Annotated in this window: 52 protein-coding genes (2 of these 52 cut by a window edge); 17 read left to right on the top strand and 35 right to left on the bottom strand. The window is 61.1% G+C overall.

Annotated features, from left to right (window positions below; genetic code table 11):
* The 3 genes in view from AC1DCM_RS04270 to AC1DCM_RS04260 are tightly spaced (at most 33 nt apart) and all read left to right on the top strand, a layout consistent with a single transcriptional unit that may run on beyond the window.
* A protein-coding gene (locus AC1DCM_RS04270; protein WP_477517401.1) for an ABC transporter substrate-binding protein crosses the window boundary here: on the top strand, positions 1 to 206 show its end. The gene continues 1123 nt to the left of window position 1, outside the view; only the last 206 of its 1329 coding nucleotides appear in the window; its start codon lies beyond the left edge, outside the window; the stop codon is at positions 204 to 206.
* Positions 207 to 239: 33 nt separating this feature from the next.
* Entirely contained in the window at positions 240 to 1238 is a 999-nt protein-coding gene (locus tag AC1DCM_RS04265; RefSeq protein ID WP_477517400.1) for a carbohydrate ABC transporter permease, read from the top strand.
* Positions 1235 to 2197 (top strand): carbohydrate ABC transporter permease, encoded by a 963-nt coding sequence (locus AC1DCM_RS04260; RefSeq protein ID WP_477517399.1) that lies wholly within the window; start codon positions 1235 to 1237, stop codon positions 2195 to 2197. The genes AC1DCM_RS04265 and AC1DCM_RS04260 overlap by 4 nt, the downstream gene beginning before the upstream one ends.
* A 37-nt stretch (positions 2198 to 2234) precedes the next feature.
* On the opposite strand, the gene AC1DCM_RS04255 is transcribed toward AC1DCM_RS04260, so the two are convergent.
* The gene (locus AC1DCM_RS04255; RefSeq protein ID WP_477517398.1) at positions 2235 to 3572 is read right to left on the bottom strand and encodes an HAD family hydrolase; all 1338 of its coding nucleotides are present in this window, start codon (positions 3570 to 3572) and stop codon (positions 2235 to 2237) included.
* Between the two features lie 173 nt (positions 3573 to 3745).
* On the bottom strand, positions 3746 to 6139 hold the full coding sequence (locus AC1DCM_RS04250; RefSeq protein ID WP_477517397.1) for an ATP-binding cassette domain-containing protein: 2394 nt from the start codon (positions 6137 to 6139) through the stop codon (positions 3746 to 3748).
* Positions 6140 to 6371: 232 nt separating this feature from the next.
* Here AC1DCM_RS04250 and AC1DCM_RS04245 point away from each other — a divergent pair, with 232 nt between their 5' ends.
* From AC1DCM_RS04245 to AC1DCM_RS04235, 3 genes are read left to right on the top strand one after another with little or no spacing between them, the layout of a single operon-like run.
* Positions 6372 to 7508: a type III polyketide synthase gene (locus tag AC1DCM_RS04245; protein WP_442017802.1), complete on the top strand. Its 1137-nt coding sequence runs from the start codon at positions 6372 to 6374 to the stop codon at positions 7506 to 7508.
* Positions 7505 to 8224 carry a class I SAM-dependent methyltransferase gene (locus AC1DCM_RS04240; RefSeq protein WP_477517396.1) on the top strand — a complete coding sequence of 240 codons (720 nt, stop codon included), beginning with the start codon at positions 7505 to 7507 and terminating at the stop codon, positions 8222 to 8224. Before AC1DCM_RS04245 ends, AC1DCM_RS04240 begins: the two co-directional genes overlap by 4 nt.
* A gap of 9 nt (positions 8225 to 8233) precedes the next feature.
* A complete protein-coding gene (locus AC1DCM_RS04235; RefSeq protein WP_477517395.1) occupies positions 8234 to 9364 on the top strand; it encodes an FAD-dependent oxidoreductase in 1131 nt (376 codons plus the stop codon).
* Between the two features lie 26 nt (positions 9365 to 9390).
* On the opposite strand, the gene AC1DCM_RS04230 is transcribed toward AC1DCM_RS04235, so the two are convergent.
* Positions 9391 to 9816, bottom strand: a complete 426-nt coding sequence (locus AC1DCM_RS04230; RefSeq protein ID WP_477517394.1) for a nuclear transport factor 2 family protein — start codon at positions 9814 to 9816, stop codon at positions 9391 to 9393.
* 99 nt (positions 9817 to 9915) lie between these two features.
* On the opposite strand from AC1DCM_RS04230, the gene AC1DCM_RS04225 reads away from it, so the two are divergent.
* Positions 9916 to 10593 (top strand): peptide deformylase, encoded by a 678-nt coding sequence (locus tag AC1DCM_RS04225; RefSeq protein ID WP_477517393.1) that lies wholly within the window; start codon positions 9916 to 9918, stop codon positions 10591 to 10593.
* Between the two features lie 21 nt (positions 10594 to 10614).
* Here AC1DCM_RS04225 and AC1DCM_RS04220 read toward each other — a convergent pair whose 3' ends face one another.
* Positions 10615 to 12630: a S9 family peptidase gene (locus tag AC1DCM_RS04220; RefSeq protein ID WP_477517392.1), complete on the bottom strand. Its 2016-nt coding sequence runs from the start codon at positions 12628 to 12630 to the stop codon at positions 10615 to 10617.
* 69 nt (positions 12631 to 12699) lie between these two features.
* On the opposite strand from AC1DCM_RS04220, the gene AC1DCM_RS04215 reads away from it, so the two are divergent.
* From AC1DCM_RS04215 to AC1DCM_RS04200, 4 genes are all read left to right on the top strand, one after another.
* Positions 12700 to 13554: a methyltransferase domain-containing protein gene (locus AC1DCM_RS04215; protein WP_477517391.1), complete on the top strand. Its 855-nt coding sequence runs from the start codon at positions 12700 to 12702 to the stop codon at positions 13552 to 13554.
* Between the two features lie 83 nt (positions 13555 to 13637).
* Entirely contained in the window at positions 13638 to 14099 is a 462-nt protein-coding gene (locus tag AC1DCM_RS04210; protein ID WP_442005310.1) for an NfeD family protein, read from the top strand.
* A 96-nt stretch (positions 14100 to 14195) separates the two neighbouring features.
* Complete coding sequence (locus tag AC1DCM_RS04205; RefSeq protein WP_442017808.1) at positions 14196 to 15191, top strand: SPFH domain-containing protein; 996 nt, start codon at positions 14196 to 14198, stop codon at positions 15189 to 15191.
* A 255-nt stretch (positions 15192 to 15446) separates the two neighbouring features.
* Positions 15447 to 15794 (top strand): RNA polymerase-binding protein RbpA, encoded by a 348-nt coding sequence (locus AC1DCM_RS04200; protein ID WP_021470504.1) that lies wholly within the window; start codon positions 15447 to 15449, stop codon positions 15792 to 15794.
* Between the two features lie 71 nt (positions 15795 to 15865).
* Here the strand turns inward: AC1DCM_RS04200 and AC1DCM_RS04195 are convergent, their stop codons facing one another.
* From AC1DCM_RS04195 to AC1DCM_RS04110, 18 genes are all read right to left on the bottom strand, one after another.
* Positions 15866 to 16609: a polyprenol monophosphomannose synthase gene (locus AC1DCM_RS04195; RefSeq protein ID WP_442005312.1), complete on the bottom strand. Its 744-nt coding sequence runs from the start codon at positions 16607 to 16609 to the stop codon at positions 15866 to 15868.
* A 418-nt stretch (positions 16610 to 17027) separates the two neighbouring features.
* A complete protein-coding gene (locus AC1DCM_RS04190) occupies positions 17028 to 18689 on the bottom strand; it encodes an amidohydrolase (protein ID WP_477517390.1) in 1662 nt (553 codons plus the stop codon).
* Positions 18690 to 18743: 54 nt separating this feature from the next.
* On the bottom strand, positions 18744 to 21713 hold the full coding sequence (locus AC1DCM_RS04185; protein ID WP_477517389.1) for a DEAD/DEAH box helicase: 2970 nt from the start codon (positions 21711 to 21713) through the stop codon (positions 18744 to 18746).
* Between the two features lie 24 nt (positions 21714 to 21737).
* Positions 21738 to 22532 carry a twin-arginine translocase subunit TatC gene (tatC, locus tag AC1DCM_RS04180; RefSeq protein ID WP_477517418.1) on the bottom strand — a complete coding sequence of 265 codons (795 nt, stop codon included), beginning with the start codon at positions 22530 to 22532 and terminating at the stop codon, positions 21738 to 21740.
* Positions 22533 to 22580: 48 nt separating this feature from the next.
* Positions 22581 to 22859, bottom strand: coding sequence for a Sec-independent protein translocase subunit TatA (gene tatA, locus AC1DCM_RS04175; RefSeq protein ID WP_442005315.1), 279 nt, complete (start codon positions 22857 to 22859; stop codon positions 22581 to 22583).
* 35 nt (positions 22860 to 22894) lie between these two features.
* Complete coding sequence (locus AC1DCM_RS04170; RefSeq protein ID WP_442005316.1) at positions 22895 to 23245, bottom strand: hypothetical protein; 351 nt, start codon at positions 23243 to 23245, stop codon at positions 22895 to 22897.
* Positions 23246 to 23254: 9 nt separating this feature from the next.
* On the bottom strand, positions 23255 to 25294 hold the full coding sequence (locus AC1DCM_RS04165; RefSeq protein ID WP_477517388.1) for a helix-turn-helix transcriptional regulator: 2040 nt from the start codon (positions 25292 to 25294) through the stop codon (positions 23255 to 23257).
* 97 nt (positions 25295 to 25391) lie between these two features.
* Positions 25392 to 25787: an FKBP-type peptidyl-prolyl cis-trans isomerase gene (locus AC1DCM_RS04160; protein WP_216925697.1), complete on the bottom strand. Its 396-nt coding sequence runs from the start codon at positions 25785 to 25787 to the stop codon at positions 25392 to 25394.
* 87 nt (positions 25788 to 25874) lie between these two features.
* A complete protein-coding gene (locus AC1DCM_RS04155) occupies positions 25875 to 26804 on the bottom strand; it encodes an FKBP-type peptidyl-prolyl cis-trans isomerase (protein ID WP_442017816.1) in 930 nt (309 codons plus the stop codon).
* A 129-nt stretch (positions 26805 to 26933) separates the two neighbouring features.
* Positions 26934 to 28298: a Pup--protein ligase gene (gene pafA / locus AC1DCM_RS04150; RefSeq protein WP_224164420.1), complete on the bottom strand. Its 1365-nt coding sequence runs from the start codon at positions 28296 to 28298 to the stop codon at positions 26934 to 26936.
* Between the two features lies 1 nt (position 28299).
* Positions 28300 to 29007, bottom strand: a complete 708-nt coding sequence (gene prcA / locus AC1DCM_RS04145; protein WP_431115289.1) for a proteasome subunit alpha — start codon at positions 29005 to 29007, stop codon at positions 28300 to 28302.
* 1 nt (position 29008) lies between these two features.
* Positions 29009 to 29818, bottom strand: a complete 810-nt coding sequence (gene prcB / locus AC1DCM_RS04140) for a proteasome subunit beta (RefSeq protein ID WP_477517387.1) — start codon at positions 29816 to 29818, stop codon at positions 29009 to 29011.
* 80 nt (positions 29819 to 29898) lie between these two features.
* The gene (locus tag AC1DCM_RS04135) at positions 29899 to 30102 is read right to left on the bottom strand and encodes a ubiquitin-like protein Pup (protein WP_216925702.1); all 204 of its coding nucleotides are present in this window, start codon (positions 30100 to 30102) and stop codon (positions 29899 to 29901) included.
* Positions 30103 to 30219: 117 nt separating this feature from the next.
* Positions 30220 to 31839, bottom strand: a complete 1620-nt coding sequence (gene dop, locus AC1DCM_RS04130; RefSeq protein WP_477517417.1) for a depupylase/deamidase Dop — start codon at positions 31837 to 31839, stop codon at positions 30220 to 30222.
* Between the two features lie 50 nt (positions 31840 to 31889).
* The gene (arc, locus tag AC1DCM_RS04125; RefSeq protein ID WP_477517386.1) at positions 31890 to 33701 is read right to left on the bottom strand and encodes a proteasome ATPase; all 1812 of its coding nucleotides are present in this window, start codon (positions 33699 to 33701) and stop codon (positions 31890 to 31892) included.
* Positions 33702 to 33797: 96 nt separating this feature from the next.
* Positions 33798 to 34886 (bottom strand): tRNA (adenine-N1)-methyltransferase, encoded by a 1089-nt coding sequence (locus AC1DCM_RS04120; RefSeq protein ID WP_477517385.1) that lies wholly within the window; start codon positions 34884 to 34886, stop codon positions 33798 to 33800.
* Between the two features lie 113 nt (positions 34887 to 34999).
* Positions 35000 to 36163, bottom strand: a complete 1164-nt coding sequence (locus AC1DCM_RS04115; RefSeq protein WP_477517384.1) for a site-2 protease family protein — start codon at positions 36161 to 36163, stop codon at positions 35000 to 35002.
* Positions 36164 to 36883 (bottom strand): HAD family hydrolase, encoded by a 720-nt coding sequence (locus AC1DCM_RS04110; RefSeq protein WP_477517383.1) that lies wholly within the window; start codon positions 36881 to 36883, stop codon positions 36164 to 36166.
* A gap of 122 nt (positions 36884 to 37005) precedes the next feature.
* Here AC1DCM_RS04110 and AC1DCM_RS04105 point away from each other — a divergent pair, with 122 nt between their 5' ends.
* Positions 37006 to 37911, top strand: coding sequence for a PAC2 family protein (locus AC1DCM_RS04105; protein WP_431115281.1), 906 nt, complete (start codon positions 37006 to 37008; stop codon positions 37909 to 37911).
* Here the strand turns inward: AC1DCM_RS04105 and mshC are convergent.
* Both mshC and AC1DCM_RS04095 read right to left on the bottom strand, forming a co-directional pair.
* Positions 37908 to 39185: a cysteine--1-D-myo-inosityl 2-amino-2-deoxy-alpha-D-glucopyranoside ligase gene (gene mshC / locus AC1DCM_RS04100; RefSeq protein ID WP_477517382.1), complete on the bottom strand. Its 1278-nt coding sequence runs from the start codon at positions 39183 to 39185 to the stop codon at positions 37908 to 37910. The two genes, AC1DCM_RS04105 and mshC, sit on opposite strands and share 4 nt — an antisense overlap.
* Before the next feature lie 15 nt (positions 39186 to 39200).
* Positions 39201 to 40034 (bottom strand): undecaprenyl-diphosphate phosphatase, encoded by an 834-nt coding sequence (locus tag AC1DCM_RS04095; protein ID WP_442005324.1) that lies wholly within the window; start codon positions 40032 to 40034, stop codon positions 39201 to 39203.
* 51 nt (positions 40035 to 40085) lie between these two features.
* Between AC1DCM_RS04095 and AC1DCM_RS04090 the strand changes: the two genes are divergently transcribed.
* Positions 40086 to 41018, top strand: coding sequence for an aldo/keto reductase (locus tag AC1DCM_RS04090; protein ID WP_442005325.1), 933 nt, complete (start codon positions 40086 to 40088; stop codon positions 41016 to 41018).
* Between the two features lie 12 nt (positions 41019 to 41030).
* Here the strand turns inward: AC1DCM_RS04090 and rfbA are convergent, their stop codons facing one another.
* Positions 41031 to 41897 carry a glucose-1-phosphate thymidylyltransferase RfbA gene (rfbA, locus tag AC1DCM_RS04085; RefSeq protein ID WP_442005326.1) on the bottom strand — a complete coding sequence of 289 codons (867 nt, stop codon included), beginning with the start codon at positions 41895 to 41897 and terminating at the stop codon, positions 41031 to 41033.
* Positions 41898 to 41950: 53 nt separating this feature from the next.
* Between rfbA and rfbB the strand changes: the two genes are divergently transcribed.
* From rfbB to AC1DCM_RS04065, 4 genes are all read left to right on the top strand, one after another.
* Entirely contained in the window at positions 41951 to 42949 is a 999-nt protein-coding gene (rfbB, locus tag AC1DCM_RS04080; protein WP_477517381.1) for a dTDP-glucose 4,6-dehydratase, read from the top strand.
* Positions 42950 to 42953: 4 nt separating this feature from the next.
* On the top strand, positions 42954 to 44387 hold the full coding sequence (locus AC1DCM_RS04075) for a sugar nucleotide-binding protein (protein WP_477517380.1): 1434 nt from the start codon (positions 42954 to 42956) through the stop codon (positions 44385 to 44387).
* Between the two features lie 158 nt (positions 44388 to 44545).
* Complete coding sequence (locus AC1DCM_RS04070; RefSeq protein WP_477517379.1) at positions 44546 to 46474, top strand: WecB/TagA/CpsF family glycosyltransferase; 1929 nt, start codon at positions 44546 to 44548, stop codon at positions 46472 to 46474.
* On the top strand, positions 46471 to 47310 hold the full coding sequence (locus AC1DCM_RS04065; RefSeq protein ID WP_477517378.1) for a glycosyltransferase: 840 nt from the start codon (positions 46471 to 46473) through the stop codon (positions 47308 to 47310). The genes AC1DCM_RS04070 and AC1DCM_RS04065 overlap by 4 nt, the downstream gene beginning before the upstream one ends.
* Here the strand turns inward: AC1DCM_RS04065 and AC1DCM_RS04060 are convergent, their stop codons facing one another.
* The 10 genes in view from AC1DCM_RS04060 to AC1DCM_RS04015 are tightly spaced (at most 2 nt apart) and all read right to left on the bottom strand, a layout consistent with a single transcriptional unit that may run on beyond the window.
* Complete coding sequence (locus AC1DCM_RS04060) at positions 47311 to 48645, bottom strand: hypothetical protein (RefSeq protein ID WP_477517377.1); 1335 nt, start codon at positions 48643 to 48645, stop codon at positions 47311 to 47313. It abuts the gene before it with no gap.
* A 2-nt stretch (positions 48646 to 48647) separates the two neighbouring features.
* Positions 48648 to 50006, bottom strand: coding sequence for an O-antigen ligase family protein (locus AC1DCM_RS04055; protein WP_477517376.1), 1359 nt, complete (start codon positions 50004 to 50006; stop codon positions 48648 to 48650).
* Positions 49990 to 50706 (bottom strand): hypothetical protein, encoded by a 717-nt coding sequence (locus AC1DCM_RS04050; RefSeq protein WP_442005333.1) that lies wholly within the window; start codon positions 50704 to 50706, stop codon positions 49990 to 49992. The genes AC1DCM_RS04055 and AC1DCM_RS04050 overlap by 17 nt, the downstream gene beginning before the upstream one ends.
* Before the next feature lie 2 nt (positions 50707 to 50708).
* Positions 50709 to 51548, bottom strand: coding sequence for a hypothetical protein (locus tag AC1DCM_RS04045; protein WP_477517375.1), 840 nt, complete (start codon positions 51546 to 51548; stop codon positions 50709 to 50711).
* Entirely contained in the window at positions 51545 to 52714 is a 1170-nt protein-coding gene (locus tag AC1DCM_RS04040; protein WP_477517374.1) for a glycosyltransferase, read from the bottom strand. Before AC1DCM_RS04040 ends, AC1DCM_RS04045 begins: the two co-directional genes overlap by 4 nt.
* Positions 52711 to 53985 carry a glycosyltransferase family 4 protein gene (locus AC1DCM_RS04035; protein ID WP_477517373.1) on the bottom strand — a complete coding sequence of 425 codons (1275 nt, stop codon included), beginning with the start codon at positions 53983 to 53985 and terminating at the stop codon, positions 52711 to 52713. Before AC1DCM_RS04035 ends, AC1DCM_RS04040 begins: the two co-directional genes overlap by 4 nt.
* Positions 53982 to 55448, bottom strand: coding sequence for an oligosaccharide flippase family protein (locus AC1DCM_RS04030; protein ID WP_477517372.1), 1467 nt, complete (start codon positions 55446 to 55448; stop codon positions 53982 to 53984). Before AC1DCM_RS04030 ends, AC1DCM_RS04035 begins: the two co-directional genes overlap by 4 nt.
* Positions 55445 to 56107, bottom strand: coding sequence for an acetyltransferase (locus AC1DCM_RS04025; RefSeq protein WP_477517371.1), 663 nt, complete (start codon positions 56105 to 56107; stop codon positions 55445 to 55447). The genes AC1DCM_RS04030 and AC1DCM_RS04025 overlap by 4 nt, the downstream gene beginning before the upstream one ends.
* The gene (locus tag AC1DCM_RS04020; RefSeq protein WP_477517370.1) at positions 56104 to 57270 is read right to left on the bottom strand and encodes a DegT/DnrJ/EryC1/StrS family aminotransferase; all 1167 of its coding nucleotides are present in this window, start codon (positions 57268 to 57270) and stop codon (positions 56104 to 56106) included. The genes AC1DCM_RS04025 and AC1DCM_RS04020 overlap by 4 nt, the downstream gene beginning before the upstream one ends.
* Positions 57267 to 57671, bottom strand: the final stretch of a protein-coding gene (locus AC1DCM_RS04015) for an NAD-dependent epimerase/dehydratase family protein (protein WP_477517369.1). It continues 615 nt past the right edge of the window; only the last 405 of its 1020 coding nucleotides appear in the window; its start codon lies beyond the right edge, outside the window; the stop codon is at positions 57267 to 57269. Before AC1DCM_RS04015 ends, AC1DCM_RS04020 begins: the two co-directional genes overlap by 4 nt.

Below are 57671 nucleotides of genomic sequence, written 5' to 3'. Positions count from 1 at the left end.
CAGAAGTCATGGTGGAGGCCCAGAAGGCTACCGTAGGCAAATTTGAGCTGGGACCGAACTACGATGCGTGGTTCCCGGAGTTGCAGGATCAATGGGGCAAGGCCGTGGCCGGCCAGATCAAGTTGAGCGAAGCACTGAAGAACGTCCAGAACTTCGTGACGTCGGACCTGGAAAAGAAGGGCATCTCATTCACCACCGGCAGCTAACGGCCGGAGGTGCAATGAGAGCAGGAGGACTTCATGACAGTAACCATCGGAGACGAAGTCAAGCGGCGCAGTCGTTTCAGGGAGAACAGGCGGAGTAGGAGTAACGACGGTGGCATGGACGGACCAGCCCTTCGGGCACGATCCGGGTGGCGCGTAAAGCAGGACCTGAAAGGTGCGTCCCTTAGCCTGCCTTTCCTCCTCGGGTTTGCTTTGTTTACCCTCGTTCCTGTCGCGATGGCACTCAAGGAAAGCGTTTTTGCAACCAAGACATCCGGGCTCGGCTTCGGCAAAGCAACGTCAACCTTTGTTGGCTTTGACAACTTTGCCGAAGCCCTCGCGGACACGTCCTTCTGGGCTGGAATGTTTCGTGTGTTCATCTACGCGATCATCGTCGTTCCGCTTGGACAATTGGTCAGCCTCGCCATGGCTTTGGTGCTCGACGGCGTTCGGCGGCGGGTCGCGGCGAGGTTCAGGATCGTACTGCTGCTCCCCTACATGGTCCCAGGGCTGGTGGCCACCATGGTCTGGATCTTTCTTTACAGCCCTGTTGTTGGGCCACTGAGTGACTTCCTCCAGGTGTTCGGGGTGCAGGTAAACTTCTTCGCCGGCAACACCATATGGTCATCAATCGGGAACCTGGCAATCTGGGGCGGCATCGGGTTCAACATGCTCATCATGTACGGCTCCCTTCAGTCGATCCCCCATGAAATTTTCGAAGCCGCCCGGATCGACGGCGCCGGGGAACTGCGAATCGCCATGGACATTAAGGTGCCGTTCCTTCGGGGCTCCCTCGTTCTGACAAGCCTGCTGGCAATCATCGGAACCCTCCAGATCTTCAACGAGCCGCTTCTCTTCCGGGCCGTGACTCCGGAGACCATAACCAAGGACTTCACGCCCGCCATGATGATCTACAACCAGGCCTTCCAAGTGGGAAACATCAACTACGCCACGGCGCTCTCAATCGTGCTGGGAGTCGTGGTGGGCATCGTTTCGACCATCATTTACCGTTTTACGAACAGGATCGAGTCATGACCCAGGCATCATTGCGGCCCGCGGTGAGCGGGACAGTCCATGAAGGAGTAGACGCGTCCCACACTGCTCGTTTCCCCCGCAAGCGGAGGCGAAATCCAAATGTACAGCGATCCGCGAACGAGGCTGTGGGAGTCTCCCGCTGGGTCATGCTGGGAATTCTGGCTTTCCTGGCCGTCTACTCCGCGGGCCCGCTGTGGTGGCTCATCGTGGCATCGACGAAGTCGAAAGAAGAGCTGTACACAACCAACGGCATGTGGTTTGGGGAATTCAGTCTCCTGGACAACCTCTCGGACCTTTTCACTTATCAGGACGGCATCTTCGCCCGATGGCTCTGGAACACCGTGGTCTACGCCACGCTGGGCTCAGTCGGGTTGACGTTGGTTGCCTTGGCAGCAGGTTATGCCATCGCCAAGTACCGCTATTTAGGGCGAGGGTTCACCATGGGCCTCATTATCGCTTCGTTCCTCATTCCTGGAACCCTCATGATCGTCCCCTCCTTTGTGCTGTTCACACAGATGGGTATCTACGACACGATCTGGGCCATGATCCTCCCCGGCATGTTTGGCTCATTTTCCGTCTACTTGGCGAAGGTATACGCCGAGGGAGCAGTCCCCAGTGAGCTCATGGAGGCAGCCAGGATCGACGGAGCTGGTGAGTACAGGATCTTCTTCTCCCTCGGTCTCAGGCTCATGACAACTGCAGGCGCAACAATATTTCTCCTTCACTTTGTGGCTTCCTGGAACACGTTCATGTGGCCTCTGGTCTTCCTCAAGGGCGCAGACAAATGGCCTGTGATGCTCGGACTCTATTCATGGCTCGAGCGTGGAACTGACAGTCAGTATGACCTGACCGGTCTCGTGATAACGGGATCACTCATCTCCACGATTCCCATGGTCGTCCTCATGATCGCCATGCAACGCTATTGGCGCTCAGGCGTGACTATGGGAAGCCTGAAGTAGGAGCCTTCGCGACAGAAGCGGCTACCAGGAAATCCCCTCAGTGGACACGGTCCGCCTGATCCGGGATGAGGCTGCCGTCCCCGCGCATCACCGGCCCCTTGCTGCTGTCCGGGTTGGTGTACGCCTTGGTGGTGCATGGATACGGCTCACTACGCTGTGGTTTGGGGTCGATGAACATTGGCGTGATCAACCACTTGCCGTCCTCGTTGTCGTACGCGCGGCACATGATTTCGGCATTGTTCCGGTTCACCACCATCCTGGCTTCGGTGGCGTCGCCAACGAAGGTTACGTCTGTGCCGGAGTCACCGGCGGCCAGGATCTGGCGGCGTTCGGCAGGCAGCTGCTCAAAGGCTGAAGGACCCTCGACGCCGAAGATCACCTGATTGGCCCAGCAACGTTTTCCTTCGATGTAGGTCATGACGGAATCTTCGCCGTCGGGTATTCCGCCGCAGCCTTTCAGGTGGGACGTTTGGATGCCGTCCTCGTATACGCTGCGGACGCCCACGACGTGCCCGGCGTCGATGCCGACGTCGCCGGCCCAGGCCTTGACCACCGGCTCCGGCGATGCGGACACCACCCAGGCTTCGAAGCCGTGTGCCTGAAGGACACCGATGAGGTCCTTCATCTGTGGGTAGATCCGGATGTAACCGTCCACTTGCTGGCTTCCAACAGCCTGCATGCTGCCTTGTGCTGCGGAGAGGTTCTCCTGCTTCATCGCCAGTGCGAACTGGCCGAGTTGCTCCTCGGTATATCCTGCAGAGAGAGCCGTACCCCAGGCGTAGGCGCCTATGAGGTGGCGGGCATTGAAGCCCTCAAATGCCGGTTCGCCGGAACGCGTCTTGTCCTCAAGGATGGCGAGGATTTCATCGGCGCAGTCAATGTTGCTGCTGGTCTTGAGAGGTTGGCCTGCGGGAGTGTCAGTGCCGCAGGCCGCTGTCAGCGCCTTCGCTGCCGCATCTGTAAGGTAGCGGTTTGTGCTTTTCCAGTCCTTGTTCGCCGGTTGCAGGACTTTGTCGTGCCGCAGCATCCAAAAGTTCGTGCCGTAGCCGATGTCGTTCTTCACCACGGTGTTGTCCCAGTCAAAGATCGCCACGGGAGCCTGGTCTCCGCGGGATGTTCCGGTGCAGCTGCTGTGGGCGTCGATGGTCTTTTGTAGTTGTTCCCGGACCTCATCCGGCCACGTCAGTTTGGCGTCAAGTTGGCGGCACTCGGCTGCTGGCTCAATGCCGGTTGCAAGTGGCGGGGCGCACGACGTGGCCGACATGAGGATCGCCACTGCCGCCACAGTGGTCGCAAACCGGAAATGGTGCTTCCGGCGAGATTCCTTCGCGTGGGTGTTGTCACCCTTGACCAAGCCTGACGAAAATGTGGACATGCTTCCCCCTGCGCTCAAGATCTTTAATGGTCTGTAAATAGTCCAAATCTTGAGTAAGTGTGGGTCACATCACAGGGAATAGTCAAGGAATCCCGCAAAAAAGCTTAGTTGAGAAGCGGCTACAGACGGATTCCCAACAAGCTGGATTGGCGTCTTTTCAGGCCAATCGAGTATCAAGCGCCGACGTAAGCCGCCAGGTGCTTGCCGGTCAGCGTCGAGCGGTCAGCCACCAAGTCAGCTGGCGTGCCAGAGAAAACAATTTTGCCGCCGTCGTGTCCGGCGCCGGGCCCGAGGTCGATAATCCAGTCCGCATGTGCCATGACGGCCTGGTGATGCTCGATGACGATGACTGACTTTCCTGACTCGACCAAACGATCCAGCATGCCGAGCAGGTTCTGGACATCGGCCAGGTGAAGGCCTGTGGTCGGCTCGTCCAGGATGTAGATGTCGCCCTTCTCCGACATTTGCGTGGCAAGCTTGAGCCGCTGGCGTTCCCCACCGGACAGTGTGGTGAGCGGCTGGCCAAGCGTCAGGTAACCAAGCCCGACGTCGGCAAGGCGGTCCAGGATCTTGTGGGCGGCCGGTGTGCGTGCTTCGCCTTCGCTGAAGAAGATCCCAGCCTCGTTGACAGACATTGCAAGCACGTCTGCAATATTGCGGCCACCAAGCCTGTACTCCAGTACGGATGCCTGGAAGCGCTTCCCTTCACATTCCTCGCACGTTGACTCCACAGTGGCCATGACGCCCAGGTCCGTGTAAATGACCCCGGCGCCGTTGCAGGTGGGGCAAGCGCCTTCGGAATTGGAGCTGAAAAGTGCCGGTTTCACGTTGTTGGCCTTGGCGAATGCCTTGCGGATGGGCTCTAGGAGACCGGTGTAGGTTGCAGGATTGCTTCGGCGGGAACCCCGGATTGCACCTTGGTCGATCACCAGGACACCGTCACGTTTGGCTACGGACCCGTGAATGAGCGAGCTCTTGCCCGATCCGGCCACCCCGGTGAGCACACACAGCACGCCCAATGGAATATCAACATCCACGTTTTGAAGGTTGTTGGTGGAGGCGCCACGGACCTCAAGAGTGCCGGAGGCGGAACGAACCTGCTCCTTAATGGATGCGCGATCGTCGAGGTGGCGTCCAGTGATGGTGTCGCTCCCCCGCAGCCCGTCCAGATCGCCTTCGAAACAGACGGTGCCGCCGCCTGTGCCCGCGCCGGGACCCAGATCCACCACGTGGTCAGCGATCGCAATCGTTTCAGGCTTGTGCTCGACTACCAGGACAGTGTTGCCTTTATCCCGCAACTGCAGCAGCAACTGATTCATGCGCTCGATGTCATGCGGGTGCAACCCTATGGTTGGCTCGTCGAAGACGTAGGTGATGTCAGTCAGGGATGAGCCCAGATGCCGGATCATCTTGGTTCGCTGCGCCTCTCCCCCGGACAATGTACCGGCAGGCCGATCGAGGGAAAGATATCCGAGGCCTATCCCGGCGAAGGAGTCCAGAAGGTGCTGTAGTCCCTTGAGAAGCGGCGCCACTGAAGGCTCATTGATTTCACGGATCCACAAAGCAAGGTCACTGATCTGCATCTTGCACACATCCGCAATGCTCTTGCCGCTGATTTTGGAAGAACGTGCCTCCGGGCTCAACCTGGTGCCTTCACACTCCGGACAGGTGGTGAAAGTGATGGCCCGCTCCACGAAGGCGCGGATGTGTGGTTGAAGTGCGTCAACGTCCTTTGAGAGTATCGATTTCTGGATTTTGGGGATGACACCTTCGTAGGTGAGGTTGATGCCTTCGACCTTGATTTTGGTGGGTTCCCGGTACAGGAGGTCGTGGAGCTCCTTCTTGGTGAACTTGGCAATTGGCTTGTCCATATTGAAGTAGCCTGATCCGCTGAAGATCCGGCCATACCAGCCATCCATCGTGTACCCGGGAATCGTGAGCGCGCCCTCGTTCAAGGACTTGCTGTCGTCGTAGAGCGCGGTGAGATCGAAATCGTTGACCGAGCCCATTCCCTCACAGCGTGAGCACATGCCGCCCAGTCGGTTGAAGCTGGCCTTCTCCGTCTTGGTTTTGCCCTCGCCGCGGTCGACGGTGATGGCCCCGCTGGCCTTAACGGTGGGCACGTTGAATGAGTACGCGTTTGGCGACCCGATGTGGGGCTGCCCGAGCCGGCTGTAGAGAATGCGGAGCATGGCATTGGCATCTGTCGCAGTGCCCACGGTTGAGCGCGGATTCGAGCCCATCCTCTCCTGGTCCACGATGATGGCCGTTGTCAGGCCTTCCAGCATGTCCACATCCGGCCGTGACAACGAAGGCATGAAGCCCTGAACAAAAGCGCTGTATGTCTCATTGATCATCCGCTGGGATTCTGCGGCGATGGTTGCAAAGACCAAAGAACTCTTGCCCGAGCCGGAGACACCCGTGAACACAGTGAGACGACGTTTGGGGATCTCTACGCTGATGTCCTTGAGGTTGTTCTCGCGCGCACCCTGCACCCGAATGAGGTCGTGGGTGTCTGCTACGTGCGACGCAGCAGACTGCGTGTCGGTGCTCGTGGCAATGCTCATGATTTCTCCATCTTTAGGCACCATCTGTTGGTCGGCGCTGCCCAAAAGCTCGTCGGCCCGCCTGGCCCGGACCGGCCAGCCTCGGTCAGTACGTAAAATTCTCGTTCGTCGTCGCGAAAGCGGCAACGGTCATTGTCCACACTAACGGCCTGCGCTGCATGCCTTCGGGAGGACGCGAATCCTGAACCACTCCAACCATTGTCTTCAGCTGCGGACTCACTAAGAATGAAGCATGCCGGTATACATGAGGTCCCTTGAAACCGCAGTTCCGCCAACCATCCTCGTACAGTCGCAGGCACGCGATGTCTTCGCAGCGCAACCAGGCCTCACCCGGCTGGGGTCGCGACTGGTCTCCACCTGCTTCGACTCCGCTGCCATAGATACCCGCTATACGGCGGTGGAAGAGCTGAGCCTGGACGCGCATCCCGAAAATCCACGATTCTTCGATCCCTCAACCAACCAAGTGCTAAGCCCGAGCACCAAAGTCCGGAACGAGATTTTTGCCGTAGAGGCCACCAAGCTCTTCATAGAGTCCGGCAAAGCTGCAGTAGCGCGCGTACCGGATATCGATCTCGATGACATCACTCATGTCATTACTGTTTCCTGCACTGGATTCTTCAACCCTGGTCCCGACTACAAGGTCGTCCGAGCACTGGGACTGAACCCCTCCGTGCAGCGTTACCACTTGGGCTTCATGGGCTGCTACGCCGCTTTTCCAGCCCTGAAAGCAGCCAAGCAGTTCTGCCTCGCTGATCCAGCCGCCGTCGTTCTGGTTATCTGTGTGGAGCTTTGTTCCCTGCATGTGCGCACCTCCAACGACCCTGACACCATCATGGGCTCGGCGATCTTCGGCGACGGTGCAGCCGCGGCCATCGTGACGTCCAAGGAACCGCAAGGGCCTGAGCCCGTCATCAGGCTGGACCACTTCGAAACGGTCCTCACTCCCGTAGGTGAAGAAGCGATGGCCTGGAACATCGGTGACGAGGGTTTTGAAATGGTCTTGGGTTCGTATGTGCCCCACATCATCGAGGAGCACATCACCGGCGCCTTGGAGCCGCTGCTCGCCAAGGAGCCTCAACTGGCAGGACTGCCCTATCGGGACATAATGCACTGGGCCATTCATCCGGGTGGGCGCAGCATTCTGGACAAGGTCGAATCCAAGCTCGAACTCACTGCGGAGCAACTGGTCCCGGCAAGGGAGACTCTCAGGGAATACGGCAATATGAGTAGCGCCACTGTGCTGTTTGTTTTGAAGTACATGCTCGGACAGGCCGCAAACCAACGCGAGGAGCGGATCTGCTCCATGGCGTTCGGTCCCGGCCTTACGGTGGAGACTGGCCTCTTTACCCTGGTCTCTCCCAGCCTGTGAGCCCGTGGGGATTCCTGAAGGACAGGGACTTGCAGGCCATCGAGGACATGGACCGGCCTGATTGTGACCTCCAGCGCCTGGATCGCAGCTACGCCCGCTTCCCGGTGGTTAACCGCCTCCTTTCCGGATGGCACCGGACGTACCGTGACCGCTTCCGGCCAGTTCTCGCAGCGAGTGGCACGGCGTCGGTCCTGGACATCGGGTGCGGTGGTGGGGACGTCGCTCGAAGCCTGGCCAAATGGGCGGCTAAGGATGGATTTGCGTTAGAGGTGACTGCCATAGACCCTGACGAACGGGCATACAATTTTGCGACCCGTGCGCCAGCGGTGGAAGGCGTCACCTACCGGCGGGCGCACAGTGCCGAGCTTGTGACCGAGGGCAGCAGTTTCGATATCGTCCTGTCGAACCACATGCTCCACCACCTCGACGCTGAGCAACTCGCCGGAGTGTTGAAGGACTCAGAAGTACTGAGCCGCAGGCTCGCGCTGCATAACGATCTCAAACGGAGCAACATCGCCTACCTTCTCTTCGCGGCTGGCTTTTGGCCTTTGGGCGTTGGCTCCTTCATCTGCGGAGATGGTTTGGTCTCCATCAAACGCAGTTTCACCTCTGCAGAGCTCCAAACGGCGGCTCCGGGAGGATGGAGGGTGGATCGAAACGGACCATGGCACAACCTGCTCGTCTACGAGCATGACGGCAATGGATCCTGGACATGAGGGACGGACGTGCTTGACGTCATCATCGTGGGTGCCGGTCCTGTCGGTTTGTTCATGGGCACTTTATTGCTCAAACGAGGGCACCAGGTCCGAATCCTTGAACGCCGACTGAACAGGAGCCACCGTTCAAGGGCGATAGGGATTCACCCGCCGGCGCTTGGCGAACTGGAAAGGGCCGGTCTTTCCGAGCCGTTGTTGGCATCCGGCGTGCGGATCGAGCGGGGCATTGCCTACAGCAAAGGCAGGAAAATCGCCGAATTGCCTTTTTCAGGGGACCCGCACTTTCCCTTCATCCTCGCGGTCCCGCAACCAGTGACGGAGCAGGCACTGGAGCAAGCAGTCCTTGCGTTGGACCCGGACGCGATCGTCCGCGGCGCGGACGTTCGCGATTTTGCCGACGACGGCGGCACTGTCAGCGTCCGAGCGGCCTCAGCTTCCGGGGAACGCACCTTCACCAGCCGTCTTTTGGTGGCAGCTGACGGAGCCCACTCGCTGATACGAGAACGTCTTCTCCCCGACCTCCCGGCCCGTAACTATCCGGATAGTTATCTGATGGGCGACTTCACCGATGGGACAGGCCACGGAGACAACGCGGTCCTGTATCTGGAGCCGGAGGGCATCGTCGAGTCTTTCCCTTTGCCTGGAGAGGTTCGGCGATGGGTGGTACGGCTGGGAGCCCCGGCCAGAGGCGCGACGGCGGCCAACCTGGCTGCCATGGTCCACGCCAGGACCGGGGCCGTGCTGGATTCGGACAGCAACACCATGCTGAGTGCATTTGATGTCCAATCCAGGCTTGCGGGGCGCATGATCCATGGCAGAACCGTGTTGTTGGGCGATGCCGCCCATGAGATCAGCCCCATCGGTGGCCAGGGAATGAATCTTGGATGGCTTGACGCGGCTGCCTTGGCACCTCTCATTGATGCCTCCCTCAGGGGGCAGGGCGTCGGCCGCCAGCTTCAGCTGTTCGAGAAGGACCGACGCCGGGCAGCGGCCCGCGCCTCCTTGCAGGCGGGGYTGAACATGGCGCTTGGAAGGCCTCTGCCTCCGGCAATCATGGCGGCCAGAAACTCGTTTTTTGCCCATGCCTTGGAACTGCCCGGGGTCTCAGCACTGGTGGAGCGGCGCTTCACCATGCGCTAGCTCGTCCACGTTCCTCCAGCGTTCATTCAGGAGCCTGCGGCTGCCTGTTCGGGAAGGGTGTAGTAGCAGTCGTAGGTGTCCTGGCTGACGATTAATCCATCCCGTAGTTCAAAAACAGCTGTGCTCCGCGCACGTATGGTTTCGCCAGCGTCCCAGTGCGGGAGGTCCAGCAGCAATGTGGCTGACCAGTTCATCTCCAGGACTACCCGATTGCCTTCGCAGGTGGTCCGGACCACCTCAAAGCTCTGGTTCGCCACGATGTTCTTACTGTGATCCGCGCCGGTGAGAGTCTCCTGAAGAGTCCTGGTGGACCCGGTCTTGGATAGTGCGTGCGGCCACTCCGTGAGTGTAAAGTCGTGAGCCAGGTATGGGCTGATCTCAGCGGCGCCGCCGCCGGCCTCAACCGTCCTGATAAATCCGAGTACATGGTCCAGGGGGTTGCTTTCGCTCATTCGACGAGCCTAGCTGAACGCGGAGACAGAGGCCCGGCAAGGGCGAACCGTAGTGCAGGACGCAGGCGCGAAGCGGAGCCTTCGCGCTAGGCTCGAGTCATGACGCAGCAACCTCACTCCGAGGCGCCCAGCCCGGCCACTGATTTTAATCCCCTTCAGATCAGGGACGCAGTCCTGCGGCTACTTGAAACCGAGGAACTTCCGCCGATCGTTCAAGCCGGGCACCCCGTCCTCCGGCAACAGGCGGCGCCCTATGACGGCCAGCTTGATGGCGCTGAATTGGCGGCGTTCATCGAGCGGATGCGTGAGGTCATGCATGCGGCACCGGGGGTTGGACTGGCGGCTCCGCAGTTGGGCATTCCGTTGCAGTTGGCAGTCCTTGAAGACAAGTACGAGGTGGATCCGGAGTCGGCAACGGTCCGTCACAGGGAGCCAATGGAGTTCATGGCTGTGCTCAACCCGCAATATCGGCTCTTGGGCAATGAGACAGCGTCCTTCTATGAGGGATGCCTGTCAGTGAGTGGCTACCAAGCGGTGGTCACCAGGTATCGCAATGTGGAATTGAGCTACCTCACGCCAGAGGGGCGCCCCGTGGAGGAATGGTTCTCAGGATGGCAGGCACGCATTGTGCAGCACGAAACAGACCACCTCCAGGGAGTTCTCTACGTGGACAAAGCAGAAATGCGTTCCCTCTCCAGCAACGCCGAACACTCCCTACGGTGGACCAACCCGGACATTGAGGACGCGCGCCGGACCCTCGGTTTCCTGCACGGCTAGCTAGCTGCTCCTCTTCATGCATCATTCCCCCATATGGTTTGAAGCCGTAGGCAGATGCCTGGCCCACCACGCAAGGATGTGTTCGAACCGCTGCTTTCGGTGGTGTGGAGTCCCCGAACGCGACAGTTCATGGTCCTCGCCCGGGAAGACGAGTAACGACGTCTGAATTCCTCTATCTTTGAGGAGCGCATAGTACCGCTGCCCTTGTTCAAGAGGACACCGAAGGTCGTTTTCGCTGTGGATTACCAGAGTCGGGGTCATGACGGCCGCGGCTACGGCCAAGGGGCTCTGCGCCACAAGCTGACCGGGTGAGGCTCCAGCGTACTCGCCGCCAAAAAACCAGCCGATATCGGACGTGCCGGCAAAGCTGACAGGATCCAGGAATCCGCGTTCGACAATGGCCGCTTTGAAACGGTGGTCGTGTGCGATGGTCCAGGCTGTGAGGTAACCGCCATAGGAACCGCCCATGATGCCCACGCTGTCTGCGTCCAAGGTTGCGTGGGCGGACAGGGCAGCGTCCAGGAAGGCGAGCACGTCCTGCATGTCCACGGTTCCCATGCGCTCCTTGATGACCCGGCCATGTGATTGTCCGTAGCCTGACGAGCCCCGCGGATTGCACATCACTACTGCGTATCCCGCAGCTGCGGAGACTTGGGCTTCGTCCAAGAAGGCTCCCGTGTATTGGGAGAACGGACCCCCGTGGATGTTCAGCAGGACGGGGTGCGGTCCGGGGCCGTCGGGCAGCACCAACCAACCGTTCACGGGGTATCCGTCGTCGGCGGTTGCCTGCAAATCCACGGGCTCGCTGACTCGTGAGTTATTCCGTAGTCCCGCCGAGAAGTCCGTCAGCAGACGCAGTTCACCACGCTCCAGGGAGGCGACGTCGCCGGCGGTAGACGCGTCCAGGAAGCTGACGGCAATTTCACCATTGGCAGCGACAGTGGCGCCGTTGACTACCCGGGCTCCATGGACGAGCGGTGTAATGCTTCCTTCTGCAGTGACATCGAGGAGCTCCACGCTGCCCAGCGCTGTGTTCAAGACCAGGACGCTGTCGGGTCCGCTCGGTTCCAGCGGACCCGAGACGTCCAAATGCTCGACGTCGGTCAGGGCCACCGCATCTCCCCCGATGACAGGCATTGAGTAGAGAACGCTGTTGCGCGCGACAAAGTCACGTCCTGTGTCGCCCAGGTCCTGCGCGGTGAAGAACAGCGAGCGGCCATCGGTGGACGCCCTGACAGCGTTGACGGTCTGCAGTTTTGGGTTGTGAGGTTTGACGAGCTGGGGTTCGCCGCCTGTTGCGTCCATCCGATACACCGACGTTACGAGGTCTTCATCGTGCCCGTCGTGGAGAGCGGCTACGAAATAGAGGAATCTGCCGTCGGCCGAGAAGCAGGGCGCCTCATGGTCTGATTCGCCGAACGTCATCTGCCTGGCATCGGGAACACCGGTTACCCTGGCGCCTGGCCGTTCGTGGGCGGCTCTGCCGCGGGGAATGACAACAGGCTCGCCATCCAATTCCGGCACGTCGATCACAAACAGTTGCTGGCGCTGGTCCAGGACGTATCCCACGCCGTTCATCAGGTACTGGTTCACGGCGATAAGCCGGGCGTCTTCGCTGCCGGAAGTAACGCCGTCGACCGTTCCATAGCGGCCCGGTTCGGCAACACGGCTGGTGAAGACCATCCGATGGGAATCGGGAGCCCACGCAAACCCGTTGACCCCGGCGTGCTGATCCGTGACCTGTTGTGGTTCGCCCCCTGCCGACTCCACAACAAACAGTTGTGCTTTTCCCTCTGCGTCGCTCCGCAGGAAGGCCAAAACCAGGCCGTCAGGCGAGAAAGCCGGGGAAGTGTCCCTGAACCCGCGGGTGATGCGTCGTGGGCGCTTGGTGGTGTCCAGCGGTACGTTCCACAATTGACCGACGTACGCATCGGCGTTGAAATCAGGCCTGACCACGGATACCACCGCTTTGGTGCCGTCCGGATGGATGGCAGGGGCGGAGACGGAGTTCAACAAAGGCAGTTGCTCGGGTTTCACCTTGGTGAGCCTAGCCCCGCTGGCTTGGCGCCGGCACCAGACACTCCGGCCCACCGTAGGATTGAATCCATGTTGTCCGACGCCGTTGCCGCCCTCCGTTGTCCCGTTTGCGAAGGGCGTTTTCAGCTCATCGAGGATCCACAGCGGCGGCTTGTTTGCGATTCCGGGCATGTATTCGATGCCGCGAAACAAGGTTACTTCAACCTGCTCACAGGCAAGGGCACAGTTTTCGAAGCTGATTCGGCGGAGATGGTAGGAGCCCGCCAGCGATTCCTGGACAGCGGACACTACGCTGCGCTGGCCGATCGCGTCGCCAGTTTCGTAGCTCCATCGCTGCAGAGGCCCGGGGCCGTGGTTCTCGACGCCGGAACGGGCACCGGGCATTACCTCCACCGCGTCCTTGAAACCACTCCGGCCTCCGCGATAGGGCTGGACATCTCCAAATTCGCGCTGCGTCGCGCCGCGCGGCTCAACGGGGACGCTGCCAACCTCGTCTGGGACATTTGGCGTCCGCTACCCATTGCCGATGACGCGGTGGACGTCGTGCTGGTGGTGTTCGCCCCACGGAATCCGTCAGAGTTTGCCCGAGTACTGCGGCCTGGTGGACAACTGATTGTGGTGACGCCGCAGCCCGGACATTTAGCTGAAATCGCTGCCCGCACCGGAATGCTCAGCATTGAGGAAGGCAAGGCCGAGCGCTTGGCTGAGTCGATGGGCGGCTATTTCCACGCTAATTCAACGTACAACCTGGACGTGCCGCTCATCCTCACGGGCTCCGAGTTGGCCGACATCGCCTATATGGGGCCAGCCGGCCACCACATCAAGCCCGAAGAACTCGCACTTCTGGCCGATGAGCAGGGGACCGTAGCAACCACCGCGAAGTTCCGAATCAGCCGCTTCACAGTGGGGGCTTCGGCTTCCTGACGAGGGACTCAGCCTCGGGCTAGGATGGAGGAACAGCGACTGTGATCCCGCCTGTGGCGGAATCCGGGACCAAGGGGGAATTGATGTTTGAATGGCTCGGCGAGAACTGGTGGGCGCTCTGGCTCACGGTCTTCCTCGCGTTCGCGGTGGTGGAGATGCTTACCCTCGACCTCTTCTTCATCATGCTCGGCGGCGGCGCACTAGCGGGATTGGTCGCGGACTTCGCCGGCGCCGATTTCTGGCTCCAGATCGTCATCTTCAGCGTGGTCTCCCTCTTGATGATCGCCTTCGTCCGGCCGGTCGCCTTGAAGCACCTGCATAAGGGACCAGCAGAACAGCGGACGAACATCGACCGCCTTATCGGTCAACCCGCCCTCGTCATCGAAGCCGTCACGGGCACCAGTGGGCTGGTAAAGATCGGCGGCGACGTCTGGAGTGCGCGCAGCACCGCCGGAGTCCTCGACGCCGGTGCCACGGTTCAGGTCACCAGGATTGACGGCGCGACGGCGGTAGTTGCCTCGCCTGCGGAAAACAGCCCGCGCTGATTCGAACCGGAAAACCAGAATTCTGCGGATAACGGCTTGGCAGCCTGCCCGCAAATGGCCAAAGCAAGCCACGCAATTGGGGAATCAAGGAGACGCATGGACGGTTTAGGAGGAACAGCGGCAGCAGTTGTGCTGATTGTTCTCGTCATTTTTGTCATCATCGTGTTGGTCCGGTCGGTAAGGATCATCCCGCAAGCACGTGCCGGCGTCGTTGAACGCCTCGGTAAGTACCAACGCACGCTCAACCCCGGCCTCACCATCCTTATTCCGTTCGTCGACCGGCTCTTGCCGTTGCTTGACCTCCGTGAGCAGGTGGTGTCCTTCCCGCCGCAGCCAGTGATCACCGAGGACAACCTCGTGGTTTCGATCGATACCGTGGTCTACTTCCAGGTAACGGACCCCCGGGCGGCCACCTACGAAATCGCCAATTACATCCAGGCGGTAGAGCAGCTGACTACCACCACACTTCGTAACGTTGTGGGTGGCCTGAACCTCGAAGAGGCGCTAACCTCCCGTGACCAGATCAATGGCCAGCTGCGTGGAGTATTGGACGAGGCCACAGGCCGCTGGGGCATCCGCGTCTCGCGCGTGGAACTGAAGGCTATTGATCCGCCCCACTCCATCCAGGACTCGATGGAAAAGCAGATGCGTGCAGAGCGCGACCGTCGAGCAGCCATCCTGACTGCTGAAGGAACCAAGCAGTCGCAGATCCTTACGGCAGAAGGCCAGCGCCAAGCGGCCATCCTTGCAGCTGAAGGTGATGCGAAGGCCGCCATCCTTCGGGCAGACGGTGAAGCCCAGGCCATCCAGAAGGTCTTTGATGCCATTCACAAAGGCAACCCCGACCAGAAGCTTTTGGCCTACCAGTACCTGCAGACACTGCCCAAGATCGCGGAGGGGAGTTCCAACAAGCTGTGGATCATCCCGAGCGAAGTTGGCGAAGCCCTGAAGGGCATTGGCAGCGCGCTCGGAGGCGTCAACGGTGACTCCGATGCTGCTGGCCTGTTTGGCGGCAGCAACAAAGCTGCGGCTTCAGAACCGGCGGCTCCGGTGGAATCCACCACGGCGGCACAGACACGGCCCACAGAATAACTCTGTCGTCAGGCAGTTGAGCGGTCAGCCAGGCGGCTGGCCGCTCGCTGCGTTTGCACTGCTTTTGGGTACTCGCTATCCATGGGCGTATAATGGGATATTTGTCCGGCTGGTTCAGTGTGGATGGAACATTAAAGCTTGGCCAGGCGTTGCAATTAGTGATGCAAGGTGTGCAGAAGTAGTCCGTTGAGACCGTAATAACGGCTTACGGCTAGCGCGGGGTTCAGGCTCCGCGAACAGACAGAGGGAGTAATCATGAGCGATCGCAGCCTGCGGGGTATGCGTCTTGGCGCCCAAAGCATGGAAACCGAGTCCGGCGTTGAACCGGCACCGCGCCAGCGGGTTGAATACCGCTGCGAGGACGGCGAGCAGGTCTTCGTAACCTTCTCTGCCGAAGCCGAGATCCCCCCTGTTTGGGTTTCCAAGACTGGCAAGGAAGCCTTGCTCGTAGATGGCGAGCGTCCCGTGGATGCCAACGAGAAAGCCGTCCGTACCCACTGGGACATGCTCCTGGAACGCCGCAGCCTTCCGGAGCTGGAGCAGATCCTTGAGGATCGTTTGAACATCCTGCGTGAGCGCCGCGGAGAGCGCCGCTCAGCTTAGTCTTCAGACTCAAGCAAAAAGGCCGGACCGGTTCCTCGTGGGAACTGGTCCGGCCTTTTCTTGTGGAATTTTTACTTTGCGAGGGCAGGCTGTTTTCTGGTGAGCTTGGCCCACCGTGCTGCCAGGCCCCATTTGGTGACGTTGATCATGGCTTCCACCACAATGTTGCCGCTCATCTTCGATGCGCCGAGTTCCCGCTCAACGAAGGTGATGGGTCGCTCCTCAATACGCAGGCCGAGCTTGGCCACGCGCCAGGCAAGGTCAACCTGGAAGCCGTAGCCCACTGAATCCACGTCATCCAACTTGAGGGCTTCAAGTGTGCTGCGGCGGAAAGCACGATAACCGCCCGTGACGTCCTTGATTTTCAAACCAAGCATGAGGCGGGCGTACGTGCTGCCGATTCGGGAGATTGCTTGGCGGTAGAGAGGCCAGTTCACAACGCTGCCTCCCGGCACCCAGCGTGAGCCCATGGCAAGGTCCGCGCCCTCCTTGACGGCATCAAGAAGAAGGGGCAACTGCTCGGGCTTGTGGGAGCCGTCGGCGTCCATCTCGACCAGGACGTCATACCCTGCCGCGAGGCCCCATTTGAAGCCGGCGATGTAGGCTGCGCCGAGGCCTTCTTTGCCTTTGCGGTGCAGTACGTGCACTTGCTTGTCCTCGGCGGCTATGCCGTCGGCAAGCTGTCCCGTGCCGTCCGGGCTGTTGTCATCAACCACCAGGACGTCCGACTCAGGTACTGCTGTCCGCAGCCGACCCAATGTCTTGGGGAGCGATTCCAGCTCGTTGTAGGTAGGGATGATCGTCAGGACACGCAAGAAGAGGCCTTTCCTTGATGGAGCGGTCAGTGTGCCGGACCAGCCTTGGGGCTGGCATTCTGGCGCAACTCTCCATTATAGGACGATCGAGTGCACTACTAAGGGCAGCTGTGGCCATGGCCACACAGGGTTAAGTGCTGAGGGCAGGTCCATAGACCCAGGACCAGTGTTGTCCGGACAGTTATTTTGCCGGACGAACTGTTTTCTAGGACCCTATGGGCCTGCCCACTCGCGTACCGCCACCAGACCATTTTCTGGCCGCGACCAGATAATTACTCGCGGGAGAACCCGAAGCCCTAACGATCTGTTGAGGCTCAATGTTACGGACTTTACAAAAGCTGTCAACCAGGACTTGACCTGCGGGTTCGTGTATCGTCCCAGTTCAGGGGGCCCATTCGAAGCCAAGGAAATAGTGCCCTCAGACCCGGAGGGATTCGTGAGCGAAGAGCTCCTGGCCTTCCCTCACGGTCTGCAGGCATACAGGATCGCTGCCAGTATCCAGTGCCGGGAGCAAGGGGGTGCGGGCTCGGGGATCGGTGCTCCACGATTGCACACGGCTATCCGCTACTTGCACCATGAGTTCCTCAATTTCCCATACCGCGAAGCTTGCTGGCGCGCCAGGGACGAGTTGGCCCATGAGAGGGTTCCTGTGTTTGGTGGCCCGCCAGCCCGCCCTCGTATGGCCAAGGAAAGCCGCGCGGGCTGAAATGCGCTGGTCCGGGTTGCTGTGTTCCAGGCAAGCCCGGATGCTGGACCAAGGGCTGAGCGGTGTGACCGGGCTATCGCTGCCAAAGGTGATCGGAACTCCGCTGGCGTAGAAGGACGCAAACGTGTTCATTGCCTTGCTGCGGCCGCCGAGTCGTTGCTCGTAGAGTCGCCCGGGGCCTCCCCAGAGAGCGTCGAATGCCGGCTGCATGCTGACAGTCACGGAGTACTTGGCCAGCTTCTCGACGGCGGACTGGTCGGCGAGCTCAACGTGTTCAAAGCGGTGACCCGCCGCGCGGATCCGCTGCTCCCCCACCTCGTCAGCTGCTGCGTCCAATGCCTCAAGCGCAACATCAAGTCCTGCATCTCCGATGATGTGGAAACCGCCCTGGATGCCCAACAGCGAGCATGCAGCAAGGTGCTTGGCGACTTCATCCACTGAAAGATACACGTTGCCCCGTTGACCTGGCGCATCGGAATAGTCTTGCCTCAAGGCAGCTGTCCGCGAACCAATGGAACCATCGATGTTCAGATCTCCCGCCAAGCCCAGGACCTCGGGGCCCACGCTGTCCAGGATCCTGCGGGCATGATCTTCCGATGAAGCCAGCTCGCCCCAATACGGCAGCACCTGCGGTTTGCCGGCTTGTCTGTTCCAGGACATGGCCATGTGAAGATCTTCCGGCCCGCAAATGTGTGGGGCCGACATTTCAGCCAAGGCAACGTAGCCGTTGGAAGCCGCATAATGCAGGGCCTGTTCCTGATACCCACTCCGTTCGGCCTGACTGAGGCGCCGGGCCGCGAGGCGGGCGGCGGTGTGGGCTGTCCTGACTACGCGGCCGCTGTCCCCCGTGAAGCCGTCCATGCCAGCAAGGCCTGCCGACGCCGCAAGGGAGGATGAAACGAGGGCGGAGTGAACGTCAATGCGGGAAAGGTAAACCTGCCTGCCGCCCGAGGCCTGTTCCAGCTCTTCAAGCGTTGGAAGGGTGGCATCCTGCCAGGTTGTTTCATCCCAGCCATGCCCAAAGACAGTCCCGGTACCGCCAGCGGCAGCAACGGCGTCCAGCAGTTCCCGGGAAGAACGCAAGCCCGTCAAGGACAGTCCAGCCAAAGCGAGGCCCGTCTCCGTCAAGTGCGCATGGGAGTCAACAAAGCCCGGCGCCACGAGGGCTCCCCGAAGATCAATGATGTCCATGGTGGAATCAGCGATGGATGTTGCCGCTTGCTCGGAACCCACCCACGCGACCGTGTCACCGTCCACCACCATGGCGGTAGCGAACGGATCGGCAGCGGTATAGATCGAACCGTTCCGGTAAAGGGTCACCTTGTGAACGTTTTCGTGGGGGCCGTCGCCGGCGGACAGGCCTGGCTGGTTCATGCGGTGTGCTCCTCGAGCGTTGAAGAAGGTCTGGGTCTCGAAAACGGTTCCGGGTCAGGCGATGGTGGAGTAAGCCACGACGCCCCGGCGGACCAGATCGATGGATTCACGGCAGATCCGCGTCAAGCGGGGATCCAGTTGTGGAATTTTGGCGAGTTGGTCCAGGAGGTCAACCACTTGCTTTGCCCAACGGACGAAGTCGCCCGCAGCAAGGTCCGTGCCGCTGAGCACGTCCTGAAGATGGCGGCCTTTGGCCCACTTGTACATGGGCCACATGAGGCCCAGCTCCGGTTCGCCGGTCAGTGGAAGCCTGTTCTGTTCCTCAGTGTCCTCAAGTTGCGACCATTCCCGGACGACGATGTCGACAGCCGTTTCCAGTGCAATCGAAGGCATCCTCGGGCGAAGGCCCCGGTCTTCACGCTTTGCCTGGTACACCAAGGTGCTGGCCAAGGAGGCCAGCTCGGCAGCATCGAGATCGTTGATGGCACCCCGCCTGATGGACTGCGAGATGAGCAGGTCCTTCTCACCGTAAATGCGCCGCAACCGCTGCCCATCCGTGCTGATGGTGACCTTGCCGGCGTCGTTGGTTTCGAGGTAGCCATAGGCGGACAGGACATCGCAGACGCGGTCGAAGGTCTTGGCAATCGTGTTGGTCCTGCTTTGGATCTGGCGAATCAGCCCGTCTGTCTCCTTGCGAAGTTTCCACCAACGCTCCCCCCAGCGGGCGTGATCTTCTCGTTCACTGCAGCCATGGCAAGGATGCGCCCTGAGCGCCCTGCGTAGTTCAGTGATCTTCTGTTCCTGGTCCGGGAGCCGGGAACCCAGGCCAAAGTCTTCATGCCTGCTGTTGCGACGCGACTTGGGCGCTTCGTCGCTGATGGCATGGCGCATGGAGGAGGCGAGGTCACGCCGCGATTTGGGGACCTTGGCATTGAAGGATTTCGGGATCCTGATCCGGGTCACAGGAGAGACCGGGGCATCGACGTCGTGAACGCCTATCCGGCGCAGTTGATTGTCCGAGGTGAGGACAGAAGGCCTCGGCTCGCGGGCATTGGCATCGGAATCAAGCACGACGGCGTAGCCCGCCAGTCTGCCGCTGGAGACGCTGATGACGTCCCCTGGAATGAGCCGCGTCAGTGAGTCAGCCACCCTGGACTTTCGCGCACGGTGGTAGTTCCGCTCAGCGAACTGTTCGGTATCACTGAGCTCCCGCCGGAGCCTGGCGTATTCGGTGAAGTCGCCCAGATGGCATTCCATGGATTTCGCGTATCCTGCCAACGACTCCTCTCGGCCACGGACCTGCCTGGCCAGCCCTACCACCGAACGGTCTGCCTGGAACTGCGCGAAGGACGACTCGAGGATTTCCCGTGCCCGGACCCGTCCAAACTGGGCAATGAGGTTGATGCTCATGTTGTAAGTGGGCCGGAAGCTGGAATTCAGCGGGTAGGTGCGGCGTGACGCCAAGCCAGCCACGGCAGCGGGATCTGTTCCCGGCTGCCACAGTACGACGGCATGGCCCTCGACGTCGATACCCCGGCGTCCAGCCCTCCCAGTGAGCTGTGTGTACTCCCCCGCCGTGATGTTGACGTGGGCTTCGCCATTGAACTTCTCAAGCTTTTCCAATACCACGCAACGCGCAGGCATGTTCACCCCGAGTGCCAACGTCTCGGTGGCAAAAACCGCCTTGACCAAGCCATCCGCAAACAGCTTCTCCACTACCTCCTTGAAGGTAGGAAGCATGCCTGCGTGATGAGCGGCGAAGCCCCGTATAAGGCCGTCGCGCCAGCCCCAGAACCCCAAAACATCGAGATCGTCTGCAGGGATTTCGTGGCTTGCTTCATCCACCCGCTGGGCAATGATCTGTTGTTCGCGCTCAGTAGTGAGCCATAGTCCCGATGCCGCGCACTGGGCCACCGCAGCGTCACAACCGGCCCGGGAAAAAATAAACGTAATGGCAGGCAGCAGGCCCTGACGGTTAAGGCTTTCAATAACCTGGGGGCGGCTTGCTTTCCGAACTGGACTGCGCTGTTCAGTGTTCTGCCGTTCATCCCGATAGCGGTCCTGCCGACGGCGGCTCCGGCCACCGTGGCCGAATCGGCCGTTGAAGTTCATCCGGCTCTCGGAACGGGCCATTGCCAGCAGATCCGGGTTCACTTCGAACTCGGGGCCTGTCACTGCCTGACGGACAGGAGGTGCCACGGAACTCTTTACGGCGATCTTCCGGGTTTCTGCCGGGAGGGTGGCCTCGTCCACGGCGTCGTCAGTATCGCTAAGATCCGGAACTTCTGTATCCGGTATCTGGGGAGCGATTTCATCAAAAGTGGTATCGCCGGCAAAAAGGTCGACGATCTCCCTGCCCACCATGACGTGCTGCCACAATGGCACGGGCCTGTGTTCGGACACGATGACATCAGTATCGCCCCGAACGGTATCCAGCCAGGCACCAAACTCYTCGGCGTTGGACACAGTGGCGCTCAGCGAAGCAACCTGCACTTCACTGGGCAAGTGAATGATGACTTCCTCCCAGACGGCTCCGCGGAAGCGGTCCGCGAGGTAGTGGACCTCGTCCATCACGACGAAGCCGAGGTCGCCGAGGGTCTCCGAGTCGGCGTACAGCATATTGCGGAGGACTTCGGTGGTCATGACCACAACGGGCGCCTCACCGTTGATGGTTGTATCGCCCGTCAGCAGGCCAACGTTGGCAGAACCATACTTGGCGGCGAGCTCGGAGAATTTCTGGTTGCTCAGCGCCTTGATCGGTGTCGTGTAGAACGCTTTGAGGCCACGTTCCAAAGCCAGGTAGATGGCAAACTCGCCAACGATCGTCTTTCCCGCACCTGTCGGAGCCGCGACGAGGACGCCGCGGCCTTCCTGCAACGAGCGGCACGCCTCACGCTGGAAATCGTCCAATTCGAAGTCCAGCGTCAAGGCAAAGGCACCAAGATATGTCTTGGCCTCAGCTGCCCGGTGAGCTGCCGCCTGGTAGCGGTCTGATGGTGATGGAGACCCGGAAATGGAGGACATGCACCAAGCCTAATGGCCTGAGGTCTAGAGATTCTCCAGATCCGAGGCCGGGGTGGCAATATCTGCCGTGGCTTCGGTCTCAGCAGCGCGCTTGATGGCGCGGCGTTCCCGCCGGCGGTCGTTGAAGATGCAAACGCCGATGGCCGAGAAGAACAAAACCAGCAGCGGCCCAGCGAGGAGGAACATAGACAGGGCGTCAGCGCCGGGGGCTGCTACGGCCGCCAGAACGAAGACGAGAAAGACGGTGATCCGCCAGGCTTTCAAGATCGTCTTTCCTGAAACCAAGCCCGCCATGTTGATGCCAACCAGGACCACTGGCACGAGGAAGGCGAGCCCGAGGAACAAAATCATTCGAGTGACGAAGTCGATGTAGTCTCTCGCGTCGATAATGTTGGCCACGCCGGATGGCGTGAACTGCGTAAGGGCCCTGACAACCTGGGGTGTCACCAACCAGCCAACCCAGACTCCGGCCAAAAACAAAGGAACAGCTGCTGCCATGAAACCGAGGGTGTACTGGCGTTCCTTCTTCGTGAGTCCAGGCGTGATGAACGCCCACAACTGATAGATCCAGATGGGGCTGGAGATGACCAGACCAATCAGGATGGCTATCTGAAGCTTGAAGTCGAAAGGGGAAGCTATGCTGCTGAAGTTGATGGTTGCGATGGCGCCGGTATGGCCGGCGATCGAATCAACCGGGGACTTCAGAGCATCAATCACCGGGTCATACAAAAACCAGCCGGCAATAGCCGCGACTACTACACCTATCGCTGCTTTGATGAGGCGGTTCTTCAGCTCCTTAAGATGGTCAAGCAGTGCCATCCGGGCTTCAGGATTGGCTTTGCGCCCTTTCGTTGTTACCACTTCTTCTTAGACGCGGTTGGCTGGCGGAACGTCGGTTTCGCCGTTGTTCTTGGCCCTGGCGTCGGGGTGGTCCACAACCCGTCCCTCTACGGCGTCGGTTGTATCGGCAGAGTCTTTGGTGTCGGACTTGCCATCGTTCTTCATCTCCTTGACCTCGGACTTGATGATCCGCATTGACTGTCCAAGGCTCCGTGCCATCGCTGGCAACTTGGGGGCAGCGAACAGGAGAAGCGCAACGATGATGATGATGACGATTGGCCACGGCCCGTCAAATAGTCGTCCCATTGGGGAGGTCCTTTCCTTTTGGATACATCCTACGTCTATCTGAATTCAATGTCGTGCAGGGATTGGGGCTGACCCCGCTCTGCTTTGCGCTGAACGCGCTTCTGGCGACGAACTTCCTGGCGGAAGGCTTTGGCCGTCAGGTAATCATGACGCATCTGCTCCGGCGAGGCAAAAATTGCGGATCCGGGCTCCGGCCGGCGCTCGGGGGCCTCAACATCGGAGGTTTCTGCGGCAGGAGAGACATGGCTGAAACGTTTCCCGGCGTCTCCTAATTCGTGAACAGTGGCCATGAATTTCCTGAACAGCCGAAAACCAAGGGTCACATGAAGGAGCAACGACAGGGCTATGAGCGCGATCCACAACAGGATCCAAAACCACCAAGGCATCTGAGTAGTCTAGCCAGCCACGTTGTCCGACGAGGAAACTTCGCCGTATTGGGCAAGCGCCGCCGTGAGCCACGCTTGGACTTCCTGACGCAACTCCGCAGGGTCCAGCACCCGCACCGTCCCTCCATGTTGGGACACAAACATCGGTAACCACTCCACATTTCCAAAGCGCACCTCGGCGAGCAGCCCGCCGTCGGGCAATTCCGCAGTGCGTTCGGCATAGTAGTCGTCAGCCAGGCCAGCGCCCTGCCGGGTCAACTCAAGCACCACCAGGACGTCGTCATCACTGGGCGTGAAGAGCCTTGCCGGAAAGTCTGCATCAGCAGTCGCCGTCCCGGAGACAGGACGGCCATTGGGTTCCAGGGATTGCACCCGGTCCAGCCGGAAATTCCGGAGTCCCGACTTGCTATGGCAGTAGGCCTCGAAGTACCAGGTATTGTCCATGGAGTAGAGCCGCAGGGGGTCCACGTCGCGCTCGGTCACTTCATCTCTTTGAGGGGAAAGGTAGCTCAGGCGCAGTTGTTGGCCGTCCCTGATGGCGTGCGTGATGGTGGCGAAGGCTTCCGATTGCTCGGGCGCCACCGACTGGCCTGCAACGGCACCGGCCAAGCGTCCGGCCTGTCCTGCGGCACCGGTCAATTTGATGGTCACAGACTCCAGGGCACTGCCCGGTTCATCCTCGGACAAACCCGCAAGTGCGGGGAGATCGCCGAGCATGGACAATCCAGTCAGCAGCGCCGCGGCTTCGTCCTCGCTGAAGCGAACAGGACGGTTCAGGTCCAAATGCTCCGTGATGTACACATGGTCGTTTTCCCATTGGATGTCCAGGAGGTCGTCCGGGTAGCCTCCGGGCAGCCCGGAACAGATCAGGATTTTTAGGTCGTCGATAAGTGCTTTGCGGCTGATGCCGAAACGGTCGGCTACCTCCTGTACGTGCAGGCCCTGATGGTGGACGAGGAAGGGCACCAGTTGCAGCATGCGGGTGAGTTGGTCTTCGGACGTGCGTTTCCTTGATCGCTGCGCGCGCGCAGCTTCGGGGAACTCCACGGGGATGGCCGGAGACGCATTGAACTCCGCAGCGCTTTTGAGCCGGCGTACGACGGCGGCACGCAGCTCGGCAGGTTCAACGACTTTGACGTGGGGTCCATACGAGGCCAGCTCCTCGGCGAACTGCTCGGGATCCCGGAAGTCCACCACGAGCCTGTCCCGGTCGCCCAATCCCTCCTCAGCCGGTTCCTTCCCGGCATCGGTGGAAACAGCGCGTTTACGCAGGGCGAGAAGACGTCCGGCGTCTACGTCCACGACAGCCTGCTGCACGGGAAGTTCGTTGAGCGAATCCAGCTCCGCGCGGGCGTTGAAACCGGCGGGGGGCTCAAAGGAACTGCTTGGTATGACTGAGACGGCGGTGGTCATGCGTGACAACCTGAAAATCCTCTTGGCTTCCCTCCCCCGGTCAAACCCCACGAGGTACCACTGCCCGAACCGGCTCCCCAGGCCCCAAGGTTCTACCTCGCGCAATTCCTCACGCCCGGTGCTTCCGGCGAGGTACCCGAAGCGGACCGCATGCCGGCCGTGCATGGCTCCAACGACGTCGTCGAATGCTTGTCCCGCTGGCTTGATCCTCGGCTGGACACCGGCAGGCAGGTCGACGTCGGTAAATCCGCCTGCGGCCTGAAGCTTGCGGACAGCGTTGACTGCGGCGTTGCCGAGAGCAGCGCGTTCCCACAACTGGGCGGCAAGGAGGAGGACAGTGGATTCAGCGGGAGTCAGGCTGACATCAGGAAGCCTGTTGGAATCCTTGCCGATGCGGTAGCGCGTTGATGCGGGATCGTCGGACCCGAAACTGCGGGGGTCGGTGAGGGTCTCGATCTCAAAACCGAACTGCTTCAGATCCACTTTGTCGCGCTCGAACATGCGTCCGAACGCGATGTCGTTTTCAGCGGAGCCGTGATAGACCTTCTCCCGCAGGACAGAGCGCGGAAGGCCCACCCTGGTGTTGAGCAAGGCAAGCAGGAGATTCAGGAGTCGTTCAGTGCGGGATGCGGACACGCTTGCTACGTTACTAAAGACCTGGGCGAAAGCAGCAAGGCGCGTCACCGGCCCGGCAAAGCCGGAAGGTAACGCGCCTTGGCAGGAAGCTTGCGTCCTAGCGGACAGCCACGAGGTCAACGACGAAGATCAAGGCCTCGTTGGGCTTGATTGCTCCGCCGGCGCCACGGGATCCATACGCCAGTTCTGAAGGGATCTCCAGGCGGCGACGGCCGCCAACCTTCATACCCAGCAGGCCCTGGTCCCAACCCTGGATGACCTGGCCCACGCCAACACGGAAGTCCAGCGGAGCGCCGCGGCCCCAGGAAGCGTCGAACTCTTCGCCGGTAGACCAGGCGACGCCAACGTAGTGGGTGGAAACGGTATCGCCGGCCTTGGCCTCGGCGCCGGAACCTTCGATGAGGTCCGTGATGACGAGTTCGGTGGGAACATCGCCTTCCGGGAAGTCGATTTCCGGCTTGGTGCGGTCGAAGTCACGCTGACCAAATGACATGGTTGCTCCTTGCTTTGGGGGACGAATGGGTGTGAGGGAGGAATGGTGTCAGGAACCAGCTTAGCCAGTCCCTGATCAGGTGGCGGCCTACTTGATGCCGAGGATGTCAACGACGAACACGAGATCGCCCTTGGCGTCACCCTGTCCGGCCGCGCCGTAAGCAAGGTCCTGCGGGATCACCAGAAGGACGCGGGAGCCAACAGTCTTGCCTTCCAGACCTTGGGTCCAGCCCTTGATGACACCGGAAAGTGCGAAGCTTGCTGTCTGCCCCCGGTCAAAGCTCGAATCGAACTTTTGGCCGCCCACGAGATTGACGCCCACGTAATTCACGGTGAGGGTGTCAGTGGCCTTAACGGCAGCGCCGGAGCCCTTGATGAGGTCCTGCGCGATGAGTTCCTTGGGAGCGGCTGCGCCGTCAACGGAGATCTGAGGGACGCCCTTGTCGTCTTCCTTCACGGTGGGGAGCCCAGCCGGAGGGGTGACTGTCTCGCCTTCCGGCTTCGACAGGACCGGAGCCGCTTCCTTAGCGGAAAGCAGCTTGAAAACCACCAACTGCGTCGAGCCGGCGGCCGCGCCCGCAGCGGCCGAGCCCGGCGCGGCGAACGCGATGTGGGAACCGATCTTGGCGCCAACAATGGCGTTGTAGATCAGCTCGTTGCCCTTCTTCAGCTCGTCATTCAGCTCAATGGGCTGGGGGCCATTCTTGTAGACGTCTTCAACGGTCTTGCCGTCATTGCCATCCACGGCGATGTATGCGAGCTCGGCAACCTGGCCGGCCTTGATACGCTCGCCGTTGCCTTCGCTGACTACCTTGATGGTAGGTTCAGCGACGGTCAGCGGCTTGGTGAAGTCCAGACCCGGGGCCTTATCATCGCCGTTGTCCGTCACTTTCACGGAATCGAGTTTGGAGACATCGCCGGATGACTGGCTGGTGGGCTCGGCGGCTGGCGTGCCCCCTCCCCCACACGCAGTGATGAGCAGCAGGGCAGGCAGAAGAATTGCTAGGAGTCGGCGCACAAAAAAGACACTTTCGTCGGGGCAAAGGACACTCGGAAAGGCGCATGGCAGATCCAAGGCAATGGCCTCTTGGAAAGAGGCCACAGTCCAGAATAGCGCGTGAAGCTGGGAGTCCGCTCAGAAAGGCGGTTAGCCCATGGAGTCCAGCAGCGCATCGACGCGGTCGTCAACGCTGCGGAAGGGGTCCTTGCACAGGATCGTCTGGTGTGCGCGGTCGTTGAGCTTCAGGTGTACCCAATCCACCGTGTAATCGCGTCCAAGCTCCTGCGCCCTTCGGACGAAATCTCCCCGCAGTTTGGCCCTGGTTGTCTGTGGGGGCGTGTCCACGGCGTCCTTCACTTCGGTTTCCGGGACCAAACGCCGCGCGGCATCCCGTGATTGCAGCAGGAAGAAGAGGCCGCGCTGCCGGGAAATGTCGTGGTAGGTGAGATCCAATTGAGCGATGCGTGGCGAGTCCAGGCTGAGATCGTGCCGGCGCATGTAACCGTCCATCAGCTTCTTCTTGATCGCCCAGTCCACCTCGGTGTCAATCGTGCTGGTATCGCCACTTTCAATCGCATCCAGGGTCCGCTCCCACAGGTCCAGAATAAGCGGCACGTGGGCATTGTGTGCGCCGTTTGCGGCCACGAACTCTGTGACCTTTGCCAGGTACTCCCGCTGGATATCGAGCGCCGAGAGCTGCCTGCCGTTTGCCAGGCGGACCAAGGCGCTGCCCGTGAGGTCGTGCGAAATTTCCCGGATGCTGCGGATCGGGTTTTCCATTCGCATGTCCCGCATGATCACCCCTGCCTCGATCATGCGCAGGATGAGGTCCACCGTGCCCACCTTGAGGAGTGCCGAGGTTTCGGACATGTTGGAATCACCCACGATCACATGGAGCCGGCGATAGAACTCGGCGTCGGCATGCGGCTCGTCACGGGTGTTGATAATGGGGCGTGACCTGGTGGTGGCAGATGACACGCCTTCCCAGATGTGGTCCGCCCGCTGTGAAAAGGCGAAAGTTGCGCCATGGGGTGTCTTCAGGACTTTGCCCGCTCCCGCGATGAGCTGACGGGTCACCAGGAACGGAATGAGGATTTCAGCCAACCTGGAGAATTCACCACGGCGGGGTATGAGGTAATTTTCGTGGCTGCCGTAGGAGTTTCCGGCGGAGTCGGTGTTGTTCTTGAAGAGGTATACCGTGCCGTTGAAACCCTCTGCAGCGAGGCGGGCCTGGGCCTCATCGACGAGGTCGTCCAGGATGAGCTCGCCGGCGCGGTCGTGGGCGATGAGCTGCGCGAGGTCGTCACATTCCGCCGTGGCGTATTCCGGGTGCGAACCAACGTCCAGGTAAAGGCGTGAACCGTTGGTCAGGAAGACGTTGGAAGACCTGCCCCAGCTCACCACCTTGCGGAACAAATAGCGGGCCACTTCTTCGGGGGCCAAAGGACGGGAGTCGGGGCTGGAATAGGAAATTCCAAACTCCGTCTCGATGCCAAAAATGCGCTTGTCCATCTCAAGCCTCCTCTGTGAGCAACTGCGTCATGTCCTCGGGAAGCAGACGCCGGAAAGCCCGTCGGGAACCCCTGTGACTCTCCGAAGCGCGGTCCAGGACGGCGGCTTCGACGGCGGTCGCCGGAAGGGCGTCGGCTTCCTTGTCTGTCGCCAATGCGCGCAAAGCCAATCTCATCGCCCCGGCAAAACCAAGCTCAGGCTCCCAAGCCCCGCTGACGACGTCGGAAATCTGATCGGCAAGTCCGCCCATCACCACGAAGCCGTTCTCATCGGCAATCGAACCGTCAAAGGTGAGCCGGTACAGGTGGTCCTGCTCCTGGGTCGGGGCGACTTCCGCCACGGCCAGTTCCACTTCGAAGGGCTTTTGTTCTGCGGTGAACACGGCTCCGAGGCTCTGCGCGTAGACGCTGGCCAATCCCCGGGCTGTCACGTCTTCGCGGTCGTACGAGTAGCCACGGACGTCCGCGTACCGTACCCCGGCCTGCCTCAGGCTTTCGAACTCGTTGTACTTGCCTACTGCCGCGAAGGCGATTTTGTCGTAGATCTCGCCGATTTTGTGCAGCGAAGGTGACGGGTTCTCAGCAATCAAAGCGATGCCATCAGCGCAACTGATCACCACTACGGAACGTCCGCGCGCAATGCCCTTCCGTGCGAAGTCCGCGCGGTCCTTCATCAGCTGTTCAGGCGAGACATAGAACTGCTGCGTCATGTCAGGCCTCCCGTCCGGCGATGGCACGGGATTCGACGATGGTGCCGGCTATCGCCGCCAAGTCCCGTTCAGGTACCCGGCGATTACCGGCACGGTTCACGGTGTAAACCACCGGCCACAGCTGGCGGACGGGGTCGGGGCCGCCCGTTGCGGAGTCGTCGTCCGCGGCGTCATAGAGGGCCTCAACCGCGACGGCCACGGCTTGTTCTTCCGAGAGGTTTGGCTTCCACAGCTTTTTCAGGGCTCCACGCGCAAAAACTGAACCGGAACCCACTGAGTGGTGTTCCTGTTCTTCGTAGCGTCCACCGGTTACGTCGTAGGAGAAAAGCCGTCCGGTGGCCGATACCTGGTCGAAACCGGCAAACAAGGGAATGACGGCCATTCCCTGCATTGCCATGGGTAGGTTGCCGCGAATCATCGCACCCAATCGGTTGGCCTTGCCGACGAGGCTAAGGAGCGTACCCTCAATCTTTTCGTAGTGCTCCAGTTCCACCTGGAAGAGCCGCGTAATATCGATCGCCAAGCCAGCGGTACCGGCGATGCCCAGCACCGAATACTGGTCCGCGGGAAAGACCTTCTCAATGTGACGGCTGGCGATCACGTTTCCCATGGTTGCCCGCCGGTCTCCGGCCATCAGCACCCCGCCAGCGTATGTCAAGGCGACGATAGTGGTTGCATGCGGCGAGGACGGTACGGTGCCGGCCGGCAACGTTTGGTTGAAGGGAAGGAGTTCGGGACGCGAGCGTTGAAGGTGCTCCGTGAATGAAGACGTTGCCTGGGTGGCCAGGGGGCCGGTTGATGGGTCCTGCATTGCTGCACTCCTTCGACTCTGCATTCCGATGCCCGGCGGCCTCGCGCCGGCCGGGCAGTACATAATTTGTCCGGGTCCGCTTACTGGCCGCCCTTTTGGACGAAGGCCCTGACGAACTCTTCAGCGTTGGATTCCAGGACGCCATCGATTTCGTCAAGGAGATCATCCACACCCTGCGTCGCGTCCGAGGCCTGGGCTTCGGGTGCCGCCGGTGGGGCCTCCGGGACGTCTACTTCAGTCTCGGTGTCCCGTGACTGCGGTTGCTGCTGTTCCTGAGCTGCCATTTCATTCTCCCTACTGTCAGCCCCCGTTTGTGGGGACTTCCTACTGCCATATTGCCACGCCGTGGGCTGCTGCGCCCGGCTTTGCCGGGGCACCATTTTTCCCAGTGCCTGAACGCCTCAGTCCTTGGGCGGCGGCGGCTTTTGGCCCAGCAATTCGGCCAGGAACGAGCCCGCTTCCTGATGCCGGTCAAAGAGGGCGCCCGTCAGCGCCTTCGTTCCCCGCAGTGGTTCGCGGGTGGGTACACGCTGCAGTTTCCCAAGTCCCGGAACGTCGAAAATGACCGAGTCCCAACTGGCGCCGACAACATCTTTGCCGAAGCTTGAAACGCACCGTCCGCGGAAGTACGCTCGCGTGTCCGACGGCGGTTCACTCACCGCCCTGGCGACGTCGGCGTCGTCGACGATCCGGATCATCCTGTCCCTGGACAGCATCCTGTAGTAAAGACCCTTTTCGGGCCGGATATCGGACCACTGGAGATCGACCAACCCGAGCCTGGCATCGTCCCAACCAAGGCCGTCGCGGTTCCGGTACCCCTCAAGGAGGGACTTCTTGGCTACCCACTCCACCGATGAGGCAGCAGCAGCGGGGTTGCTGCCCAGCAGTGACAGGGTGGATTCCCAGCGCTCAAGGACGCCGTGCGTGTGCCCGTCGCCAGTGACGGAATCGGCAACTCCGGTCTCCTGCGCCAGCTTTGCGGCGGCCTCGTAGTACATCCACTGGACGTCCAGGGCGGTTACCCTTCGTCCGTCCAGCAGTCTTACGGTAGTAGTCAGGGTTGTGTCATGACTGATGGCCTGCAGCGCCTGAACGGGTTCATGGACTTCGATGCGGGGCGCCTGGCCAGCCTCAATGAGACTGAGAACCATGGCCGTGGTGCCGAACTTCAGGTAGTTCGAAACCTGGCTGAGGTTCGCATCGCCGATAATGACGTGGAGCCGCCGGTATTTATCCGCCGTCGCATGGGGCTCGTCGCGGGTGTTGATGATGGGGCGTCGGATAGTGGTCTCAAGGCCCACCTCAGCCTCGAAGAAGTCTGCCCGTTGGCTGATCTGGTAGCCGGCAGTGGAACTGTCCTGCCCGATCCCCACACGTCCGGCTCCGCAAATCACCTGCCGGGACACGAAGAATGGTGTGAGCCCCCGGATAATGTCGGAAAAGGGAACTGAACGGGGCATGAGGTAGTTCTCGTGCGAGCCATAGGACACTGACTTGTTGTCAGTGTTGTTCTTGTAGAGATTGATCGGCGGAAGGCTGGTGTCTGCCGCTACTTTCCTCACGGTGGCAAGTGCGACCAGATCGCCGGCGGCATCCCAAGCCACCGCATCCCGTGGGTTGGTGACTTCCGGGCTTGAATATTCCGGGTGTGCATGGTCTACGTAAAGCCGCGCGCCGTTCCCGAGGACCATGTTCATGAGGAGCGAACCGGACTCGTCCTGGCCGTCCAGCTCCAGTTCCTGGCGGCCATACGCCAAGGCGACTGCCTCGGCGTCGAGCACTGGCGGYTGGTCAGTCAACTGGCTGGGATCGGCGGACGCCCGGTCAACGGTCCAACCGCGGGCATCGTGTAAAGGTTCTTCGTCCGTGTAGTCCCAACGCGTTTCCGCTCCCCCGGCGGCACGTTGGCGCGTGACCGTGGCATAGGCCTGGATGATCCGGGCGGACATCATCGTGGCGTTCGCCCCAGGCGCCGACGGCGCATGGATTCCGTACTCGGTTTCGGAACCCATGACGCGCATAGCGCCGCCCGCAGGCAACCTTTCCCCGGGCACACCCTCGGTTTTGGCCGTCACAGGTACTGACCTGTGTTGGCCGTGGTCTCGATCGACTTGCCGGGTTCCTGGCCGGCCTTCCCTTGCACGATCGTGCGGATGTACGTGATCCGTTCACCCTTCTTCCCTGAGATCCTTGCCCAGTCGTCAGGGTTTGTGGTGTTCGGCATATCCTCGTGTTCCCGGAATTCATCCACCACTGCACGCAGCAGGTGGTCAATCCTCAGGCCCTTCTGATGGTTTGTCAGCAGGTCTTTAATGGCGTACTTCTTAGCCCTGTCCACGACGTTCTGAACCACGGCGCCTGAGTTGAAATCCTTGAAGTACAGCATTTCCGTATCACCGTTGGCGTACGTGACTTCAAGGTATTCGTTCGACTTCTCGGTGGAGTACATTGCCTCCACGGTTCGCTGGATCATGGCGTCGACAGTAGCTTGGACGTCCCCGCCGTACTCCGCCAGATCCTGTGCATGGAAGGGGAGATCGGTGGTGATGTACTTGCCAAAGATGTCTGCAGCGGCTTCGGCGTCGGGTCGCTGGATCTTGACCTTTACGTCAAGGCGGCCCGGCCGGAGGATCGCGGGATCGATCATGTCCTCACGGTTTGAGGCACCAATGACGATTACGTTGTCCAATCGCTCCACGCCATCAATCTCGCTGAGCAGCTGCGGGACGATGGTGGTTTCGACGTCGGAAGACACGCCAGTTCCTCGGGTGCGGAACAGCGAATCCATTTCATCGAAGAAAACCACCACGGGGCTGCCATCGGACGCTTTTTCCCGGGCACGGGAGAAGATCAGCCGGATGTGCCGTTCGGTTTCGCCGACGTACTTATCCAGGAGCTCAGGACCCTTGATATTGAGGAAGTAGCTCTTAAGGTCGGTGTTGCCTGCGCGCTCAGCGGCACGGGCTGCCAGGGAATTGGCCACAGCCTTGGCGATGAGGGTCTTGCCGCAACCTGGCGGACCGTAGAGAAGGATGCCCTTGGGCGCCTTGAGCCCGTGTTCCCGGTAAAGGTCCGGATGCAGGAACGGGAGTTCAACGGCATCGCGGATCTGTTCGATCTGCGGACCAAGGCCGCCGATGTCCTGATAGGTGATGTCCGGAACTTCTTCCAGGACAAGGTTCTCCACCTCAGCGCGCGGAACTTTCTCCAGCGCGTAGCCGGTGCGCGAATCCAGTGACAGTGCGTCTCCTACCTTCAGGTGCACGCTTTGCAACGCTCCGGAAAGGCGGACTACGCGTTCTTCGTCCGCGCGGCCAACTACCAACGCACGGTCCTTGCCCAGCATCTCCTTGAGCGTAACGAGTTCACCCGCCCGTTCGTAGCCGAGTCCGGCAACCACCAGCAGGGCCTCATTCAAGAGGACTTCCTGGCCAACGGCGAGTTGGTTGACATTTACCAGCGGGCTGATGCCTACACGCATCTTGCGCCCTGCATTGAAAATGTCCACGGATTCCTCCGTGGCCGCTTGGCCGGAACTTCCCGGGCCCGGCTGCCTGCGGGGGTTGATCTGTACCACTGTTCCGAAGCTGTAGGGCGGCTGCCCTTCCTGCTCCAAAGCACCCTTCAAACGGAGGATCTCGCTCTTCGCCGTTTCAAGCATGCTGACGAGCTTGCTGTTGTTCTGGGTGGCGGCGGCAAGCTGGCGGTCGATGTGGCGAAGCTTGTCCCGAAGGATGTTGATCTGGCGTTCGGCCACGGTCAATTCACTGGATGGGTCGGGCGGCTGGATGGCGGCAAGCCTCCGGTTTGCTACCTCTTCAGCTGCGGCGTTAGCTTCCTCCGGCGTCGGCCGTCCAATGTCGTTGTTGTTCGACGTATCCACGATTCATCAGCCCCTTCCTGCGCTTAACAAGACCTTAGTCCCGAAAAGCGCAGGGTGCTTGGTGACATCCGGAATGCGGACCCTATTGTGACCTTTTCAGTTTGTGACCGAGGGCTCGTCCTGGACGTTGGTTCCGGCGATGGCATCACGTGCAGCGCGCCGGAGTTTCTTGTCCGATACTGCGCGCTCCCCTACTGCTCCCGGAGTCCAGGCGTTCAGGTCTTCCTCGCTGAATTCGGTCTTGGACGGGCGCCGTTTGACGGAGATTCCCGTGACGCCGTCGGCGAGCCGCCTGGTGACCAGGAGGAATCCAGTATGGGCCACCATGCGGTGATCCGGACGGACGGCGAGTCCTTCAAGGTGCCAGCCGCGGACCATGGATTCCCAGGCGTCCGGCTCGGTGAAGCGTCCGTCAGCGCGGATGGCTTCGGCGGTGCGGGACAACTGGGTGACGGTTGCTACGTAATTGATCCAGACGCCGCCGGGAGCCAGGACTGTGGCAACAGCGTCCAAGCACTCCCACGGAGCGAGCATGTCCAGCACTACACGGTCTACGGAGCCGGGTGCCTCGGCCTTGACTACCTCTTCCTGGAAGTCGCCCAGGGAGATCTGCCAAGCGGGGTGCGGGCCACCGAAGATCGTCTCGACGTTCCCCCGGGCGATGTCCGCGAATTCTTCGCGCCGCTCAAAGGAATGGAGGTAGCCGCCGTCGCCTACTGCACGGAGCAGGGAAATGGACAGCGCGCCGGAGCCAACGCCGGCTTCAACAACGCGGGCCCCGGGGAAGATGTCAGCCATCGTGACGATCTGGCCAGCATCCTTGGGATAGACGACGGCCGCGCCACGCGGCATGGACAGGACGAAGTCCGAGAGCAAGGGCCGCAGCGTCTGGTACTGCTGCCCGATGTTATTGCTGACTACCGAACCATCAACCTTGCCGATGATTTCGTCGTGGTTCAGGAACCCTCGGTGGGTATGAAAAGCTCCGCCCACCTCAAGCGTGATGGTGTTCATCCGGCCACGCTCATCCGTGAGCTGCACCCGCTCGCCCACACGGAAAGGCCCACGGCGCCGGGCTGCCCCGGTTGGCTGCGTGGCAGAGTCGGTGGCTGGCTTGTCAGTGCCTGTGTCCGCGCCCGGGACAGTGTCTGCGATTGTCTGCGCCGCGGCGGTTTCGCTGCTCATGTGGTGTTCCTCGCTCCTGGGCGGCTGCGCCGCCATGTGTTGCTGCCGTATGGGCGTCGAAAATCGATGGTTTATTTTTTATGGACCGGCACGTAACTCTACCGGCAAGCCCGTTAGGCGCGCCCGCTGCCCCGGGCTTCTTTACCTGTTATCGCTGTCACTACTGCTTGCTGCCTGAGCAACCCGGTCACGGTTCCGTTGTGGTCCACCACAGCGTATTCGCCACCCTCCAGCCGCGCCAGATACTGGATCAGCTCCTGGCCTTTGGACCATTCAGGGACGTAGGCACCGGCCGCCAGTGCATGCGCTACGGCGGTGACCGGCGTCGTCGCTACGGCCGCGGGAGGAACCGCGGCAGCCGCGCCGGGATCAACCACTCCCTGAGGCTTTCCGTCAGGTCCGCAAATTACGACGGCGGGACGCCCGGCAGGTGATACCGCCAGGATGTCTGCCACAGTCGCCGCGTTCGGGAGACCCACTGCGGGCTCCGCTAGCCCGGCCGCGCTCACCAGGTAAAGGCGGCTGCGGAGTTTTGCGTGGTTGATGGAGCTGGAGGCTCCCATCCAGAGGAAACCGCACACAAGGACGGTGATGAGCATGAGGCTGATGTCCAGGGGCGCTCCGGTGAGGAACGGAACTCCGATGAACCAAATGACAAGTGCGGCGACGATGACACGGCCTGACCATCCTGCCGCTATGGTTCCCTTGTCCTGGCTGCCCGTGGCCTTCCAGACCGCCGACTCCACCAATCGGCCGCCATCCAAGGGCAATCCGGGAAGAACATTGAAGATGCCAATAAGGAGGTTGGCCCACATCAGGATGTTTGCCAGGATTTCCGCGACGCCACCGAGGATGCCTGAAGAAAGGACAGCCCACATGCCGCCGGCCAGGACAAAGTTTGACACCGGTCCGGCAAGGGCGACGATGACAGAGCGTCCCGGGGATGCGGTGAAGCTCTCGAATTGGGTGTGGCCGCCCCACAGGTTCAGGACAATCTTTTCCGTTGGCCAGTTGAACGCTTTGGCGCTGAGCGCATGTGCAAGCTCGTGGACCAGGACGGAGAGCGCGAGCAGCAAGGCATAGCCGAGGGCAACAAAGTAGGCCCAGATGCCGAGGTTGGGCATCCGCACCAGCAGGGCAGGCCCATAGACGATGACGGTGAAGCCGGCGATAACGAACCACGAGTACGCGAGGTACACGGAGATTCCGGCGATTTTTCCGAGAGGGATGCCGTCCTTTTTGGTCACAGCATGGTGTGGCGTGGAGGAGCTGCTCACCTAGTTTGCCCCTTCAAGCAGGTTTCCCTGTGCGAAGCGGTTGGCAACCAGCTGGCTGACGTCCGCCGCGGACCGGCCCACCAGGGTTTCCCACATGACCATGCCAGGGTACTCGGGCAACGGAACCTGGTGCGGAATGCCCACGGTCAGCACTCCGGATGCCAGGGCAGCCGTAGCGCCCGGGATGGAATCTTCCAGCGCAACACAGTGATCGATGGTCAGCGACGGGTCATCGAGCCGGAGCCGTTCAACAGCCGTGAGGTAGGCCTCCGGGTGGGGCTTGCCGTTGCTGACGGTGTCTCCCGTGACCAGGAATTCGAAGTAGGGCTTGGGAAGGCTTTCGACAATAACGCCGGCCAGCGGGCCCTCGGACATGGTGACCAGGGCACAACGGATGCCTGCCTGGTGCAATTCGTCCAGCAACTCGCGTGCTCCTGGGCGCCAGGGAACTTCATTGCGGACGTGCTTGATTACCTGTGCGCTGAGGGTATCCACAATTTCCCGGGCTTCGAGGCGGACTCCTGCAGCTTGGAGCACTGCGGCCGAGTGCATCAGGGACTGCCCCACCAACTGCATGGCCTGCTGGTGTGACCAGCTCCCACCATGCGCCTCCACGAGTGCGCGCTCGGCGGCGATCCAGTAGGGCTCAGTGTCCACTAGGGTGCCATCCATATCCCAGAGCACGGCTTTGAGGAGGGGCTGACTGGATGACGAAGGCATGGTTTCAAGTCTACGTGGAAGCCGGGGCGCTTCCGGCCGGGCTTGCGCTGTGGGCGAATACAGGACACGCTTCGGGGCGAAATGCCATGCATCCACAAGGGTCTTGGACGTAGGGTGAGTGGATGAACAGTGTGGACGGGACCCCCGAAGGACAGGACATCACCGCGGAGCCCGAGCGTTTCCTTAAGGAACCCGCGGAAGGCCAGCGCGTCACCGTAATGATCGCCGCGTTTGAAGGTTGGAACGACGCCGGCGAGGCCGCCAGCGATGCGCTGCACTATTTGAATAAGCTCTGGGACGGCAAGAAGGTTGCCACAGTGGACGCCGAGGAGTACTACGACTTCCAGTTCACCCGGCCCACCGTGCGGCGTACGTCCTCTGGTGCGCGCAAGGTCAAATGGCCCTCGACGCGGATCTACAAAGCGTCAGTTCCGGACAGCAATGTGGATGTGGTGTTTGTTCTGGGCACAGAACCTTCATACCGTTGGCGCGCCTACACCACCGAACTCCTGGTCCACGCCGAAGCGCTGAAGGTGGACTCGGTCATTCTTGTGGGTGCGCTGCTGGCCGACGTTCCGCACAGCAGGCCCATTCCGGTAAGCACCACCACGGAAGACAGTTCACTTCGGGAACGGTTGAACCTGGAGGCCTCCCAATACGAGGGGCCCGTGGGAATTGTGGGGGTGCTGGCCGAGTTTGCCATGCTGGCAGGGCTGCCGACGGTTTCCCTGTGGGCAGCGGTCCCCCACTATGTCGCACAGCCGCCCTCGCCCAAGGCCCAACTCGCCATCCTTCACAAGATCGAGGACTTGCTCCAGGTTCCCCTGGACAGCCAGGCCCTGGCGGAAGAGTCCGAAGCCTGGGAACGCGGAGTGGACGAACTTGCCACCGAAGATCCTGAGATTGCTGCCTACGTGCGCCAACTGGAGGAGGCCAAGGACACAGCGGACCTCCCGGAAGCCTCGGGCGAATCGATCGCCCGTGAGTTCGAGCGCTACCTCAAGCGGCGCGGTAAGGACCGGCCCTAAAGCTCCACGCCGAGCAGCGCGTCTACGGCATCGCTCATAAGTGCGGCGTCGATCCCGGACGCCGGAGCGTTGTTCCGCAATGCCTCCTCAGCCCAGCGATCGACGGCGGCCATCGCTCCGGGAGCGTTGAGGTCATTGGCCAATTCCATGCGCATGGCGGCGACGAGTGCTGCGGCCGAACCGGCAGGAGCAGCGTCACGGGCATTGCGCCACTGGGCCAGCCGATCCTTTGCTGCCCCGAAGTCCGCCTCAGTCCAGGACCAATCAGAGCGGTAGTGGTGGGCGAGGATCGCAAGGCGGATGGCTGCTGGTTCTTCTCCTGCAGCCCGGAGCTTGGACACAAGAACCAGGTTGCCCTTGGACTTGCTCATCTTTTCCCCGTCGAGGCCCACCATGCCCGCGTGGGCATAGTGTCGGGCCAGCGGAACGCCCGCCAGCGAGTAGGCGTGTCCTGCTCCCATTTCGTGGTGGGGGAAGATGAGGTCCGAGCCGCCACCCTGCACGGTAAATGGTGCGGGGAGATATTTCTGGGCGATGACCGTACACTCGATGTGCCACCCGGGACGGCCGTCGCCCAAAGTGGCCCCCGGCCAGCTGGGTTCTCCTTCGCGTGCTACCCGCCAGAGCAAGGGGTCGAGCGCCTGGCGTTTGCCTGCCCTGTCCGGATCGCCCCCGCGCTCTGCAAAGAGGGCAAGCATTTCCGCTTCGCCGAGACCTGAAACGTCGCCCAGAGTCCATGCATCCGTGGCGTCGGATCGTTTGCCGGCCATTTCGACGTCGTAGTAGACATCGCCGTCGGGCTCCCCATCAGTACCTTGTACGCGGTAGGCGACGCCGTCCGCAATAAGCCGCTCGATCGCCGGCACAATATCCGGAATGGCTTCGACTGCGCCGATGTAGTGATTGGGGGCAAGGACGTTCAGGGCGTCCATATCGGTGTGGAACAGTTCAATCTGGCTCTGCGCCAAGTCACGCCAGTCCACGCCGGTGGCGGTGGCGCGTTCAAGCAGCGGGTCGTCGATGTCCGTAACGTTTTGAACGTAGTCCACCCGGATCCTGGCATCGCGCCACGCCCTGTTGAGGAGGTCGAAGGCCACATAGCTGGCGGCGTGGCCCATGTGCGTCGCGTCGTACGGCGTAATGCCGCAGACGTACATCGATTGTTCCGGCTGCGGCTCTATCTCCACGACGCGGCCGAGGGCGGTGTCGAAGAGGCGTAGTTGCGGCATGCTGCCGGGCAGCTCAGGAACAGGGCGGGAAGTCCACGATTTCACGACTCAACCTTAGTGCTAGGCGCTGATCACATTGAAACCGAGCAGGACATACAAGGCCAGGCCAAGAAGGATGCGGTACCAGACAAAGAGCCTGTAACTGCGTGTGGAGACGAACTTCAGGAACCAGCCGATGATCACGTAGCCCACCACGAAAGCGATGACTGTGGCCAGTGCCGTCTCCGGAAGGCCGTAGGGACCGGCGAGCCCCTCCTTGGAAACCGTTTTGTAGAGCTGGTAGAGGCCGCTGCCGAAAACCGCCGGAATGGCGAGGAGGAACGAGTAGCGAGCCGCAGCTTCACGTGTGTACCCCATCAGCAGCCCGGCAGTGATGGTTCCGCCGGAACGCGAAACGCCCGGAATAAGGGCCATCGCCTGGGCAAGGCCGTACAGAATGCCATGCTTATAGCTGAGCTGTGTGAGATCCCGTTCCTGGCAGCCAATGGCGTCGGCAACTGCCAGGATCATGCCGAAGACAATGAGCATGGTGGCAACTATCCACATGCTTCGCAGGACCGACTCGATCTGGTCCTGGAACAACAAGCCGAGCACGATGATGGGGAGGCTGCCCAGGATTACCAGCCATCCCATTCGGGCGTCCGGATCGTTTCGTGGGACTTTCCCACTCAGGGACCTGAACCAGGCCCCGATGATCCGCACGAGGTCGCGCCAGAAATAGACAATGACCGCCGTCTCCGTACCCAGTTGGATAATGGCCGTGAAGGCGGCTCCGGGATCGGCTGCATTCGGAAGGAATGAGCCCACGATCCGCAAGTGGGCGCTTGAGGAGATCGGGAGGAATTCGGTGAGGCCTTGCACCAGGCCCAGCAAGGCTGCTTCTATCCAGTTCACGTGAATAGACCCTACGTCATGAAGACTGGGAACTCCCCGTAAGCTATCAGCATGCAGCAGCGTTATGTCGGGAACAGCGGGTTCCGTGTCTCCTCTTTGTCCCTCGGAACAATGTCCTGGGCGCAGGAGACGGATGAGCAGGACGCCGCGGAGTTGCTCCACGCTTTTGTGCACGCAGGTGGCACCGTCATCGACACCGCTGCATCGTATGCCCAGGGGCAGGCTGAGGCGATGCTGGGCTCCATGTTGGGTGATGTCGTGGCTCGCTCGGAAGTCGTGATCTCAACCAAAGCCGGCGTCTCGTCGTCGGAATCCAGGCGCAGCATCAACGCATCACGCGGTGCCCTGCTCGCGGCGTTGGACGCCAGCCTGGCAAGGCTTGGAACGGATTACCTCGATATCTGGTTCGTTCAGGAGTGGGACCCGAATGTTCCCTTGGACGAGACTCTGTCAGCGTTGGAGCTCGCGCAGAGGTCAGGACGTGCCCGCTATGTGGGAATTTCCAATTACAACGGGTGGCAGACGGCCAAAGCGGCGGCAGTCGCAGGTTTCACGTTGGTAGCCAACCAATCCGAATACTCCTTGGTACAGCGCAAACCGGAGGACGAGCTCATTCCCGCCGTGGAAGATGCCGGCCTCGGACTCATGGCCTGGGCTCCCCTGGGTCGTGGTGTCTTGAGCGGAAAGTACCGGGGACAAATTCCTGCGGATTCCCGTGCCGCGCAGAGCCGCCTGGCTGCGTATGTTGAGCCATACCTTGAACCGAAGGCATCACGGGTGGTGGAGGCCGTCGCCATGGCCGCCAGGGGTTTGGGACGATCGCCCCTGGACGTGTCGCTCAGCTGGTTGCTTTCGCGCCCCGGCGTTGCCACGGCGATAGTGGGAGCCCGGAACGCCGTCCAGCTCAAGGAATTGCTGGATGCCAAGTTGACGGTTCTCCCGGCCGAGATTGCGCGTGCCCTGGAAGACGTCTCGGCGGCATAGCCCGCGAGTTCCTTACTGGCGGTCGAGGATGTCCAACAAGTAGCTGCCGTAGCCACTCTTGGCGAGCTTGGAAGCCTGCTGGCGGAGTTCTTCGTCGTTCAGGTATCCCATTCGCCATGCAACCTCCTCCGGCGCTCCGATCTTCAGGCCCTGCCGGTTCTCGGTGGTGCGGACATAGTTTGAAGCATCGTTGAGGTCGCCGAAGGTTCCCGTATCCAGCCAGGCGGTCCCGCGGGGGAATTTCTGTACGTGGAGCCTGCCGAGCTCCATGTACTGCCGGTTGATATCCGTGATCTCCAGCTCCCCTCGAGGGGAAGGTTTGAGGTTTTTTGCCATGGCGACGACGTCGTTGTCGTAGAAGTACAGGCCCGGGACCGCATAGTTGCTCTTCGGGACAGTGGGCTTTTCTTCGATGGAGACGGCCAGACCATCGTCATCGAATTCCACGACGCCGTAAGCACTCGGGTCCTTGACCCAGTAACCAAATATGGCGCCGCCTTCGACGTCGGCGTACTTGCGGAATTGGTTACCCATTCCGGGACCGTTGAAGATGTTATCCCCCAGGATGAGCGCTACTTTGCCATTGCCAATGTGCTGCTCCCCCAGGATGAATGCCTGGGCCAGGCCATCCGGTGTCGGCTGCTGTGCATAGCTGAGGTTTATCCCAAATTGGGATCCATCCCCCAGGAGATTCTCGAACTGAGGGGCATCAGCCGGTGTGGTGATGATCAGGATGTCACGGATTCCAGCCAGCATCAGCGTGCACAGGGGGTAGTAAATCATTGGTTTGTCGAAGACCGGGACCAATTGCTTACTGATGCCAAGCGTAATGGGATGAAGCCTGGAACCTGTGCCGCCGGCAAGAATTATCCCGCGCATATTTGCTGTCCCTCCCGCTGCACTTAGCCGTAATTGACGGCTACGCTATGGCCATGCAGAGAATCCTTGTCACCGGCGGGGCCGGATTCATTGGATGCAACTTTGTCCACTACATCATGGAGCACACTGTGCTCCATGTCACGGTCCTGGACAAACTCACCTACGCCGGCAACGAAGAGTCTTTGGCCGGATTGCCGGCTGGTCGCCTGGACTTCGTCCGGGGAGATATCTGTGATGCCGCACTGGTGGACACGCTGGTGGCCGATACGGACGCCGTGGTCCATTTCGCCGCTGAATCGCATAACGACAACTCGCTCGAAGATCCCAGGCCGTTTATCGACACCAATCTGGTAGGGACATTCACCCTGATCGAGGCAGCACGCCGTTACGGCACGCGGTTCCATCACATTTCCACGGACGAGGTCTACGGCGACCTCGCACTGGACGATCCGGACAGGTTCACGGAGGGCTCTGTGTACCGGCCCACCAGCCCCTACTCAGCCACAAAAGCGGGATCGGACATGTTGGTGCGGGCATGGATCCGTTCCTTCGGGCTCCAGGCGACCATCAGCAACTGCTCCAACAACTATGGGCCTTATCAGCACGTGGAGAAGTTCATCCCCCGGCAGATCACAAATATCCTGGATGGGACGCGTCCACGGCTGTACGGCCAGGGTAGGAACGTGCGGGACTGGATCCATGTCGAAGACCACTCTTCTGCAGTTCTTGCGATTCTGGAGCGCGGACGCCTCGGTGAAACATACCTGATCGGCGCTGACGGTGAGCGTTCCAACCGGGAAGTGGTGGAATTGCTGCTCTCGATGTCTGGCCAGTCACCTGATGCCTACGACCTCGTGACCGACAGACCGGGCCATGATCTGCGGTATGCGATCGACTCCACCAAATTGCGGAGGGAACTGGGATGGGTCCCACGCTATAGGGATTTCAACGCGGGGCTGGCAGACACGTGGCACTGGTACGCCAAGAACGAGGACTGGTGGCGGCCCCAAAAAGCCGTGACCGAAAACAAGTACGCGGAACAGGGCCATTAGCCACATGCAATCGGCCGCCCAGCTAAGATCCAGACCCACGCCGATCCCCGGACTGGTCCTTTTCGATCTCCCGGTCCATGGCGACAACCGTGGCTGGTTCAAGGAGAACTGGCACCGCGAAAAGATGGCGGCCTTGGGACTCCCGGATTTTGGGCCTGTGCAGAACAACATCTCCTTCAACGCCCTCCGTGGGACAACCCGCGGTATCCACGCCGAACCATGGGACAAGTTTATTTCGCTCGCATCGGGGCGGATTTTTGGTGCCTGGGTGGACCTTCGTGAGGGCCCGACTTTCGGTAAGGTCTTCCACACAGAGATGTCCCCCAGGGAAGCCATCTTTGTTCCCCGCGGGGTGGGCAACGCCTTCCAGACCCTCGAAGACAATACCGCCTACACCTACCTGGTCAACGATCATTGGAGCGCCGCGGCGCAGGCCGACTACACGTTCCTCAACCTTGCCGACGAAGACGTCGCTTTGCCTTGGCCCATCCCGCTGGAGCGGGCCGTGGTGTCCGACCAGGACCGGACCCATCCACGGATGGGGGACGTGGCTCCCATGCAGGCGCGGCGCACACTGGTCCTCGGGGCAGGTGGTCAACTAGGGACCGCCCTCAAGCGCGAGTTCGTAGGCGACGCCACAGTTGATTGCGCAAGCAGGGCACAGTTCGATATCACCAACGAAGACGCCTACCTTGCCATGGATTGGCGTAAATACTCCACGGTCATCAACGCGGCCGCCTTCACCGGAGTCGACGCCGCCGAAACCGACGACGGCCGCAGGGCGGCGTGGCGCATCAACGCACTTGCCGTGTCCCGCTTGGCGAGGGCCGCCGTCGAACATTCACTGACGCTTGTCCATGTGTCCAGCGACTACGTGTTCGACGGTACGGCCGCCGTACACCGGGAGGACGAGGCACCCGCTCCCTTGGGTGTCTACGGCCAGAGCAAAGCCGCCGGAGACGCTGCCGTTGCAGCGGTACCGAGGCACTACATTGTGCGGAGCAGTTGGGTAGTGGGTGAGGGCCGCAACTTCGTTCGAACCATGGCCGGGCTGGCCGCCCAAGGCGCGTCACCTGCCGTCGTCGATGACCAGTGGGGACGGCTTAGCTTCGCCGAGGACATTGCAGCCTGTATCCGGCACCTGGTGCAGAGTGGGGCGCCCTACGGCACCTATAACTTCAGCAATAGCGGTGAACCGCAATCCTGGGCGGACATAGCCAGGGAGGTCTTCCGGCATTGCGGCTCCGATCCCACGCGGGTTGGGTCCATCAGCACTTTGGACTATTCGGGACCAGGAACTGCTCCGCGCCCCCGCAGCAGCGTCCTGGACCTGTCCAAGATTACGGACGCAGGGTTTGCTCCTCTCAACGCCACAGAGCGTTTGGCTGAGTACCTTGAGGCAAGGGAGCCCCTAGCGGAGTCCGGCGAAACGGCCTAAAGTAGCCCTACCGGCAGCCTCCAGGGGCCGGGAGACACCTCAAGTGAACATGTTGTGAGGCGGCAGCTGTCCGCCAGCCACGATCCAAGCCGTGCAGCAGCCTTGGATCGTGGGCCACATGGTTGTGCCGTGAGCTGGACCCGAGCCTGGAGCCGAAAATGCTGCTACCGAAAATTAAGTCTGCCGGCGACGTTCGACACTGGACAGTTCCCCGCCTCCGCCCCTTCGGCGGCCTTAACGGCAGCAGTCTCCTTTTCCAGCCTTCCACAGACCAGGTTGACGCAGGGCCGGGCACCGCTGAAGGGACCTGGGTTTGCCTGGGTGGGGTCCCCGTGAAACTGACGCAGCTCAATGATGCACTGCAGGAAATTGTGGATCGCGCAGCCTCCGCTGAGGCCACCCCCATGGGCGTATGCTCAGCAAATCTTGACCACATCCGCCATTTCGGCGCAGGAAGCCGGTGGATGGGCACGCTGGACCAGCCGGCGTCCATTCAGTGGCTGACCTTGATTGACGGTGCACCCTTGGCGACGCAAGCCCGTCGCCTCACGGCCAGGGCGTGGCCCAGGCTTGCTGGCAGCGACCTGATCGAGCACCTGCTGGATTCGGCCTCGCAACGGGGTCTGAGGGTTGGCTTCCTGGGCGGCTCAGAGGAGACGCAACAGCTCATCCGGACGAGATTCGCTGTTGAGCGCCCGGAGCTGGAGGTCGCCGGATGGTGGGCGCCTGGCCGGCCAACGCTTGGGGACGACACGGCTTCCCGCCAGCTCGCAGCCCATATTTCGGAGACAACACCTGACATCCTTGTTGTCGGTCTGGGCAAACCCCGCCAGGAACTATGGATATCCGAGTACGGCCATTTGACCGGGGCCAAGGTCCTCCTGGCCTTTGGGGCGGTTGTGGACTTCCTGGCCGGACATATTCGCCGTGCGCCTTCCTGGGTGAGCTCGCACAGTCTTGAATGGGCGTGGCGCCTGATGTTGGAACCGCGCCGGTTGGCCCGCCGGTACTTGGTGGAAGGACCGGAGGCCTACGTGAAATTGCGCACGGCCAGCAGTCGTGACATTGAGGCGAGCACTACGGAGGCCGCCCGGCCATCCATCGCTGCAAGGTCCGTCCCGGGGCGCGTGCCCAGCCGGGCTCCGGGATCGTTTGTGCCGGTGACCGACAGGGCCGACGTCGCTGTGATTGTTGTCACCTACAATAATGCGGACGACGTCGGGCCGCTTGTCGCGGGCCTGCGGAAGGAAGCGACGAATCAATCGATCAAAGTGGTCGTGGCAGATAACTCCCCTGATGAAAGCACCCTCCTTCAACTTTCGCACCATCCCGACGTCACAGCAGTTCGAACAGGTGGAAACCTCGGCTATGCCGGCGGTATCAACGCGGCGTTGTCGGCGGCCGGCGACGCCGGAAGCTACCTCGTCCTAAATCCAGACCTGCGCGTCGAACGAGGCGCAGTCGCCGCCATGCTCAAGCGGATGAATGAGCAAGGGGCGGGCATGGTGGTGCCGGTCCTGCTGGACGATGACGGCAGTATCTACCCTTCGTTGCGTCGTGAGCCGGGCGTCCTGCGAGCGCTGGGTGACGCTGCGTTGGGCAGTCATGTGAAGGCCAGGCCTGGATGGTTGTCGGAGATGGATTTTGATCCGGAGAGTTAMCTGCACGGGCATCGCGTTGATTGGGCTACGGGTGCGGCTCTCCTAATCAGTGCGGGGGCAGCGAGGGCGGTGGGTGCCTGGGACGAGCAGTTCTTTCTGTATTCGGAAGAAACGGATTATTGCCACCGGGTGAGAGATGCGGGTTTTTCCATCTGGTTTGAGCCCGCGGCCCGGATGTGGCACGAAGGTGGGGGGTCGGGCACGTCGCCGCAGCTGACTGCGTTGATGTCCGTTAATCGGGTTCGCTATGCAGCTAAGTATCTTGGGCGTGGCCGGGCGCTGGCTTTCCGGGGTGTGGTCCTGGCCGCGGAAGTTGCCCGCTTGAATAAGCCCGGGCATCGGGTTGCGGCGTGGGCGGTGCTAAGTCAACGGCGTTGGGACTCGCTCCCCCACGCTACTCGGACCTCGACCACAGTTATGCCATGACTGCTGCTTCACATCCCTCCGGTGCAGTCATTATCCCGGCGCATAACGAGGCCCGTGTTATCGGCAGAACGCTTGATGCGTTGAGGGAGGTCATTGCGTGGGGCACTGTTGATGTTGTGGTGGCCTGTAATGGGTGCGTGGACGCCACAGAGGTTATTGCGTCGAGGTGTGAAGGTGTCCGCGTCCTTCACGTGACTGAGGCGTCCAAGACTGAGGCGTTGAACGCTGCCGACCAGGCGACGCTGCGTTGGCCGCGGCTGTATTTGGACGCCGATATTGAGGTCCCTGCTTCGGCGCTGCGTGTGGTCTTTGCGGCGCTGGAGAATACCGGGTTGCTGGCTGCCCGTCCTGCCTTTCGATATGACACCCGAGGCGCTTCGGCGCTGGTCAGAGCCTACTACCGCGCCCGTAGCCGCATCCCGGGTAACGCCCAGGGGCTTTGGGGTGCCGGTGCGTATGCGCTGAGCTATTCAGGGCATGAGCGGCTGGGTACGTTTCCTGCCCTTACAGGTGATGACTACTACGTGGACCGGCTGTTCTCTGCCCGGGAGAAGGCGGTCCTGCCCACCGAGCCTGTGGTTGTCCGGACGCCGCGGACGTGTGCCGCATTGTTGTCTGTCCTGAGGCGTACGTACCGGGGAAACGCGCAGCAGGATCGCATGTCCGGAGGTGCTTCCGCTGTGCGGACCATACGTGAGTTGATTGCCTCCGTCAGGGGGCCGCTGAGTGCTTTTGATGCCGCGGTCTACGTCGTGTTCGCTGGTGCGGGCCGCCGTCGTCCGCTGTCCTCCGGCAATATGGTGACTGCCTGGGAGCGGGACGAGACCAGCCGTTAGTCAGAAGCCGCAACTGCCGCCGCCTTCAATGCTGTAAAGGTGGACCGCGTTGCCGTCGGCGAAGGTATCGGTGAAGGTTCCCTTCACCATGGGGATGGTGCGGTTTTCGTCGATGACGACGGCGGTGCTGCCGCCGCATTTCACCGCGAAAGTTGCTGCCCCGCCGGTGTTCTTGTTCGCTCCGGCAAAGATATAGAGCTTGCTGTTGTGGAGTTTAGTGGCGAGGTCCACGGGGCCGCTGGCTGTGATGGCGCCGTCGAGAAAGGGTGCATTGAGGATGGGCGCGAGGTCGTGGATTTGCTTATTGACGGCAGTCACTGTGGATTGTGCTTCGCCCGGGCAGTCACGCAGCACATGCTGGGTCACGCAGTCTCCGCCGAAACTGTGGTTGAAGTAGATGATCCCGCGGGCTCCGTGGATGAGGCTGCTCCAGACTGCTGCTCGAATTTCCGGTCCGCTGATGGTTGTCGCCTGCGGCGAGTCCTCAAAGGGATGTCCGACTTCTACGAAAGCCCAGACGGGTGCTTTCCCCCCAGTGAGTTTTCGGATGCGTTCAACTGTCCACCCATAGTTTGCTGCCAGTCGGCATTCGGATTCCGTCAGGTCGTTCGTCGAGCCGTTGATTGCCCCGCCCTCTGTTTTGGCGCAGATGTTGGGGTCAGTGAACCAGTAGTTGTCCGCTGATACGAGATTCTGGGTTCCGTTAATGAAAGCCCGTGATTGTTCGTCGGAGAGCCAGAACGTTATCCCTTTGCCATAGTTCGCGTAGATCATTGATCCTGGTGGTGCGGCGGCGCGTAACTGGTTCTGGACTGTGTAGCCGCATTTGGATTGTTCCGGGACGCAAATAGGTCCTTCGCCCGGGTACTTACCGGTCCATGGAGCGTCTCCTGCACCAGCCCACATGTCCACTTCGTCGCCTAAGGCATAGCCTGATGCCTGGGCTGCTGCAAACGTCGGAATTGCGTACATTCCGGAAGCCCGGACGAGGTCGAGGTCGGAATCTGTGGTTAAGACAACGTAGGTGTTCAGTCCCTCAGCGCGGTCCTTTGCCACGTAGTCCTTTTCCAAAGCGCTTTCGAACCAAACGCCGACTGGGAAGAAATGTGGTTCCGTGGGTAAGGCATTCGTGAATGGCGAGTAGAAGTCAAGGCCGCCGTCGACATCGCGAACATCAATTCCAGGCATAGGGGTCGAGGTGCTGTGCGGCGTTTGGATGCTGGGAGCGGGTGCAGTGATCGGGCCTGGGATAGGCGCGCCGCTGACCATCGCGGTTGTCGCCAGAAGGCACAACGCGGCAAGGGCGCCGAACCTGGCGATTGTTCTCCGCTTCATGGCTAGCGCCTTTCTGGCCTGCCATCGAGCGGCCGCGTCGCTCCGTCGCCGGTGCTTTGTCGTGCCAAGCGCCACAGTGCACCAGCGATTCCCAGCATGAAGAACAAGAGGCTGGCTGCCATGGGGAACGACAGTCCGTCAAAGAACGCGAATGTCACGGCGATCGCGGTTATTGAGGCGAGAACGGCCTGACTGACCTGGCGCATTTGTGCATCGGTCGACAGCTTCCGTGCACGCCAGGCGCCAACGATGGCACAAAGAATCAGCCCTGTGAATGCTGCCAATCCAGCGAATCCCAGTTCCACCAGAATGCCGAGGAATTGATTGTCCACGATGACGTAGTCCGGGAGGAACGTCCCGAACCCACGTCCGACGACGGGGTTGTTTGCCAGCATGCCAAAAGCTGTTGCGTATGCGCTGGTCCTCGAACTGATGCTCGGGTCTGCGGTGCCCACCGTGAAAAGCCCGCGCAGGGTGCCAAGCATCCCGGGAGTCACCAGATACATTCCCGCCGCGAGCACGATGCCGAGCAGCAGCGCACCACGCCGAACCTTCTTGGGCCAGGACGGTATCAGGGCAAGCACAGCGACGCCGAACGCCATCAGTGCCGAGCGTGAGACGGATAGTACAGCTGCTGCAGAGATGGCCGCCACGGGCAGCCATCGCAGGATCCAGCCTTTGGCCCGGTCAGTAACGGCGAGCGCTATGGCGATGGGAAGGGAGGCAGCGAGCACCACTCCGTACTCCAAGGGGTGGCTGGCCATTCCGGCCGCACGAATGAATCCGCCCCTGGATTGCACGCCGGTCAATTCCGAGGCGGCGCTGAAGCCTGGAATGCTGATCCAGTCCACAAGGGATGATCCGGTGGCGAATTGCATCAATCCCAGGACAGCAGTCGCTGTCCCGACCATGACGAGGCTTCGCAGCACTTTGATCAGTGTTTGGCGGCTGGCCAGTCCGTCATTGATGAGAAGGAAGATGCCGGCCCAGCTGGCCAAACGGATGAGGCCGCTGTCTGCGGGGCTGGCCTCCGGATCAGGAACACCGTGCAGCATTGCCAATGAATAGCTGGTCAAGGCGGCGGCGAGAAAGACCACCATGGCGGTACGGACTGTTTGGACGCCTGCGCGCGTTGGCGTGGTCCGTTGCAACTGATAAAGCAGCCACCAAGCCAGGGCCAGGAGTCCGCACAGCGTGGTTGGCCGGCCTACGGAACCCAAGGCTGTAATGGTCAGATTTGAGGGAATAAAGCACGTAGCCACCAAGTAAACGATGACAAACCAGGAAACGTCCCTGCGCTCCGGGGGGTTCGCGGTGCTGAGGATGCCGGGGTCCTTGGTGTTCTCATAGGAGGGATGCATGGACTGTCCCCTCTACTGGCGTGATCCGGTTGTGCTTCCCTGCGGGTTTGATCCGGTTACGCTTCCGTCGCACCAAAACGCGATCAGCGTAAAGGGTTGCTACTGATGTGAGGGCCAAAGACAGCCCTGCCCACGCTACAGCGCCCTTCATGCGGGTCACGGGGGTTCCGCCGCCGAAGATGACCTCGGCTTTTGACGGCGTGGTCTGCGTGGATATACGGTCGGCCTTTACGGATGCCTCGTTCTGCAGTTGGATCGTTGCGTCGTTGATACGGTCAAGAATGCCTGCCAGAACCTGGTTCACCCTTTCGGCGCTCGTGTCCACCACCTGAACTTTGAGCACGGGTTGGCTGAAGGTCTTGTTCCATTGACCACCGCTGGCGGGGAGTGTCACTGAGAACCCCTGTTGAACGCCGGCGCCATATAGGGTCCCCCTGGTCAGGGCCAGGTCCACCGACGGAGCTTCCTGGTTGACACGGCGCTTGACCATGTCGGCGAATTCAGTCAAGGTCATGGCGCTGCCACCCGAGATCCAGTAGGCCGGTTCGCGTTCGGGGGCCAGGAAAGTGACGTCAGCTTCGGTCCAAAAGACGGGCTCCGAGGAACGGATCGCGCCAAGGGCAGCCAGGCCTACCGCCAGTCCGAAGGCCACAATGTACCATCGGCGCAGAAGTATCCCCAGGAAAGTTGACGCAGTCATGGCTAGCTTGACCCGGAGGACAGTGGCAGGACGCCATGGATCTCTTCATCGGTTTCCTTGGCGTCGTGGGAAGTGTGCCTGCTCCGGGATCCCCCGGGGCGGATCTCGGAGGGGGCGGTCACGGCCTCTTTTGCCAGCATCGTCGGGCTGTGGACAGTGGCATGTTCGGCGGTGTCACGGCCCTCAAAGGGAGAAGCGTCGCCCTCCGGCAAGGTATCCTTCCTTGCTGCTTGCTTCTTGCGGGCCTTGGTCATCAGGAGTCCGTCCACCAGGACAGACAGGAGCAATGTGAGTGCCAGCCCCCCAGCCCCGGCAATGAGGACCAACTGCGTGCGGGCCTTCACCTCGGGAACGGCTTGCCGGTCCACGAGAAGACTCATCGTGGTGATCCTGGCCGGCACTGCGACGTTCAGGGTTTCCTGCATTTCGTTGAGTGAGCGGGGAGTTTCGTCCATCACCGCCTTCAGCAGTGCCATGGTCTCTTCGGGGTTGTCCGCAGTGGCAGTAATGATCAGAATCGCGCCACTGGTGCCGCGGTCGGGCTCGGCGATGTAGGTGGCGGATCCGAAGTTGGCCAGAAGCCGTTCCTTCACGGGCTGCGACGTGATTTTGCGGATCAGGATGTCAAGGGCCTCGCTCATTCCACCCAAATAGAGGTAAGGATTCCCGGCCTCGCCGATGCTTTGGCTCGACGGCATGAGGACCAGGCTTGCTTGGGACTTGTATTTTTCCGGGGCCGTGGATTGGATGGCCATGCACAGCAGCCCCGTAACGAGGATGCCTGCAACCACCAGATACCAGCGCCGGACAACACTGGTTAGAACAGTTCGCAGCTGCATCATGTGCTCCCAATATGACGGGGAGCGCGTTGACTGACCCGCTCCGTGGTTTGTTGCACACCCAAAAGGGAAAGCAGGCTTTCTGCCCTTACATCCCATGTGTGCTCCTGTGCTGAGGCTTGGATTCCCCGTTGCTGCTCACACGTCAGCACTGTCTCAAGGCCTGATCGCACAAGTTCCACAAAATTCTGCGACGTCGTGGCTATCTTTATGAACTCGGAGCTAATCCACCGCGTGGCCGGAAGGTCAGTGGCGACCACAGGTATTCCGAAGGCAAGATATTCGAGGGTCTTGAGGGGAAAACTTGACCGGTTAAATTCCGAATCCGTGTAAGGGGTAAGGCCCAGGGCAGCCGTACCCAGTACCCTGGCAACCTCTTCAGGGGGTACCTCGCCACGCCAGTCAACATTCGGCCGGGACAAGAATTCATCAAGGCTCCTCCGGGCGGACCGTTCTCGTTCTGTCCTCGGACCCAAGACGATAATGGGAAGTCGTGTCCTGCCCAGATCACCAAGGGTGGCAAAGTCCAAACGTTCATTAAGCTGGCCGATCAACACAGCGACCGGTTGGCGGACAGTTCCGGGTTCGGTTGGAACGGGGGGCCTGCAACCATTTGGCAGGAACTTCACCTTCCGGCCTGAGAATTCAGAAGCTTTATGTGCCAGTCCGGGCGACACCGCTGTGACGACATCGGCCGCAGCCATGTTGGTGCGAAGGACCCGTTCCAGGTGGGGGCGGGATAATCCCATGAGCTTCGCTGAGGCAAGCCAATCATCGGTCAGATGAAGAAGCCGGGGCGCGGATAGTCCTCGGGGGAACTGAATCAAGGGCGATGTATTCACCACTCCTGCAATGCCGTCGCCCACCTTCTTCGCTGCCGACTGCAGGGTCCACCGGGCGATGGCCTCTGTGGAGCGTCGTACCAGGGGCCGGCTGAAGCCGGGCAGGGCGGGGACGCGCAACCTGCCCACTGTGGGGGCCACGGTCTCAGCCATGCCACAAAAGCTGCGTACCGCGTGACGACGCGCGTTCCCATCCCTGGCAACTGAGACCGGTTGATCGACCCAGATAACCTTCGTGCGGGCGCTCAGCGCCTCCGCCAGCAGCCTGTCTGTCCCGGGCACTCCATCCCATTGCGCTCCAGAGATATACATGATGGTGCCGCTCATGCCTTCACCGCCGCGGCTAGGTTCGATGCAGCGGCCGTCATAGCGACAGGACGGGCATTGAAATCGTCCCTGGGCAGCCGTCCCAGCACGCGTTGACCACGTCGCTTCCCCACATAGCCGCAGTAGCGGATCATTGCGGCCACCTCAGGTGCCATGGTCGAAGTCAGACCATGGCGGGAAGCCGCGAAACGCTGGTAAAGGAGATCCTGACGTCGCCCCGCAGAGTCCAAGGAGTACCGCTCTTCAACGATTTGCCGGCCAAAGGACCCCAAGCCGAGACGAAGCTGATCATCGTCCATGAGTTGCCTCAGGATAGCGGCCAAAGCGATATGTCCTTCTCCGGCTGTGCCGGGACCGAATCCGTACCACCCTTGCCACAGAAACGATGGTAGTGACTCCGATGTCAAGAGTTCCCAAAAGCCTCTCTCGCCTTGCACCACAAGGGGCTTTCCAAAGGACAAACCCCGCAGCGCTGAGCCACCCATGCCTAGTACGACATCAGCAACGGCATAGGCAGGGCGGGGGTCGGAAAGTTGACCTGTAAGGGTCACAGTGTCCCGCCCGGTGGCTGCGTTGATAAGGGCAGCCCTGGCAGCGACTTCTGCCCTCGCCGGGCCCGTTCCCGCGATGATCAGGCGAACGGGCCCCTCAACGGACAGCATCCGCACAGCATCCATGGCGCAGATGATGCCCTCCAGCTTCAATTCGTGCGCCAGGCGGGTAACGCACACAACATTCAGGAAACCGTCAGTCAAGGCGAACTTACGCCTGAATGCTCTCAACCCCGGCGTGGCGGAAACTTGGTTGGCGAGAATATCCACCGGTGGTTCCATAACGTGCACGTCCGGCCTCCCCCGGGAAGCCTCCCAGTGCCGGATTTGTTCTGTGCCGACCATCAGTGGCATTGACTTTGGGATGAACGGAGCCACAGCCATGGACATCACAGTGGCCACCGAAGTGGTGCCGCGGACCAGTTTGGAGGCAGCCAGACACTCCAAAGCTGGTGGCCACTCGTATCCGTGGAGGATATCCACTCGGCGCTCGCGGACGGTGCGGACCAATGCGTGGATGACAGCCGGCGAGGGTCGTTTCCCAGGGGCCGGTGCTTCCACGTATTCCAAACCCAGTTCCACTGCCTTCTGCGCGAGCGGCCCCTGCTGTCCAAAGAGCACGACGTCATGGCCCAGGCGCTGAACGGCGGCGCCCAACTCAATAGCATTCAACTGGCTCCCTCCCACGCGGAGGTCATGGGGATAAACAAGGATCCTCATACCAGAGACACCTCCTGGCCCCGGCCCCAGAGCCTGACACCGGCAAGATCGTGCCGGGCCAGGGCCAGGGTTGCTGCCAGCGCCAAAACACCAACACCTGTGGATGCCAAAACAGCTTCAAGGGGTGAACGTATGAACTGGCTCAACAGCATGGACGCAAGCCCCGCGCCGGCAGCAACACAAGCCGGGCGAAGCAGGCGGACAGCCATGGCCCTTAGAGGAACCCTTGCCCGCCGCATTGCCTTAAGGTACATAGGCGAAGTCACTGCAGCAGCCACGGCAACAGGTGCCGCAGCCAAACCCGGCATCCCAGCATAGAGGGCGCCGACTATGAGCGCCGGAACCAACGCCCCCAGCGCAACCAGTTGGACAGTGAAGATCGATACCGACAATCCCAGAATCACGAGGTAGTCATAAATCAACTCGTGCAGCACGCGAAAGGCAGTCAGTGGGGCAAGCCAGATAAGGGCCACGCCAGCAGGAGCCCACGCATCTCCATAGACCAGCGTCACCAGCGGGACAGCGCATCCCATCATGACGGCACACGCTGGCAAGAGGACTGCTGCAAGCGCCCCCGTCAGCGACAACAGGGCCGAACTCATGTCTTCGGGTTTGTCCTGCAAACGGGCAAAAGTCGCCGGTGCCACGCTGCGGAGCGGCTGGGACAGCAAACTCGACGGCCATCCAGCCATATTGAACGCCATGACATAGAGACCCAGAGCAACAGAGCCGAGCATTCTTCCCGCAATGAGCTGGTCAACGTAGCCCACAGCAAAGACCACTGCGCTCGCGCCGGCCAGAGGTAACCCAAAGGCCAACAGCTGTTTCGCTGACCTCCGCGAGAACCCAAAACGATACGGTAACGGTGAATAGATCAGGAAGAGAACGGCGGAAACCAGACTGGCCAGCACCCGTCCGATGGCAAGACTCATGGCTCCCATGCCCATGATGACAAGAACCAGGGATACAGCTGCTCCCAGCCATACATTGACCTGATCAATGATCATGCGTTGGCCCTGCTGGAAGTTGCGTTGAAGGAGTGCTGCCGGCGTTGCTACCAATCCGTTAAGCACGATGCAAAATGCCAGAGCCCTGACCACATCTGTTGCCGCTTCATTTCCCATGGCATTGGTGAAATAGGGAGCCAAGGCGAAGGAAGCAGCAAAAAGAATCAGGCTGCAGGCAGTAGAGATCGTCGTCACCGTGCCGGCAATGGCCTTCGGGTCGCCAGGCCAACGCACAATTGCCAGGCTCACCCCCAGCTCGTTGAAGCTCAGCACCGCTACAAGCGCAACGAACGCCACCGCGTAAGTTCCAAATTCCTCCGGTCCGAGAAGGCGCGCCAAGGCGATCCCGATACCGATTGTTCCCAGACGGGTGACGAAAGCATTAACGACGCTGATCACAAACGCCTTGGACGGTGTGGGTTTGGATTTAGTGGGCACAGGGCTCGGGAGGGTCACAAGGCATCCTCCAGCTCAGGAGAAAATCCGCGGCGGATAACGCGTGCGGGCACCCCGGCCCAGGTTTCCTCGGCGGGAACATCAGTAAGCACGGCCGCTCCCATGCCGATGGTTGCGCCGGCGCCGACGGTGCGGCGCTCGCGGACGCTGGCGTTCATGCCGATGTAGGCTGCGCGGCCGATGTGGACGTTCCCGCCGAGGGATACGCCTGCGGCCAGGGTGGCGAAGTCGCTGACGACGTCGTCGTGGGTGAGCGTGACGCCGGGCATGGCTACTACGTGGCTTCCCACTGTGACGGAGGCTGTCATGGTGACGTTCGCCAGGAGAATGCTGCCAAGGCCGATCCTGCATCCCTCCGGCGGATGTACAGATGAGTCGATTGCCGTTGCGTAGCGGTCTTCGGCGAGGCCCAGGGTGCGTAGCCGCATGACGACGCTTTCGCGTCCTCGGCCCGATCCAATACAGACCAGCAGCATGGCGTGTGGGAACGTCAGGGCATCGCGGATGGGGCCCAGTACGTGTGCGCCGTCCACGACACGCCCAAGTTTGTCCTCGTCGTCGTCCAGGATTCCGATGACGTCGTATTGTCCGGTGTTGCGGACCATGGCCAGGACCTCGCGGGCGAGTCCGCTGGCGGCGATGAGGAGGAGCTCGGTCATCTTCCCTGTCCTGCCGCGCGGAGCACTGAGTCGATGACCCGGACCTGGTCACCCAGGGTGAGTTGGTGGTACAGAGGCAGGATCAATGTGTGGTCTGTCAGCCATTCAGTTACTGCCAGCGAAACCGCGCCCTTGGCTGTCCGGGCGTAGGCAGGTTGCCGGTGTGCGGCCATGATGCCCCGCCGTGCCGATATTCCGTCCTCTGCCAGGCGAATCATCAGGGCGTCTCTTCCCAGAGGGAAAGCCGTGCCTACTTCCAACCAGCAGGATTGGAAGTTTCCGGTTCCGTATCCGGGGTCGTCTACTAAACGCAGGCCTTCGACGCCCGCAAAGGCCTGGGCGTAGTTGGCGGCCAGTTCGCGCCTGCGTTGTACTGCTTTGTGCAGGCGGGCGAGCTGGACGATCCCGACGGCGGCCTGCAGGTCGGTCATGCGGTAGTTGAACCCTATTTCGAGGTATTCCTCGGCGGGGGCAAGGATGCTGGCATGACGGTCCGCGGCTGAGACGCTCATTGCGTGCTCGCGGAGCTGGCGGGACCGGTCTGCGAAGTCCTGCCGCGGCGTGGACAGCATCCCACCCTCGCCGGTGGTAAGGATTTTGCGGGGGTGGAAGGACCAAGCCACCAGTTCGGCGCCCGCTCCCACCGGGCGGCCGCGGTACCGGGAACCGATGCCGCAGGCTGCGTCCTCTATCACGGTGATGCCGAGGGGGTCGCACAGGGCGCGGATGGGATCGAGATCCACGGGTACTCCGCCTTGGTCCACGGCTATGACGGCCCGTGTGGCAGGAGTCAAGGCGGCGGCAATCGTTTCAGCGGTGACACAACCTGTTAGAACGTCGACGTCGGCGAAGACCGCGCGTGCCCCTACATAGCTGGGGGCGTTTGCCGTGGCAATGAAGGAGAAGGAGGGAACAACGACGTCGTCTCCCGGACCAACCCGGGCCACGGCGAGTGCCAGATGCAGGGCTGAGGTGCAGCTGGAAACGGCGACGGCGAAAGCAGCCTGTTGCTCCATGGCGAAGGCTTCCTCGAACTGCTTGACTTTGGGGCCTTGGGCCACCCAACCGGAAGCGATGACCTCGGCCACTGCTTGGGCTTCTTCTTCCCCAAGCCACGGTTTCATCACGTCGATGCGTGCCAGGGAAGTTTCGGAAGTGGTCATCGTGCACCTACAGAGGGCGCTTCGGGCCGGGCCAGCTGCCGGGAGGCTGCGATTTCTTCCCGGAGCGGACGCCACCATGTGACGAGTGTGCGGAGTCCATCTTCAAGATCTATTGCGGCTTCAAAACCGAGGTCCCGCTTGGCGGAGGTGACGTCTGCGAGCCGGCGGGCAACGCCGTTGACTGCCCGTTCGGGTCCGTGGTCAAGGTGCAGTGGGGACTGCATGACCCGTAGCAGTGTTTGCGCGAGTTCGGCCAGGCTGGTTTCGGTGCCGCTGGCCACGTTATAGACACCCTCTCGGACATCGCTTGCGGCTGCGAGGATGTTGGCCCTTGCGACGTCGGCGGTGTGGATGAAGTCCATTGTCTGGTGGCCGCTGCCGAAGATCAGGGGCGGAACGCC

This window comes from Paenarthrobacter sp. 10N417 (assembly GCF_056394745.1).
Note: the sequence above shows the minus strand (reverse complement) of the source record. Positions and strands in the feature narration are given on the sequence as shown.

Bases quoted from the DNA above. Each gene is read 5' to 3' on its own strand.
- AC1DCM_RS04210 (WP_442005310.1), top strand. From the start codon at position 13,638: ATGTTTGAATGGCTCGGCGAGAACTGGTGGGCGCTCTGGCTCACGGTC.
- AC1DCM_RS04260 (WP_477517399.1), top strand. From the start codon at position 1,235: ATGACCCAGGCATCATTGCGGCCCGCGGTGAGCGGGACAGTCCATGAA.
- prcA (WP_431115289.1), bottom strand. From the start codon at position 29,007: ATGACGCAGCAGTTCTATGTCTCGCCTGAACAGCTGATGAAGGACCGC.
- AC1DCM_RS04160 (WP_216925697.1), bottom strand. From the start codon at position 25,787: ATGTCATTTGGTCAGCGTGACTTCGACCGCACCAAGCCGGAAATCGAC.
- AC1DCM_RS04055 (WP_477517376.1), bottom strand. From the start codon at position 50,006: ATGCATCCCTCCTATGAGAACACCAAGGACCCCGGCATCCTCAGCACC.
- AC1DCM_RS04110 (WP_477517383.1), bottom strand. From the start codon at position 36,883: ATGCCTTCGTCATCCAGTCAGCCCCTCCTCAAAGCCGTGCTCTGGGAT.
- AC1DCM_RS04200 (WP_021470504.1), top strand. From the start codon at position 15,447: ATGAGCGATCGCAGCCTGCGGGGTATGCGTCTTGGCGCCCAAAGCATG.
- AC1DCM_RS04020 (WP_477517370.1), bottom strand. From the start codon at position 57,270: ATGACCACTTCCGAAACTTCCCTGGCACGCATCGACGTGATGAAACCG.
- AC1DCM_RS04255 (WP_477517398.1), bottom strand. From the start codon at position 3,572: ATGTCCACATTTTCGTCAGGCTTGGTCAAGGGTGACAACACCCACGCG.
- tatA (WP_442005315.1), bottom strand. From the start codon at position 22,859: ATGGGACGACTATTTGACGGGCCGTGGCCAATCGTCATCATCATCATC.
- AC1DCM_RS04060 (WP_477517377.1), bottom strand. From the start codon at position 48,645: ATGAAGCGGAGAACAATCGCCAGGTTCGGCGCCCTTGCCGCGTTGTGC.
- AC1DCM_RS04120 (WP_477517385.1), bottom strand. From the start codon at position 34,886: ATGAGCAGCGAAACCGCCGCGGCGCAGACAATCGCAGACACTGTCCCG.
- AC1DCM_RS04065 (WP_477517378.1), top strand. From the start codon at position 46,471: ATGACTGCTGCTTCACATCCCTCCGGTGCAGTCATTATCCCGGCGCAT.
- AC1DCM_RS04135 (WP_216925702.1), bottom strand. From the start codon at position 30,102: ATGGCAGCTCAGGAACAGCAGCAACCGCAGTCACGGGACACCGAGACT.
- AC1DCM_RS04250 (WP_477517397.1), bottom strand. From the start codon at position 6,139: ATGAGCATTGCCACGAGCACCGACACGCAGTCTGCTGCGTCGCACGTA.
- AC1DCM_RS04025 (WP_477517371.1), bottom strand. From the start codon at position 56,107: ATGACCGAGCTCCTCCTCATCGCCGCCAGCGGACTCGCCCGCGAGGTC.
- AC1DCM_RS04040 (WP_477517374.1), bottom strand. From the start codon at position 52,714: ATGAGCGGCACCATCATGTATATCTCTGGAGCGCAATGGGATGGAGTG.
- rfbB (WP_477517381.1), top strand. From the start codon at position 41,951: ATGCAGAGAATCCTTGTCACCGGCGGGGCCGGATTCATTGGATGCAAC.
- AC1DCM_RS04230 (WP_477517394.1), bottom strand. From the start codon at position 9,816: ATGAGCGAAAGCAACCCCCTGGACCATGTACTCGGATTTATCAGGACG.
- AC1DCM_RS04035 (WP_477517373.1), bottom strand. From the start codon at position 53,985: ATGAGGATCCTTGTTTATCCCCATGACCTCCGCGTGGGAGGGAGCCAG.
- AC1DCM_RS04215 (WP_477517391.1), top strand. From the start codon at position 12,700: ATGTTGTCCGACGCCGTTGCCGCCCTCCGTTGTCCCGTTTGCGAAGGG.
- tatC (WP_477517418.1), bottom strand. From the start codon at position 22,532: ATGGCACTGCTTGACCATCTTAAGGAGCTGAAGAACCGCCTCATCAAA.
- pafA (WP_224164420.1), bottom strand. From the start codon at position 28,298: ATGGACAAGCGCATTTTTGGCATCGAGACGGAGTTTGGAATTTCCTAT.
- AC1DCM_RS04170 (WP_442005316.1), bottom strand. From the start codon at position 23,245: ATGCCTTGGTGGTTTTGGATCCTGTTGTGGATCGCGCTCATAGCCCTG.
- AC1DCM_RS04075 (WP_477517380.1), top strand. From the start codon at position 42,954: ATGCAATCGGCCGCCCAGCTAAGATCCAGACCCACGCCGATCCCCGGA.
- AC1DCM_RS04190 (WP_477517390.1), bottom strand. From the start codon at position 18,689: ATGAACCAGCCAGGCCTGTCCGCCGGCGACGGCCCCCACGAAAACGTT.
- AC1DCM_RS04265 (WP_477517400.1), top strand. From the start codon at position 240: ATGACAGTAACCATCGGAGACGAAGTCAAGCGGCGCAGTCGTTTCAGG.
- AC1DCM_RS04205 (WP_442017808.1), top strand. From the start codon at position 14,196: ATGGACGGTTTAGGAGGAACAGCGGCAGCAGTTGTGCTGATTGTTCTC.
- AC1DCM_RS04050 (WP_442005333.1), bottom strand. From the start codon at position 50,706: ATGACTGCGTCAACTTTCCTGGGGATACTTCTGCGCCGATGGTACATT.
- rfbA (WP_442005326.1), bottom strand. From the start codon at position 41,897: ATGCGCGGGATAATTCTTGCCGGCGGCACAGGTTCCAGGCTTCATCCC.
- AC1DCM_RS04105 (WP_431115281.1), top strand. From the start codon at position 37,006: ATGAACAGTGTGGACGGGACCCCCGAAGGACAGGACATCACCGCGGAG.
- AC1DCM_RS04045 (WP_477517375.1), bottom strand. From the start codon at position 51,548: ATGATGCAGCTGCGAACTGTTCTAACCAGTGTTGTCCGGCGCTGGTAT.
- prcB (WP_477517387.1), bottom strand. From the start codon at position 29,818: ATGCAGGACCCATCAACCGGCCCCCTGGCCACCCAGGCAACGTCTTCA.
- AC1DCM_RS04090 (WP_442005325.1), top strand. From the start codon at position 40,086: ATGCAGCAGCGTTATGTCGGGAACAGCGGGTTCCGTGTCTCCTCTTTG.
- AC1DCM_RS04245 (WP_442017802.1), top strand. From the start codon at position 6,372: ATGCCGGTATACATGAGGTCCCTTGAAACCGCAGTTCCGCCAACCATC.
- AC1DCM_RS04225 (WP_477517393.1), top strand. From the start codon at position 9,916: ATGACGCAGCAACCTCACTCCGAGGCGCCCAGCCCGGCCACTGATTTT.